Raw genomic sequence first — 57,671 nt, forward strand, 5'->3', positions numbered from 1 at the left:
CTTTTTATTCTTACTCATGGGCACCTCTTTTAAGTGTTGAAATTATAACAAGTTAAAAGAGATGACACAGTTATTTAAACACTACCAATGAAAACCACAATCGAGAGGTTATTCATCTACTATAGGTTTTGAGATTTCAAACCTGTTAATCCATCTGAAGCTGTACAATACTCTGTTGCTTCTTCTAGATGTCCATTGCCACACATCGTTGCAATTTTTATTAAAACTTCTTGCTGTTGTTCATGCAGAAACGCGGGGTCGAATTCACTAGGATCTCTTTTGCTTAATTGGCAAAATCTCTCAACTTGTCGCTGGTTAATCTCCACCGGTGAAAATAGAGTTAATCCTCTTAGTCCTTGAGCCATAACTCGAGCCGCTTTTCTAATCATAACGAAATCTTGTGCCCCTTTATCCGAAACGAGCTGATTTACCGCTTGATTCGATGGCCTTGTTTTCCCTCCCAACATTTCAGCAATTCCTAAAGCTCGTCTGGGGTTTTCAAAAAGGCAATCAAAATTTTCCTGATTAAACTTACCGCCGTAGCTAAGGCAGAAACAAGCACTGGCCAAAGTATGAATAAAGCTGGCATGTTCAATTAGCAGAGTAAGATTAGGGGGGCTAAGAATTTCAGCTTTCCCAAGATCAGCTAATAAATCCTGAAACTCCAATGTCATTAAATTTTTCTTAAATAATTCTTCACAAAGATCAATTAAACTACCATTTATCATTTCATCAGAGAGATTGACACGCAAATATCTTAAAATACCGGCAACGACTTCCGCATTTTTGAGGTGTTTAAGAGCAAGTTCTCTAGTATTGTGTGAAAACTGCTTTACTTTCGCTAACTGCTTAAATACTGAAGCTATTGCATCTGAGAATTCTGGAACTTGACTGACGAGTGTTTTATTTTCTTTATCATCTAATGAGACACTTTTTAAAGATTTTATCGCATTCGCTAATTTATCAGCATATTGCAGATTTGTCCTTATTATCGCTAAGTTTTCATCACTGCATAAATCATTCTGAAGAATGCTGACACCTTCAATTAAAGTTGACGAATGCTCTGGGCTATTAAAGAGAATATCCAAGACATGCTGTACCTGAGCTGGTTGCAGTTTCAATCCCTTTAATTTTTCGAGAGCAAGACTTATTTTTACGCTATATTCTTTTGTAGCATTTGCTAATATTGCATCTAACCTCGGTAATACAGGCCATCCAGCTTCACGGAAAGTACTCAGTGTATCTTTTATCCACTGTTTAGCGCCGATAACTTCAAGATGAAGGCATTTATCGAGATAGGACTGTGTTATAGCCTCTTTTGTTTGACTTAGCTCTTCAAGAATCTCTAAAAATCCAGCAGTGTTTTTTCCTAGCTTGGAAATTGCGACTAAATTAGCTCTTATCAGATTAGGATCAATCTGAACCAATAAGGTTACAATCTTATAAATAGAGCTAATGCTAAGAGTATGAGGCAAACAGTCCAAATCAATACCTTGACCAACAAGGTCATATCGGTGCAATAAAATTATCGTGCTGGTCATTGTACAAGGAGCTTCGCTCTTAGCTGTCAATAGTAGTGTTTTAGCAGAGAGTACTTCCGCTTCCTTGAGGGATTCGATGTCTTTTAATACTTCATTAACAGTTGATAAATCAATTTGTTGAACTAAATCTGCAAAAGGGATGTCCAAAGTACTTCCTTTTAAGGACACGATAAGCTGAGACAAATTCTCAGCTTTATCTTTATATTTTTCTAAAAGTAAAATATGAGCAGCAGTTAGTTGTTTATTCTCTTTTAGTCGCTGTAGAGCGTTTTTCCCACCTAACAGCTTTAAAAACTCTTCCAGAGCTTTACTGCTTTCCGAATCATTCCAGGTATTTTTGCCAAGACAAATTCTTACTACTTTGACATATTCTTTAGGAGTAAGCTCTCTATCCTTTTCCCCTTCTTTAATAATTTCTGTGTTGTAATATTGTCGCAACTCACCAATATGAGGTTCATCTCTGATGAAACGAACTGGTCCTTTATTAATATCATAATTATCAAGACACTTTTTAATTTGTGAAATCTTCATCTGACATCCCATCCATGTTTATTCCGTACAAAGCAAACGGTTGTTTGCATGCAAGAAAAATAGCGATAGCCAATTCAACAGTCAATAACTAAGCAATTAATTTTTATCCAACAAGGAGAAGAAAATATCAGCTAACCGCGCAAAATAATGAGGGTCAAGTCCATCTTCCAAATTCCATACCCAGGAAAGAATAGCTTGCGCAAAGCACCACTGGTAAATTCGTTTTTTATCCAAATTAAGTAGAGTTGCACTAAGGGAGATACGTCGACTCAAAAATACTGGAAGTGCTTCAATTTTCAACAATTCAGGCATCGGATTTTGTAAGAAAGCAGCAAGTTCATAAGCTTCATCTCCCATAACACCTTTGGGATCAATAACCAACCATTCGTCCCCATGCCGCAGAATATTTTCATGATGCAAATCGCCATGTAATAATTTATCTTCATTCACAGGTTGTAAAAGTATATTGGAAAGCTCTCTGGCCTTCTCAAGGTAAACTTTAGGGATAGACCAATCTTTATGTAGAATTGAGAACCAATCTCGAAGATGAGGGAACTCTCCTCGCTTAGGTATTGGAGCCTGATGTAATCGCCTGGCACAATCACACACAATTTCAATTGCTTCTTCTTCATTCTTTGGCCAATCATTTTTTATAGATAGACCAGTCACTGCCTGTTCAAGCAATAAAGCATTATCCATCTGCGCTAAGACAGCAATCACTCCGTATCCAGCAAACGCCTTAAGAGCCCTAACCTCATCCTGCAGTGCCGATTTATCAAATATTAACTTAAGAATAATGGGTTTTTTATGCTGAAACCCGCTTAGAACATAATTGTAAGATAAGTTCTTCATAACTTTTAAAGAATCTAGCTCCCAAGCCAATGAAACTTTTTTTATCAAATTAGGTAGACTTGCTAGCCATTGTTTTCCCTCATCTCCATAAAGACCTATGATAGTTTGCTCATATGCAGACATTCTAATCCCTTCCCCCCTCGTTCCTTAACATCCCCGGAAAGTATTTTTGACACTGATGATTTATACCCTATCTTAGGTAAATCACTGAGCGTAAATTGGTGTTGATCGATAATCATTCTGAGCATGACAACAACTCCTACTTCTTCCATGGCCTGATTCAAAAAATCAGAAACTCCCTCATCCACAAATGATTACCGCCTATATCAATAATCCACCACTTATCTTTATACTTAAAGTTATAAAGACTAGGAAAAAATGCTTTCAGAATCATAACATGTCATTATTTCGACCCTAGCTTATCTCATACCGGACATGGATTTCGATTCTCTAAATTTTTACGTCAGAGCCAAAGTTCCGTAATATTGGGCCTACTTCCCAAAGACCTGTTTCAACGCCCATCTGGCGCAATTGCTGCACTCTTGACAGCTGAGCTGCACCATACATCAAATGATAAGCGATATCCACTACTCTTCGTTGTGACAAATCCTCCAAATAACTTCCTTTAATCCATTGATTAAAAGAACCAATACAAGGGCCACACCAAATCTGATAATCATTTTTCCTAGTTGGCTCACCTTGTATCGCCCATCGACTTGATTGACCTAAATACCAGCGAAATACTAACCCCATTTTATATTTTTTATCTTCTTCTGCTTTTTTAATTTGGCTTGGATCACGATGATTGAAATACTCCTTAGTTTGTTGCCATACTTCTGCGAAATTTAAGCGAAATATTTGCTGTTCAATTTCATAGGCTAAGTTCCTTGGAATCTCTTCCAAAGAATTATAGGTTTTATAAATTGAATACAATTTATTTGCCTTACTTCCAAATAAGGTTCCGCGTTTCAAAACTTGTAACTTTACTCCCTGTTCAAACATATCAGCGGCGGCAGCCATGATCACGTCAGTCATTGATGCAGACGACATCATTTTTTTTCCTTCTTCAGATAAACCAGATTCAACAGCTGTTTCATTAATAGTACCAGTAAGAACATAAGCAGCTCCCATTGAAAATGCAGCATATACTGCTTCTGGTGTGCCTATTCCTCCTGCAAGTCCTACACGGATTGGATTCTTGTAGGAATAATGCTGATTCATTTGATTAACCAATTTATTTATCAATGGAAAAAGAACGGTACTTGGGCGATTGTCCGTATGCCCTCCTGAATCTGCTTCAACAGTAATGTCCTCAGCAACAGGTAATTGACTTGCTAATTGTGCTTCACTTTGCGTTAGTTTTTGCTGTTGGACTAAATGAGATAAAATTTCTGCTGACGGTGGCATCATAAACTGTTTTGCAACCTCTTCTCGAGAAATTTTAGCGATGACATGATTTGGCCTTTTTATCTGACCATCAGGAAGTAAGCTTATGCCTTTAAATGAATAATGAACAATATGAGGGCTTAATTCCATATAAGCAGAAGCAGAAACTCTTCGTACCTTTTGAGTTAAATACACATTGACAACAGCTTCTTCAATCATGGGTTCATTAGGGCTATGGATTAAATTAGAGCCCCAACTGCACGAAATATCTTTAAGAGCATCACGAATTGTAACGATATTGTCTTCAACAATTGAAGGGATTAAGCCAGCAGCACCAAAAAAGCTAACTAATCCTGCAGATGCAGCAGCAATCACCATTTTTGCTGTGGCAATCCCATTAGCCATCTCACCGACAATATAAGGATATTGTGCTCTATGAGCTTTTAAAAAACATACATCACCTAGATAAGCTGGATGAAATAGAGGAATAACCCCAATTAATGACCATTGCTGAATTATTTCATTAAAATTGACCTCACCTGAGATCACACCACGTTGATGTGATATTGGATCTTCAACGACAAACCATACACTTGGCTCCTCTTGTATTAGCTGCTTGAGGCTCTCTGTATGAAAATGAAAATTGGCCATAGTTTCATCCTTTATTTCTACTAATCCAATTCGTAAATTTTTTAAATAAAGAACTATTTTGTTTTTTGATTTTTGGCAATTCGAACTCAAGAGGTTTAATCGAAAAAGGGTTAAAAAATACATCGCAAAAATATTTTATTAGTTGCCTCTTGGATATCTCCTTTGACTGCAGAAAGGGATCATAGAAAGTTAATAATTGAATCCAATTAGAGCGACTGGAGTCAAAAAGAGGATTTAAGGAAAAAAAATTAAACTCATGGCAGTTGGCATGTTTTATGAGATCCTCTGTATCTGATCGCATTTCTAAATACTTCGAGATCCAATTTCCTTCTGTAATTCCCTTGATACTATGAGGTGAAAAAGTAGCGAAGGCGGTAAATATTAAATTAGGAACCTCAGGTATCACTCTATCCCTATACATAAATTTTATTTTTTCCAAGTTAACTTTTTTATCATCAACATAAACCTCCAATAAAGACCCAGTTGCTGCTGAACCAGTGCAACAAATTAAAACATCAGTAGGGACCTTTTTGCCATTTTTAAGTAAAATTGCATTTTCTTCCAGAGCCACAATATCTCCTTCTATAGCATGAAGTTGGTAATATTGTTTTAGAATCGCCATTTGATGATCATCAATAATTCCTAGATGAAATTTTTTATGATTGAAAGGTGATTTTCCATAAGTATGAAGAATATGAAATTTTATCCATAACCAAAAAAAAGTTTTCGGCATATAGCGATAATATAATCCTCCGAGAGTCCACATAAATTTTGTCAGATAGTAATGATGTTTTTTGCTCCACTTTATTAATAAATCATATCTTAAAAACCAATATGGAGTTCGACAAAGCCAATTAACATTGTAGCCATACTCATTAAATTTCAAAATAAAATCAGTTGCTGTTTTGCTTCCTCCAAGCACGGATATTTGTTTATTTGCTAATACCAACTCTTGGAGGAGCTTTTCACTTACGTCAAATGAATGATATATTTGGCCCAAAAATTCGTTTCTTCCTTTGAAACGGGGAATTACTCTTTCTGTTATACCATGAGTATAAATAACATAATCATAACCATCTTTAATAAATGTCTTGTTATTCTCATCTGCAATGATTAGCTTTGATTTTCTGGTATTTGAATCATAATTTATTGAAATTATCCTACGGCTAAAACTCATCCTATTGTAGAGATTAAAATGCATACAAAAATCTTTCAAATAAGAAAAAACTTGTGCTGAGGTAATCCTTTCAAGTGGATTAATATGACTTGGTAAAGGAAAATCAGAATAGGCAATCGTGCATGCAGGCGCATGAATCCTTAACCCCGCATAATTATTATCAGGGTGCCATACTCCGCCAAGGTCATTGTTTTTTTCAAACACATCTATTTCATGCCCTTGTTGACTTAATACTTTCAGACAACCAATGCCAATCCATCCAGCACCTATAATCGCTATTTTCATTTTTTTCACCTAGTAACATTCTCTTCTCATTAATTCTTTGCAAATAATTTCAAATACCACTCATAAATCTTTGCATCCATTCGTCTGAATAGTGAATAATGTAGGGTATTGTAGGTATAAGGAATTTTTATACGTTGATTTGCATTAAGAGATTGAAGCACTGAGTTTGCAGCATGATAGCCAGATTCAGCCGCTTTTTCCATGGAAGGTAATTTATAAGCTGTTTTACAATACACCCCTGCTAAATGCAAATTAGCCCAAGGCGTTTTCGCTTTTGGAGCGCTATGATAATAACCACGCCCTGGGGATAAATTAGGACTGTCATTACAAAACCACAATCCATTTTGCTCAACGCAAAAAATAGGTTGCCGGAGAGATACCTCTTCCTGATTTAAGTACTGCAGCGAGGTATCTAAATGCCAATCTAATACTATCTCTTTATCCAAGATACCTAATTGCGCTAGTAATTCCTCCTTGATTTCTTCACGGCTACAATTGACCAGTGGCTTATTATAGAGACCAGGAACAAAAAAATTGGTGAAACTTGTTGAAATGATATGAGCCTGAGGGGAAACTTTACCAAAATTAGTCCAGAAACCTTCACCCTGAATTATTGCAATTAAATTACATGGTGAAGATAAAAATGCTGTGAACACACCTGGACGAAAGTTTGCATTATGGGTTGGCAAAGATTTAAGATAAAATTGAGCCCCAGAAGCCCACTCAAAACTTCGATTGAGGCATGCGGTATCTATGCCACTCTGTTCTAACAAATGACTCGTATCTAAAATTTTTTCAACTGCGTGATAATTCGCTGCAAGCACATAGTGATCAAACTGCTCGCCTGTGCCGTCTGATAGAATACATCCAGAAATAATACCATCGGATATCGTTAGTTCATTGACACTCACTCCCAGTTGAAACCGTACTCCACGTGCTTCTAAATAATTTTTCCAAGGATGTAGCATACTGACGCTAGTGGGACCATTGAACATTTTAATGAGTTTAATTGCTCGCATCATTTCAAGCGCTAACTGGTTAGCAGCGATGCCTGTTACTGCAGAAGAATCAGTTTGTATCGCTGTAGATGCACAGGCCGAGTTAAAAAACATTTGAGTCCATATTTCACTACTGGTTTTAGTTTTAAAAACAGCCTCTGCAGGAAGGTAATCGTAACGGGAAATTAATCGCTGTTCACAGACTAATTGCAAACAAAATAATTTAACCAATCGTAATAGTTCAAAAAAACGTATCTTTTGTGACAGTAGGGACTTAAAACAACTCCAAACATTACGTGCTCTACTATTTTTTCTATCTAAAAAAATAGAAAAACCATTAAATTGCCCCATCAGATCGATAGGCGCCAAATTTAATTCCGAATTAACTAATCCAGCATCTCTTAAATCTGCTAATAATTTACTCAGGCAATGATAATCGGTGTGATACCCTCTCACAGAATGTTCGGTGGGCTCATTATTGTTGGTATACCCGCTTCTAGCCTGCCCTCCAACATCATCAGATGCTTCAATAACAGTCACAGCCAACCCGGCTTGCCTTAAAAGATGCGCTGTTGCAAGTCCTGCGATACCCCCACCAATAACAACAACACTTTTTCTAGACTCATCCATTTCTAATCACCATTTGATTCCCAACATCATGCAATTTAAACCACTTCCAATTCCTAGAAATGCGACTTTATCCCCTGTTTTCAAAAATCCTACTTGATCAGCTATAGCAGCTGTCATAGGCAAAGCTACGGTACCGGTGTTCGCAAGTGTCTCGTAGGTCGTAAAATCTCGTTCTTTAGGAATATTTAATGCACGGCGAATTGCCAATTGATTTGCTTCACCGACTTGATGGCAAATATATTTATCAGGAAAACTGTCTTGCCATAATAGTTCTTGCAAAAAATCCTTGTAGGTTTCTACACCCAATTCAACACCGTATTTTAATACGCTGACTGAATCGGTGTGCATGATATTACACGCATTTCCTAGAATTCCTGTTTTTGATCCCCATCGACATAATTGATGCCATTGGCTTTTTTGTCGAGCCACAGCACCCAATAATTGGTGACTACTGTCTAATGCATTGTCAGACAATAGAACAGCCACAGCACCTGAACCACCTGTCAGAGTAGCAAGAGAAAGGGCAAAATGTTCTATGTTTCGCTGTATTTTCATTTCAGCTACCATGGTGTCAATGATTTCACGACAGCTCTCAGCAGAAACTACTAACCCAGCATGAATTTGTCCTAATTCAATGGCATTCGCTATTTGAATGATACCATTGAGCACTCCCAAACAGGCGTTAGAAACATCATAGACAGAAGCATCAGAGGCAATCGCTAACTGATGCGCCACTGCACAAGCTGTTGCTGGCTCTAACTGAGCTCGCCCCACTCCCGCATAAATAAGAACTTGGATCTTCTTTGAATTGATTCCACTTTCCTTTATTGCTTTTTTTGCGGCTAAAGCTGCATGATCACTGAGCTGATGATCTACTGGCCAATACCGACGTTGATGGATTTTAGTCAGTGCTTCAACTTGTCCCAATGGAATACCAAGCTCCTGATAAACGTCTGTCAATTGTTCCTCAAGGAAGGATGTCGCTACTTTTTCCTTCGGAAGCTCATAAGCAATTTTGTTTATAAATACTCTTTGGTAGCGCATAAAATAAATCTCACTTATTTCGCTCATTCTGTCTAAGCCAAGACGATACTCGCCTTAACCCTTCCTCAATACTGATTTCTGGACGATAACCTATATCCCTTTTCGCAGCGCTGATGTCATACCAACAGGTCACAGTCAATTGTTTGGCAACAAATCGGGTGAGCATCGGTTCAGCTCGAATACCAAGCAGTTTATAAAAAAACTCCAGAATAGCTCCGGCTCCATACGCTAATTTCGGCGATATTGTTTTTTGTACTGCCGGTAAATCTGCAGCCATTAAAATACGATTGATGAACGCATTAATTTCGACCGGTTCATCTTGGGAAATAAAATAGACTTTGCCAGCACAAGTACTTGTTTCCTTGAGATGCTCGAGGGCTAGGAGGTGTGCTTGCGCAGCATTATCCACATAAACCGTATCCACTAAGGCATTATGATTATTGATTAACTTCAACACTCCACGTCGAGCACGCTCAATCAAGCGTGGGATGAGTTGATTATCATGGGGACCCCAAATTAAATGCGGTCGTAAAGCAACTGTTTTTAATGCATCACTATTAGCGTTCATAACCAGTTGCTCCGCTTTTGCTTTGGTGGCTCCATAAGCATTTAGAAATTTTGTGGGATAAGGTAACCCTTCGTCAGCACCACGTACCTCGTGACCATCAAATACTGTAGAGGGAGAACTGGTGTAAACCAGAAAAGAAACTCTTTGTTTTTTACAAGCTGAAATTAATGACTCTGTACCTATTACATTGCACTGATAATAATCTTCATAAGCACCCCAAACTCCTACCTTAGAGGCAGTATGAATCACTGCATCGATACCTTGTGTGGCTTTGAATAATCGTTGGGAATCCTTCATATCTCCGTAGACCATTTCCACACCTTCTGTCATTAAATCAGGATAATTACCTCGACAATACACACGTACCTTATCCCCTCGGTCAAGTAATTGTTGCACAATAACCTTACCTAAAAATCCTGTGCCCCCGGTTACTAATACTTTCATTTATTAATCTCCTTGGCAGCCCATTTTGCAACCTGTTCACGAATGATTTTTGCATTATGGCGAATGTCCACAGGTAATTTTTTATGGTGCAAAAAATAACTTATTCGTTGTGTCTGAGGAAATTTTTGCGCTAATTGCCGCAACTCAAGTTGGATGGATGTAAATCTTGCTTTTGTATTTGACTCTAATTCAATACAAATAACAGGCACAATTGATCCTTGGACATGAACTCCAACCAAAGCTGACCGAAATACCATAGGATGTTGATTGAAAATTCCTTCACATACTTCGGTAAAATAGGTTTGATCCTTGGTAATTACCCGTTGTGATTTTCGACCGCAATACCAAAGACGCCCAGACTCATCAAAATACCCCACATCCCCCATTCGATGATAAAAATCACGATGATTATCAATAGGAATTTTAGCCAATAATGTTTCTCTTTCCATCTGAAAATAGGATTCCGTTACTTGGGGACCACGCACAACAATTTCACCAATTTCACCGGGTGGTAAAACGAATTGTTTATTCCACTCACGTAACGGCCTATCATCAATTTGAATTATTTTTACATCAGATGGAGGAACAGTTTTACCGACACAAATCCCAAAGCCCTGATGAGTTTTAATTTGTGTATCCTGCAAAATGTCATTTCCTCCCATAAGACTCACTGGTAAAGATTCAGTTGCACCATAAGCTGTAAATAATTCAGAGTTAGGATTTAGTGTATCTTTAAATTGTTGGACAATTTTAGGATGCAACGCTGCACCGGCACTAATGGTCCGTTTCAAAGTAGGCATTTTTAATTTTTTAGTTGCAGCATAACGACTTAAGCGATCTAAAAGAGCGGGTGACGCAAATAAATTAGTTGCGTTAAACTCATGAACTAGTTGAATAATTGTATCGGGGTTAGCCTTGGCTGGTTTGGAAAAGTCCATATTAGGAATCACACTGGTCATTTCCAATGCTGGATCAAATAATGCAAATAGAGGAAAAGTAGGCACATCTACTTCACCTGGTTGAATTTGAAAACTTTTCTTTATCAATTCTACTTGAGCCAAAAAATTACTGTGTTTGTAGACTGCACCCTTTGGGATGCCTGTGCTTCCACTAGTAAACAGGATGGCAGCAATATCGTTGCCATGGGTTACAGGTAAATCTAACGGAGACTGAGTTTCCTTGCCTTGCTGACAAATTTGCTCTAAGGTGGTCCCTCCCCAAAACAAGCGAGGCCCAACTGTAATAATTTGTTGAATAGATTTTTTGCCCCATTTTAATAAAATCCTAGCGATTTGCGCTAGCGGAATGCCAATAAAGCCAATAGGTTCTACTTGATCTAATGCATGCTTTAATTTTGCTTTTTCCAAACCGGGATCAATAATTACAGGGACAATACCTGCCTTAAACAAGCCAAATACCAAAGAAAAAAACATTAAACCAGGTTTGACCATTAACACCACACGGTCTTTAGGTTTCAAACCATGAATAAGTAACCCTTTGGCAATCCAGTGACTAGCCTGATTCAGCTCCTGATAAGTATAACTTAAATACTGCCCCGTTTTAGTCTGTACATAGAGCGCAACTTTATCAGGCTTACGTTGGGCCAAAATAGAAAGAAATCCAGAAATGTTAACAATTGGGCTTGGTTCACTCATTTTTCTTTCTCAAAGGATGATCGATTAAAAATTGTTTCACCAAAGGAATAACTTCTTCTTTCGCATCTTCAAGCACATAGTGACCATGACGTGGAAATCGATGAATTAGGGCGTTTGGAAAACACCGTTGCCATTGTTCAAGGATATGTTTATCAAACACAAAATCTTTCATGCCCCAGCAGATAAGCATGGGAACCTTTTCCAATAAGGGCAGTTGCTTTTGAACAGAGCTCAGAAAGGAATAGGAATAATCATTGGGTTTTACAGGGATATCATGTACAAACTCCCAGAGAGCGATACGGTGAGATGGTGAGTCATAAGGACAACAGTAGGCTTCACGTAAGAGCTTAGGCATACGGACTGCCTGACAACCAATCCAGGCCGTACCACGAGCGAAGAAATTATGCTGCACCACTAAATATTTTCCAATCGTACTTCTCGCTAAGCGTAACAACCAAGGGAATCTTTTCTGTTTGGGTAGATGAAATACAGAAGTATTTAAAACGATGATTCGTGCAATACTTTCGGGATGCTGCACCGCATAGGCCATTCCAATAAAACCACCCCAATCATGTAACACTAAAGTTAGGTTGTTTTTCATTCTTAGTTGCTCTAAAAGAACGTTCAAATCATGAACCCGTTGTTGTACTGTATAAGAGTATTCATTCCTGCTTGGTTTCTCAGACAATCCACAGCCAATATGGTCAGGAACAATAACGTGATATTGATTTTTCAAAGCATGAACCAAGTATCGGTAATAAAAAGACCAACTTGGATTACCATGGAGCATAATAATAGGCTCACCGCATCCTTCATCAATAAAATGCATTTTTTTGCCATCAATGCTTAGAAAATTATTTTTAAAATCATAAGCAAACTGTCTTAGATATAGGCAAAAATCGGCATTAATTTCTGGCATATCAACACATTCTTTAGAGGTACATTTTCTAAGTATAGATGAGGCCATTGGCATTAAATATTTTTATCACATTGTATTGAAATTATACTATTATTTTCTTTATATGCTTTATTATCCTTAAGGTAAATAAATTGGGAAATGTGGAGATTGCAGTTATCGGGGTATCCGCCATAGGACCTGAAAGCACTGACATCAATCAATTGTGGCGTAATATCATTGACGGAAAAGATTGTATTATCGATATTCCAGAAAATCGTTGGCTTATTTCCGATTATTACGATCCTGATCCGAGCAAAGAGGATAAGGTTTATTGTAAAAAAGGCTCCTTCCTAGATGACACTCCTTTTGACGCGCTTGAATTTGGTATACCCCCTACAAGTCTGGAATTAACAGATACCACACAATTATTAGCATTAATCGCAGCCAAACATGTGTTGAACGATGCCTGCCATGGTTCCTATTCAAATATTGATTTAAGCCGAGCCAGTATCATTCTTGGAGTTACCTCAGCACAAGAATTATTAGTCAGCATGGGTTCACGTATTCAACGCCCAATTTGGCATAAAGCATTATTAAAATTGGGACTTTCTGAAGAAAAAACAGCGCAAGTTTGTCAAGCTATAGCTGCTCAATACCAACCTTGGCGAGAACAAACCTTCCCGGGATTATTAGGCAACGTCGTTGCGGGCAGAATAGCGAATCGCTTTAATTTTGGGGGAACAAATTGTGTCACTGATGCTGCATGTGCCAGTTCCTTTTCAGCTATTTCCATGGGGATTAATGAATTATTATTGCATCAAGCTGATCTTGTCATCACAGGTGGTGCAGATACATTCAATGACATTTTTATGTACATGTGTTTTGCTAAAACAACAGCGTTGTCTTTTAGCGGCATTTGTAGACCCTTTGACGAAAACTCTGACGGAACTTTATTGGGCGAAGGGATATGTCTCTTTGCACTAAAAAGGTTAGAGGATGCTGTGTCAAATGGTGATCGTATCTATGCAGTGATTAAAGGAGTCGGTAAATCTTCCGATGGAAAAGCAAAAAGTATTTATGCTCCTTTAGCAAAAGGCCAAGAAACCGCTCTGAATCGGGCTTACCAAGAAGCAGGATATTCACCTGAAACGGTTGAATTAGTAGAGGCTCATGGAACAGGAACAAAAGCAGGCGACAGTGAAGAATTTAAAGCCTTAAACCAAGTCTTTAGTCAACAGGAACAAAAGAAACCCTGGTGTGCTTTGGGTTCTATAAAATCACAAATCGGCCATACTAAAGCCGCTGCAGGAGCATTTGGGCTTTTTAAAATTATTATGGCCTTAAATCATAAAATCTATCCACCAACAATAAACGTCACCCAACCCAATAGCTCATTAAATATAGAACAGAGTCCATTTTATCTAAATACACGTAGTAGACCATGGATTAAAGATCAAAAACAGAATCCAAGAAGAGCCAGTGTCAGTTCTTTTGGCTTTGGCGGGACCAATTTTCATATTACTGTCGAAGAATATGGTAAAGGTGAAAAATTAAATATTCGTCCATTCGAGCTTCTATTAATTAGCGGTGAGAATCCCCACGCTATTTTAGAAAAAATAGATGACTTACAACGTCATGCACATCGACCTCTTTCCCATTTGGCCAAAAAGAGCCAATTAGAATTTAAACCAGAAGAAGAATGTAGATTGTCCATGGTTATCCCAATCACTACAAACCTTGCAAAGCATCTGGCTAAAGTTCACGAGTGCCTCATGAAACAATCTATTTCTGAGTTAGAAGCACTCAACGTTCTTTATTCCGATAAAAAAACCAATGGTAAAACAGCCTTTATTTTTGCTGGTCAAAACAGTCAACGATTATATATGGGGGATCAATTGGCCATGTATTTTAATCCAGCCCGCTCTGCTTGGGATGAAGTTGCTGGATTAAAATTGGATAATCAGTTTAGGCTACATGATGTTGTCTTTCCATCCCCCGCTTTTAGTCCTCAGCAAAAAATGGAATATGAACAACGATTAAATCAATCATCATGGACTCAAAGTACCTTAGCGGCTCATGGATTTTCCCAATTTCGACTTCTTCAAGCTCTTGGGATTAAAAGTGATTTTATGATAGGACACAGTTTTGGGGAGTTGATTGCATTAGCTGCATCGGGTTTGATGGATTTACCAACTCTGGTGAAGATGAGTTGGGACAGAGGTTGTAATATCGAGCAACATGCACCATCGGGTGCTATGTTGGCTATTATTCATCCTTTAGAACAAATTGAAGAAGAAATAAGCAAATGGAATCTTAATATTTCAATAGCCAATAAAAATAGTTCGCAACAATGTGTGGTCAGTGGGGATGATAAAGAAATTGAAAAATTAATCCAATTATTGACTGCGGCAAAAATTGTTCATGTCCTTTTGAAAACAAAACATCCAATGCATACACAGAAAATGGCTGTCGCGGCAAAAAACTTTAGAAATTATTGTACGCAATTAAAGTTATTACCACTTAGCAACGTCGTATTGACTAATCTAGATGCTACTGAGTTCCCTCATGACAGAGAAATACAATTGGATTACATGGCCAATCATATGGCTCAACCAGTTAACTTTATTAAACAACTTAATGAACTCTATAAAAATGGTGTTAGAGTCTTTATTGAAATATCGCCTAAAAAAGTACTACAAAACTTTGTCACGGATACACTCACAAATAACGATATTTGCGCCGTATCATTAGGTAGTTCTGAAGGCCATGAGCTATTAAATCTCTTCCATACGTTAGCAGCACTTTCTATCAATGCAGGAATTAAAATAAATTATGAAGGATTATGGGATGGCTATGCGGATCCTGAAAAACTCATAACACAAACCTATAGCCAAAATACAGTAATGATTACAGGCTCCAACTTTAATAGGCCTTATCCTCCTGGAAAATTTGATATTACACCACTTGAAATAAAAAAATCTGATGATGATTCTCAGCTCATGGCATGGGTCAAAGAATCTGAAAGAAAATTAGAGAATCTTTATTTGGATTTTGAGAAAAAAATCAAAAATGAACAAAGTGAATTGCTCCATTTACTGATGCCTAAGAACGATCAAAAGATGCAATCCCCTAAACCCTATGTAGAAGATAACTTGGATGATGATTATGAGCAAAATTTACCACTCCCATCACCCGCTCTTGCTTTGAATACATCTGCTACTAAAAGCAATGTAGACTCCATTAAACCCTCTATCGAGCCTATTAAGACCAACCTCTCTAAAGAACCTGATCTGCCAATTTCTGAAACAAAACCCTTAATAGTTGAAAATACAAATGCTCACTCTCCCGAACAACTAACGGATATTGCAACAACTCTAGTTAAGCTCATTGCAGAAAAAACTGGCTTTAATCAAGAAATAATTAAACTACCCATGTCACTAGAAGCAGATCTGGGTATTGACTCGATTAAACGAGTTGAAATTTTCGCTGCTATGCGAAAAGAACTACCTAATTTACCTGTAGTTGATCCCACACAGTTGGCTAGGCTTAATACATTACAAGAAATTGTTGCTCTATTTCAAACGATGAATCAACCCAATCATCCTAAGATTGATGAAACTCCTTCCTTTGCTCAAATAAACAATTCGGTTACAGAAACCACTCAAATTAATGCTATACAATCTGATGAGTTAGAAAATATATTCAAACAAATCATTGGAGAAAAAACTGGATTTAGTCCAGACATCATCAAGGCCGATATGTCATTGGAAGCGGACCTTGGCGTTGACTCTATTAAGCGAGTCGAAATATTGGCAAAGTTACGTAAATTAAGACCCGATTTACCTACCGTTACTCCAGATAAATTGGCTGGGTTAAATTCAATTGCAGAAATTCTAGCTTTATTAAAACCTGTGGAATTAAATCCACTTCCTGTAAAAAATAATACGTGGCGTTCTGTATTAGAATTAGAAAATGCTATCCCTGCCAATAAACCTTTACCTAAGCTGCTTGAAGGTGATGTTGCCATTGTAGGCAAGCCTCTAGGCCTAGCTCAAGCTTTGCTGACATTGATGCAAGAAAAGAACATTAAAGCCAGTTTGGTTGACTCACCAATTAAACAATGTGATGTTTTAATTTATCTTGCTGGTTTACAGAACTTTTCAAATGAAGAGGCTGCAATTGAGTGTAATGTTGAAGCATTCACCTATGCTAAAGAAGCTTTGCCTTATTTAAGCAATACAAAAGGCAGCATCGTATTAGTTCAAAATACAGGTGGAAATTTTGGTCATAATAACAATGAAATTATCTTAGCATGGAGTGGCGGTCTTAGTGGATTGGCTAAAACCTTGCGCATAGAAGCACCCTCTTGTACTACTCGGATGCTCGATATCAATACTACCAATCAAACAGACGCACAAATTGCTGAACAGTTATACCGGGAATTATTAAAAGGAAGTGATGATATCGAGATTGGCATCAATGGATCGCAACGAATTAAACCTGTCTCTCGAAAAAAAGCACTTTCAGATTCAACAAATACACTGCGCTTTGATGACAAATCAGTAATTCTTGTAACGGGAGGTGCACGAGGAATCACAGCAAAATGCATTATCGAAGTATCAAATCATGTTAAGCCAACGTTTATCCTTTTAGGTCGCACAGTCATCAAAGAAGAGCCCCCTGAATTACGTGCATTAAAAGAGAGTAGCGCCATTCAACAATGGCTAATTAATAAAGCACAACAACAAGGTGAAGGAATTGAACCAAGAGTTATTCGCCAACAACTCTCTTTAATTTTAGCATCAAGAGAAATCACAAGCACCATTGAATTATTAAAACAAAATAACTGCCAGGTTTCTTATCATCCTATCGATATTTGTGATGATGAAGCAGTGCAAAGAGTGACTCATCAAATTATACAGAGTTATGGACCTATCACTGGATTAATTCATGCCGCAGGGGTTATCGCTGACAAATTAATCATTGAGAAAAGTTTGGATGATTTTAATAAAGTCTTTAACACCAAAGTCATGGGCTTAAGAAATTTATTAAACGCTATTCCGATTTCATCGTTACATTTTATCGTTCTTTTTTCCTCCATTGCAGCACGTTATGGGAATAGAGGACAATCAGATTATGCCATGGCCAATGAAGTTTTGAATCGAATTGCCCAGACATTACATCATAAATATCAACCTAATCTTAAAGTGAAATCTATTAACTGGAGTCCCTGGGATAGCGGGATGGTCACTGAAGAATTAAAAAATAATTTTAAACTGAATGGGATTGATATTGTCTCTACACAATCAGGAACCCGCCTTTTTGTTGATGAATTATTGACAGATGATGCAAACGATACAGAAATAATTTTAGGGCCAGACGTCAATTTATCGTTGAGGGATTTAAAGACATAGGATGACTTATGCAAAACAATCCAATTGCTATCATAGGAGTTTCCTGTTTATTTCCCAAAGCCAACTCCCTCGATGAACTATGGAAGAATGTGATTGAACAAAACGATTGCCTAACTAATGCATCAATCAAAGACTGGGATATAGAACCTGTAAATATGTTATCAACAACCAACACGGATAGAGTTGTCTCAATTCGTGGCGGTTATATCATGGATGATTTAATACATCAGTCACCAGAGTATCTTGCTTTAAACTGTGATCCAAGCTTAGATAAACTTTTTCATTGGGTAGTTTATACAGCCCAAGCAGCTATTTTAGATGCCAAGATTGAGAAAGAACGCCTAGCTTTAACTAAATGCGGTTTAATTTTGGGTAATTTATCTTTTCCTACCCGCTCGTTTAATCAATTTACGGAACAAATCCTCTTAGCGAAACAAAGCGAGTTTTTTGCTAATTTGCTAAAAACTAAAATAAATCCTATGAACCGCTTTATGTCTGGCTTACCCGCGCAATTTGCAGCAAAACAATTAAATATTAAGGGGGATGCCTTTGCTATCGATGCAGCCTGTGCTAGCGGATTATACGCTATAAAATTAGCCTGTGATCGTCTCCAAAATCATACAGCAGATGTAATGCTGGCTGGCGCAGTCAATGCTTCTGATGATTTATTCATTCATATGGGTTTTTCTGCATTACAAGCGTTAAGTCCTACAGGACAAAGTAAACCCTTCCATAAAGAAGCTGACGGATTGGTACCAGGACAAGGTGCCGGCTTTATTGTCTTAAAAAGGCTTGAAGACGCATTACGAGATAAGGACATGATTTATGCCATTATTCGCGGCATTGGTTTGTCTAATGATGGGAAAAGCAAAGGGTTTCTAATGCCTGATATCAATGGACAAATAAGGGCAATGAAACGAACTTATTACCTATCAGGCTTATCTCCAGAACAGATTGACTATATTGAATGCCATGCTACAGGTACTCAGGTGGGTGATAAAATTGAATTAAGTAGTATGAGTGAAGTATTTACAACGAAAGAGGAAATTCATTTAAGTACTTTAAAAGGAAATATTGGTCATACAATCACAGCATCTACATTAGGGGCCTTATTCAAAGTTATCGGAGCATTCAAACACAATTGTTTACCCCCAGCAATGATCTGTGGAAGCCCATCTGATTATTTGACTAAAAGCCCTTTTTATTTAATCGAAAATGCCATGAGTTGGCCCAATTCTCATCGGCCACGACGCGCAGCCATTAATGGATTTGGTTTTGGTGGATGCAATGCTCATGCAGTCATCGAGGCCTATGAAGATCAAAATTTAAATGAGCAATTTTATATTAGAAAAACTATCAATGAGCCTGTTGCGATTACAGGTATAAGTATTATAACGAGTGAACATGTTGATAAGGAAAAATATTTTCATGCATTTATTCAACAAGCGCCAGCTCAAAAAAAGAACCCCTTATTATCAGAAGTGGAATTAAGTTACTCACAAGCACATTTTCCTCCTCATGATTTAAAGAATAGTGAGGGACAACAATTAATGATATTAAAATCAGTAAACGATGCCTTAAATGATTTTTCTGTTAATCCCAATGACCTACCCCAAACTTCTGCAGTTTATATTGGAATGCAATGTGATGCGGACATCTGTAAATATAGTTTACGCTGGAGACTTGATAAGATTCTTAACGACCAGCAAAACAATCTTAATCAAGAAATTATTTCAAATCTGAAAGATCAAATTATTCCCGCACTCACTTTAGCACATGTTATTGGTTCAATGCCGAATATTGTAGCCAATAGAATCAATCAACAATACGATTGTCAATGCCCCGGCTACAGTTACTCAGGCGAAGAAATGTCAGGAATTTATGCGTTTAAGCAGGCCATTAATGAATTACAAAATGATGAGATTTCGACTGCGATCGTAGGTGCTGTAAATATGGGAGCCGATCCTGTCCATCTTGAAGCATTACAAAGCGTTGACTCAAAAACGACTTCTCACGGATCTGATGTCGCTGTCGTTTTAATTCTTGAAAGACTATCAGATGCTCAACGCGCCAACCATAAAATTTATGCAATCATTACTGATGACAAACATTCCGATGCTCATTCGTTTAATGAAGAGCTTATAAATAAAATAATCGGCAATAGCTATTGTGCTAATGGATTACTGCAAATAGCTACAGCTTCACTTTGCTGCTATTACGGGGCACTGCCAGAAACTTCGACCCATTTCCCCATGCCATGGCCTCAAACACAAGGTCGACGTGCCATGCACGTTCATTGTAAAACCCCTTCAGGTCAACATGCTCAAATTCATTTAGAAAATTATGCCACAGCAATCCAAGTCCCTTATCAAATTCAGCAACTTCCTAAAATCTATCTCTATCATGCTAATGATCTTAATCTCTTGGTGAATAAAACAGTTTTTCCAGACACAGCAACACTTGCTGTAGTTGCAGAAAACTCCCAACAATTGCAATTGTGTCTAAAAAATGTACTTGATTTACTTAAAAGTCAGCCCCTAAAGTTAGAGTTACCTACTCAGGGTATCTTTTTTCAATTAACCCCTCTAAAAGGGCAAATAGCAAGTGTATTTACTGCAGCACATACAACTTACCCCAATATGGGACGAGACATTATTCTGACCTATCCCCATTTGATGGATACATTTAACCAACAAGTACCTTTTCAAGGGAACATCTTGAGCTATTTATATCAAAAAATACCGCAATTTAACTTGTCCTTTTTAGATGAACTTATCGCTTATAGTTACCTATCTCAATTTCATTATTTATTATTGGAACACATCTTGAAAATTAAACCAGAGGCAATGATTGGATATTGTTCTGGAGAAACTAATGCTCTCTTTGCCAGTGGAGCATGGACCGATATGCATCAAATGTTGCAGGAAATTGAGCAGTCGGAAATTTATACGCGTCATTTAGCTGGCGCTTATTCTGTACTCCAAAATCCCAATCCCTCTTGGTATGTTTACCGAGTATTGGCTTCAGTCGAAGAGCTTAAGAAACTTCTGCACGAATATACTCACTGCTATTTGACGATCATTAATGGTGACAATGACTGCGTTGTTGCGGGTTCATCTCCTCAAATTACCCAATTAATTCAGCATTTCCCTCCCGAATCAGTCACCTCTATGAAATACAATATGGTTATCCATTGCGAATTGGTCAAAAAAATTTCCTCCCTTTGGCGTTCTGTTCATCATCGAAAAACAACCGGTAATATAAAACAACGGCATTATTCCAATGCTAGAGGTGCGTTTTATTATCCTGATGATGAAAGCGCGGCTGATGCCTTATTAAATCAAGCCACACAAATGGTTCATTTCCCAAAACTCATTCAGAAAGCTTGGGAAGATGGGGTCAGAATCTTTATCGAACATGGACCTAGAAATCTATGTACGTCATTAATTCAAAAGATTTTGCAGGATAAACCTCACAGTACTATTTCTTTTGATAACAGCCATGTCAGTTCATCAAGTCAATTCGCAAATGTTACTGCTCTCTTACTCAGTCATAATATAAAAATCAACTATCCTAATATCATTGCAGCTCACCCCATTAGAAAAGAGGTTAACTCTTCCATTGAAAATAATTCATATCCATTACATTGGCCAATATTTGAACTAAATCTTACGCCGAAAACGCACACCAATTATCAAACCATGCCAGAGGAAACTTCTCCACAACTTGTTGAATATCTGAATTATTTTTACATGAAACGACTGCATGCTCTGGATACCTATGTGAATAGCATCAAGCAAATCACGACTTCTCTAAAAGAGAGAGATTCATACAAACTTACCGACGCAAAGAACAAACCTTTATTCTCTCGTGCTGATTTAATCACTCATGCAAGTGGTCATGTTTCGAGTTTATTTGGCAACCTATTTGCTGCTCAAGATCACTATCCATTACAAGTAAGGATGCCCGAACCTCCTTTACTTTTAGCTGACCGTGTAATAAAACTTACCGGTGAGCCGGCGTCTATGGGCCTAGGTTCGATTGAAACTGAAACTGATATTAGTGCTGATGCTTGGTATTTGTTTCGAAATCACATGCCAGCAGGAATCATGATTGAGGCTGGTCAAGCTGATTTAATGCTCATTTCTTGGCTGGGAATTGATCTACTGAATCAAGGAACGCGTGTTTATCGTCTATTAGGCTGCGAACTTACTTATTACGAAGGATTACCTGAGACTGGTGATACATTGCAGTATAAAATTGAAGTTGATTCTCATGCGCAAGATGGCGATTTAAGACTTTTTTTCTTTCATTATGACTGCACTATTAAAAATAAAATAAGACTTACCGTTCGCAAGGGTCAAGCAGGTTTTTTTACTTACAACGAATTGGAGCAAACAAAAGGCATAATATGGGATCCTGAACATGCAGAATACCGACAACAAACACAACAAGATCCGGCAAAAGTTGATTGTTTAAAAAAAGCATTTTCAAATGAAGAAATTAGCTATTTTTTTAAAGGTGAGCTTTATCGCTGCTTTGGCATGCATTTCAAAAAAGCGGCCACACAAAATTACCCACCAAGTATCTCTGATGAGTCATTACAATTATTTGATCAAGTTGAAGAATTTAATCCGCAAGGTGGACCTTGGTTGCGCGGTTATTGTCGAGCAAGCCTCGATCTTACGAAAACATCCTGGTTTTTCAAAGGCCATTTTAAGAATGACCCTTGTATGCCCGGTACGCTGATGTTTGAAGGATGTCTCCAACTGATGTCTTTTTATATTGCTGCATTAGGATATACCTTAGATTACGATAGCTGGCGTTTTGAACCTATTTCAGGAATGCCATTTAATCTTCGCTGTCGTGGGCAGGCAACACCCTCATCAAAAAAACTACTTTATGAATTATTTATTGAAGAACAAATTGCGGGACCAATTCCTCAATTAATAGCCGACGTATTAGTCACTGTTGACGGGATTAAAGCATTTCATGGACGCGGAATTGGTTTGCAATTAGTAAGAGATTATCCACTTTCCTACCAACCTTCATTATTGGCCGAAACCCATTCTGAATTTGCAACACAATATGAAGGCTTTTCTTATGATTATCCAGCCATGCTCGCCTTTGCATGGGGGCAACCTTCTCACGCATTGGGAGAATTCTATAGTCCTTTTGATACTGGGCATCAAGTAGCACGCATGCCTGGACCGCCGTATAACTTTATGCATTTTGTCAGTGAAATTAATGCTATTCCTAATGGAATGAAACCTGGAGTAAATGCAACTATTGGCTATGTGGTACCGTCGTCAGATTGTTGGTATTTTCAGGGCTCTCCTGACCCAACCATGCCTTTTTGTGTCTTGTTGGAAATAGCATTGCAACCCTGTGGTTGGCTGTCATCATTTGTGGGTTGCCCCTTACACTCCAATCATGTGCTGTGTTTCCGTAATTTAGATGGGGTAAGCACTGTATTAAAAACAATTCCACCCGATTGTGGAACAATTTTTACTCAAGTAAAACTCACTAACTTATCCCATTATGGAGAAACATTTATACTTAATTTTTATGTTACCTGCTATCTAAAAAACGAAATTGTTTTAGAAATGTCTACTTCATTTGGTTTTTTTAAGCCGGAAGCATTTCTGACGCAAACAGGAATACCTCCAAATGATGAAGAGTTATTGTTAATGCAAAGGCATTCTGATTTTAAAGTTGATCTTAAAACATTTCCTACTAAATATTTCGATGGTAATTTGTCACTTCCCAAAAAAGAATTACTAATGCTTGATGAAATTACTGGATACTGGTCTAACCCAACGCCCAATATAAAATCACAACTGCGTGCTATAAAAAAAATAGACCCTTCTGCATGGTACTTTAAATCCCACTTTTATTTGGATCCAGTACAACCAGGTTCACTGGGTATTGAAGCAATGTTTCAATTGTTTAAATTTTACTTAATTCATGAAGGCCTTCACCAAAATATGCTACAACCTCAGTTTAAAATTTTAAACCTTGATCCCAAGCTGGAGTGGAAATACCGAGGTCAAGTTACCTATGAAAACCACTCTGTTACTATACTCTTAGATATCCTCACTATAGATATTAGCACGAACTCAATAACCTCCCTGGCAAATGCTAGCCTATGGGTTGATAATAAAAAAATATATAAAATCAGTAACTTGAGAACATTAATAGAAGATAAAGGCCTACCCAGTTAATGCCTTAATTGGCATGCGGGTAAATCAGGATACGTGTGCTACGATCTCGTTCCTTAACAATTGAATAATAGAATCCCTCTATGTGCAATAATTAATCTTTGAGTCAATATCATGTCCAAAAGTCCTAAAATTTTATTCGACCTTTGTATTTCACAAAATATCCATCAATCTTACAAGCAAACTATGCTACCTTTTTAGCACCCCACGAACAGCGCGCTGTATTCAGCTAGTGTTTCGCTAATGCACCCTGCAGCGCAAAAGTTTTCAGATGCTCGACAGGAGATTCAAAGCTTAAAAAGCTTGCCTCAGTTATTGGAGACAGGAAAAGAGGAATTACGCTCCTTGAAATTAGCATTTTGATAATTTTTATTATCTCCATGTTTTATTAACTGGACTATTTTTGTTCATGAATACTCTATCTCGATATTTAGGGCCTATTGCCAACAGATCCTAGTATTGAGAAAAAATCCGTTTGTCTGTACAATAATAGTTTACTTAACTAGCGGAGTAGTACCATGACCAAGAAGGCTATTATACCGCAAGATATCCTTGCAGATGGTGTAGATTATGCAGTGCTCAAAGGTACTCCAGTAAGAAAAGGGACCGTAGCTGCATTTATTGCCAATATCGATTTATTAGAAAGCCCAAATGCTTCTGCTGAGGATAAACATCAAGCAATCCGCACCTTGCTGGATTTAGCCCCCTCAATCGTGGCAATCGGGCTACATCAACATGTTAGTTTTAAAAATGATTTTGTCACCTCGATCATTATGGAAGCCCAAAAGAGAAATTAAAATAGTCTGGCCTTTACTATTAAACTCTCTTTTGACAGCGATAAAGTACATGTCGTGAAAGAATGTGATACAGAGGTAAATTAGGATGGCAAAAATCATCTTTCTCATCATGCGTCATGCCTATTTTCTGCATAACTCTTTGAGAACGTACATTACTCAAAGTAGTAAATGAAACAATTTCTTTTAAATTCAATTCATTAAAACCATAATTCAATACTACTTTTGCCCCTTCAGTAGCTAATCCTTTACCCCAAAATGGCAAAGCTAAACGCCAACCAATTTCTACACAGGGCGTAAAATGAGCATAAAAAGATGGGATGCTTAAACCTACAAACCCCATAAATTCCCCTGTTTCTTTCAACTCTGCGACCCAAAGTCCAAATCCTTGCTGCTGAATATGAATATTAATGCGCTCTATCATGGCAACCGTTTCTTTTTCAGTCAGAGTTGCGGGAAAGTACTCCATAACTTGCTCATCGGCATTCATTGCTACAAAAGGCTTATAATCGGAATCCTGCCATTCCCTGATGATAATACGCTCACTTACTAAAACTTTCATTGGTGCATCCAATCTAGTTAAGTTGCTGAAAAATAATGAACTAGAAAATATAAATTGATTAAAATTATCGGTTGATTTTTCCACAAATAATCGACTTAATTATTATATAATTTTACAATCAACAAAGTTTAATAACTCATGTAAAAAATAAATCTTGCGTTCTCTGCTTTTTTCTTATAAAAATCTCTTTTTGCTGTAATTGCCTGTAGAAATTTATAGACAAAATATAAAATTATTATACAATTTTTCGTCCTATTAATGCTGCACTTTTTGAGAGACTAAACAATCAGTGAGTAACCAGAAACAAGATAATGCCGCACCAATCAATGATGGCGGTTACCGACGCGGACTGAAAGATCGTCACGTTCAATTAATTGCCTTGGGCGGAATCATTGGCTCCGGCTACTTCCTGGGAACTGGGGCAGTTGTCAACCAGGTGGGGCCTTCTGTTTTTATTGCCTACATGCTAGGTGGCTTAATTATATATCTTACCATGCTTTGTATGGGTGAGCTGGCAGTCGCCATTCCTATTTCTGGCTCGTTTATTACATACACTGCCGATTTTATCTCCCCCACAATTGCATGCGGTGTAGGCTGGTCATATTGGATCAGTTGGGTTGCCTATATACCTGCCGAATGCATTGCTGGTGGCATTATCATGCAGCACTTTACTGGTGTAAATGGCTATATTTGGGCCGTAGGTTTTGGGTTATTAATTACTTATATCAATATCGCTAAAGTGGGTACTTTTGGTGAGATTGAGTTCTGGCTGGCAATCATCAAAATTGCTGCTCTTATGGGCTTTGTTGCCCTTTCTATTTTAATTTTCTTTGGCATCATTCATGGGCCTCAACCCGCAGGGATTATCGGTGGTAGATTTATTTTTGATCAAGGAGGCCTATTCCCCAATGGTGGTATGGTTTTATTAACTGCTATGGTTCTGTTATTAGTTAACTACCAAGGATCTGAAATTATTGGCCTTGCTGCAGGAGAATCCATTAATCCAGGCAAGATGATTCCTCGAGCGATTCGCACAGTAACATTTAGAATTCTTTTTATTTACATTATTCCAGTTTTTTGTCTGGTCTTGATCTATCCTTGGCAAAAAGCAGGGTTAGTTAATTCAGTCTTTGCAGATGCTCTTAACTTTTATGGCTTAAAATGGGCAGGAGCTGCTACTAGTTTCGTCACTCTAACAGCAACCCTATCATGCTCAAATTCGGGCGTATATGGTATTGTACGCTCATTGAATGCCTTAGCCCGTAATGGTATGGCGCCCCACAAATTAAGCAAACTTAATCGCAACGCAGTTCCTCAGAATGCCGGAATTGTCACTTTGCTCGCCATTTGGATATTATTGGCAGCAGGCTACTTTTTTGGACAATCCATGCTGTATATAGCGTTGCTTCTTGTTTCAGGCTTTACAGGAGCCACCGCATGGATTTCTCTTTGCTGGGCACAAATTAATTTCCGTAAGCGCTTATATCAGGCAGGTTATACAGTCGATGATTTAAGCTATAAAACACCTGGCTCACCTTATACCGGAATAGTTGCCATTATTTTGATGCTGGCTTGTTTAGTTTTTCTTATTCTAAATCCAGATCCAACTTACAAAATTGCTTTTGTCATGGGATTAATGAGTTTTGTAGGACCTATCGTGGTTTATAAAATTGGGGGATTTTCAAAGAATCGACAACGAGCAATGGAAGCCAGCAAACATTTGCAATTTAAAGACGTCTTTCCAGATAAAAAAAGCAAGAAAATATAGTGTTTCTTGCAACAGTTTTGTTGTATAGCAAGGGAGCTTGGCTCCCTTTGATAATTCGAAGACTTAAATAATTAATGGACAATTCCAATCATAGGGTTATTGGACGTTATATATTTTTCCTGTTTGTAATCCCTCAACACTTTTACTGTAGGCCAAAGCCACTCGCGCCGCACTAACAGATTCATAGCCTCTGAAATAAGGAGCGTAGTCTTCCATCGACTCTGTAATTACTGTGGGGCTCACGCAATTGATACGCTGTTTTTTAGGCATTTCTATAGCTGCTGCGATGACGAAAGAATTTAAAGCGCCATTAACCATTGATGCAGAAGAGCCGAAACGAATTGGATCATTACTCAGAATACCACTCGTCAGAGTAAATGAGCCCCCCTCATTTAGGTAATGTCTACCGATGAGTACGGTGTTTACTTGACCCATTAATTTATCCTGTAATCCGATATTGAATTCCTGCTCATGCATTTGCATGAACTCGCCAAAATGGACCTTCCCTGTTGCCAATACCACCGCATCGACATGTTGAATTTTTTTAAACATGATCTCAATTGAAGTGTTATCTGTAATATCAACATTAATATCCCCAGAACTAAAGCCTGCGGTAATAATTTCATGTCGCTGCTGTAATTCCGCAACTATTGCACGGCCTATCGTTCCAGATGCACCAATTACTATTATTTTCATAATAACCCCCTGTAAAACCCAATAACTCCTTTTACTTCAGTTTCTCAAAAAAATCTTGATCTTCACAAGGCCCTATATAAAAAACACGAATGATAAGCTATATTTCCATCTCCAAAAACATGCTCCTCAACTGTTTTGCAGAATGCTCATTTAAAAAAATAATAAATTCCATAACTTAAATTTGATTTATTTTTTATACTATAGTTTTATTTATATTTGAATTATTCAGGGAGTCTTTCCTGACTCATTCTTCTTCCATCCGATGTTTGCCTATATTTAAGGAAAAACTATGTCTTTGGAGCCAAAAAAATTCCTTCATAGCCGCCAAGCTATTCTATCCCTCTCTCTAGTTACTATTTATTGGATTTACTGCTTATTCTGGGCTCCTCTTATTTTTCTTGAAGGAATCTCGTCGTTTGGCTGGATTGGAAAAATAGCTTTCCTTCTCATTAGTTGCCATTTAACCATGATAGCTATTTCAATTTATCTGCATCGCAGCCAAACACATAAAGCAGTAGAGTTTCACCCCATCTTAAGGCATTTTTTTCGATTTTGGCTATGGCTCACTTCAGGAATCATTCGTTCGGAGTGGGTAGCAATTCATCGTGCACATCACCAAGCTCCCGATAGAGCATCTGATCCACACAGCCCATTAAATCATGGTTTATCTAATATGTTTTTAAAGGGAGCAGAGATTTATAACCAGGCAAAAAACTCTGATGTCGTCAGCCAATATGGTTATGTTAATGACAATGATTTTTTGGAAATGTATCTTTATAAAACTAGAATTGGTCCATTTTGTTTTTTATTGCTTGAGATTGCATTTTTCGGTCTATGGGGCGTCGTCTTGTGGAATTTACAAATGATCTTTCAAATCGTTGCGCAAACTGCATTAATAAATGGTTTAGGTCATTACTGTGGCTACCGCAATTTTCATACTGATGATAATTCTCATAATTTAATAAGATGGGGAATTCTTATTTCAGGTGAGGAGTTACATAACAACCATCACCATGATCCGGCAGCTGCAAAATTCTCATGTCATAAAAATGAATTTGATATTGGGTGGTTATACATTAGCCTGTTAAGAAAATTGAAACTGGCTCAGCTTCGAAAAGATAACGGCAAAAGGACTCTTTAAACCAACCTAACTAAGTTTGTTTAAAGACCTCCTGTTTGAATGTTCCATAAGTATTGATAATAAGTTGGGTTTGCAATTAATTGTTGATGATTTCCTTGCTCAATAATGCGCCCTTTATCAAGGACATAGATCATATCTGCACCTGTCACTGTAGACAGACGATGCGCAATGATAATGGTTGTCTTATTGTGAGAAATGGTAGCCAAGGCCTGCTGAATGGCTAATTCTGTATCATTATCTACAGCTGATGTTGCTTCATCAAGGATAAGAATAGGCGCATCTTTGAGGACAGCACGAGCGATTGCTATTCGCTGCTTTTGACCACCTGATAAATAACCTCCTCGCTGCCCCACGGGAGAGTTATAAGTTTGAGGCAAAAGTTTGATAAATTTACCAGCACCGGCAATTTTAGCCGCATGCTGGATTTCTTCGAAAGAAGCACCAACTTTGGCGTAAGCAATGTTCTCGGCAATAGTTCCCTCAAAAAGAAATACATCTTGGCTAACTAAAGCAATTTGTTGCCGCCATTGCGATAATTCAAAATATTCTATGTTATGCCCATCCCAAAAAATGCCTCCTTTTTGGGGTTGATAAAAACGACATAACAACTTTATAAGCGAACTTTTTCCTGAACCAGACTCCCCAACAAAAGCAACCGTGTGGTTTTTACCGATTGTAACGCTAAAACGTTCAAATACTGATTGTTTGGTACCAGCATAAGCAAATGATAAATCAGTGATTACCAAACCTTGATCCCTTTTACTCTCTTTATCAACATATATCTCCTCTATATCTTCTTTATTTTCTTCTTTTTTCCAAGTCAGTAAGTTTAAGGCTCTTGTTGTTGACGCCATGGCTCTTTGGAAATTAACTGTAACATCAGCAAGATAAGAAAAAGGCCATAAGAGACGTTGCGATAAAAAAACGAGCAAGCTAAATATCCCAACATTCATTTCCCCATGAATTGCTTGATAACCCCCAATTAATAAAGTAAATAAAAAGCCTGTCAAAATCATGATACGAATTACTGGGGTTACCATTGAACTAATAACAATCGTTTCGCGATTTGCTTCTTGGTAATCAAGGCTTAACTGCTCGATACGTTCAGCTTCAAAACTCTCAGCAGTGTAGCTTTTTATTGTCAAAAGCCCCATTAAATTATTGGCTAGAGCAACTGAAATATTGGCCGCCTTCTCACGAACCTTTAAAAACTTAGGCTCTAATTTATGCTGGAAATAAAAAGCTCCCAATAAAATAAATGGTACAGGTAAAATGGAAAATAAAGTGATCAGTGGGGAGCAGAAAAGAAAAATAATACCAATTAAAATCGTTGAAGAGACAATTTGGATAATTTGATTAATTCCATCTTCCAGAAATCGCTCTAGCTGGTTGATATCATCATTAATAGTAGCAATTAATTGCCCTATGGCTGTTTTATCCACATCTTCCATACGAGCCGATTGAATGTGTTGATAAGTCTGCATACGCAAGCGATGTTCAACCGTTTGCGCCAAATTTCGCCATTTGACACTGTACAAATATTGAAAAACAGACTCCAAACTCCAGGCAATGAAGGTCAAAACACCAAGCAAAATCAGTTGGAACAACATATTTGGATTACCTGACAGCTTAGCTAGCCAGGAGTGATTACGATTAACGACAACGTCGACTGCCGCACCAATCAAAACCTCAGGAAAAATATCAAATAACTTATTTAATACAGAATATAAGATCGCGGTTAGATAAGTTGCGCGATCATCCTTCATGTAGCTTAATAATCGAAATAAAGGGTAACGAGAGGTTTCCAAATAAGTTTTTTGATTCATCGAAGACCCATACTTTTTAGAAAGATACTAATTTTGCTTTCATAGCTTAACATTGAATGATGTTGAATTTACAAAAATTTTGATGTTTAGTTATATTTTTTCTACAAAGTACATTCCGCCACCTTATTGTACAATTTTAAACACAATGCTACAATGTACAACTTGTATATTTATTATTGAATTATACCATGCTGTCTAAACCTCAAGTTGCCGAAGGTGTTCTCAAACGACCCGAATATTTAAAACTAGTCAATTTGATTGATAGATTTAATGCCACCAAAGAAAGCTACCAACAATTAGTTATTTTGCAGCAAATTGATATGTACTCTAAGGCTATTGTTGACAATTGTGAATCCGAGTTTTTTGAAAAGCCCCTAGCCCCACGTGTTGGCGCATATACAGATGGTATTTATGCCTGGCGCCACCAAGAGAGTTTTAAGTCAAATAAGTCATCCAACACGTCTAATACACTAAGCCATGAACCAGAACAAAGCTTAGAGGAAGTACTACAGCATTATGGTGTACATCGAGATGGCTCAATTTTCCTTAGGAGTATTGAGTTTGCAGCAGCCTATAAGCAATTAGGTATCACTGCTCCCCAATTAACTTATGAGGAAAACGAGACAAACCTTGACAAACTTTATACTCTTTTAAGTAATCGTTATTCAATCCTAAAGCACCTCTTACAAGAGACTCAAAGTAATGATGCCTCAAATCTTCATGAAGAGTTAGCAAAAGTCCACATTCAGCTATTTGATCTAATTGAGCAAGCACCAGAGATTAAAGAATTAGTGGCGGAGCATTTAAATATACTTGCTTTGTCATATGCAAAAATTGAAATTTTACAAAATAAACTAGAACAGGAATTTTCTGAATATCAGGCAGCGCCATTACAAGAAAAACGTGTCAATAACGACAACGTCCTATTTACAATTTCAACAAATAATGCAAAGAAAGATCAAGATCAAAAAAATTCGAATATAGAATTAGTTATCAGACTTGAAGACCGTGATAATTTAGTCAATGAAGAGTGGTTAAAATCTAATAAAGTAGCGCGATTTTTTGTCCAAGATTATGCCACTTTCATGAAGCAGTTTCCTGGAGAAATCAATAGCTATCGTCCAGTAGCCATTAGCCAATATGCTAAACAAGGTAACTTAAAACAGATTGCTAAAACTATACCAAGAGAGCAATCCGATGTCCTCGTTGAGAAAACACAAGATTATTTTTCTCAGATTAGCGAATTTTGTTCGGAACTAATAAAACTTAACATCTATCACCCTGATATCAAATTGACGAACTTTCTCCTTGATAACGGTCAAGTTCTTGTCAGTGACAGAAAGGCTTTCGAAAAACAACAAAAAATCAAACTGACTGGCCTTAGGACAAGCCCTCTTTATGCACCGCCTGAATTCCTCACCCTCTTGAACAAGTCTGGTACAGGAGTCAAATCTATAGCGCAAAGAAAAACTATAGATTTAGTCCCGTTTATGACTTACCAAGTTGGCATGGCGTTGAAATCTTTTCTATCTGGTGGCAAATCACCTAGTACTCTTCTTACAGTGGATTTGCTTAAAGGCTGTCCAAATCCTAGTATTGCGCATAAAAATCTGGTGACTTTAAGCGATGCGCTGACAAGAAGTTTAATTGAACATCGCATCAGTCTAGAAGTTTTTCATAGTATGCTTGATGCTAAGAAATTAAATCTTGAACCAGAGAAATTTCAATTAGAGCTTGAAAAAGTTGCAGGTAAAAATCCGTTCGTCATGACCCACGCCATTAAGCAATTAATGGCAGAGTCAGAGGACATTGATGTAAATGCTATAGAGACTCTTCTAGTTCCTTATGATAAGAGCCTAACATGGATAGATCACGACGTTGAAACAACCCTCATAGAGCTTCTAAAAACAAAAACGCTCTCCTCTGTTTCTTACAAAGAGTTCGCTGTTAAACTGGCAGAATTTCACCGTTTAATCCAACTCGGCTCTGTAGAGGATAACAACATCTTGTCTCTTGATAGGTTAGTCAAAGAGAGTAAAGCTCTTTTAAAAAATAGCAATGCAAAAGGTTCAAATTTTGCGGAACGACTCTTACTTAAAGCAATTATAAAGGTTGAAAACGACTATGAACCTTACCTTGACACAGTTGCTATTCGTTCACTAATAGACAAATTTAACAATAACAATTTGACTACCGATGATTGGCAACAAACCATAGACTTTTTGAACAAATATCTTTTGATCCAAGATAAAAAATCCGAGAGACTTACTACTAGTTTCTCAACGCTTCAAAAGGCTAGTTTTCGTTTTGTTAGCGATGAGTTAGCTGCATTTAATACGAAAAAGGCTTCGTTATTTGAAAGATTCTTAGCTTGGATGGATATAAGCCCTCTGCCTAACAGAGTAGTAACCAAAGAAGATATGGAGACTGACCCCATGCTTCAAAGAAGCCACCTTCTTTTATCAGGGCTCTCATCAGAGAAGATAAACGTATTACTTGAATCCAATCCTGAGTTAGCAACTTCAATGGTATCTTTATATGATAATTTTCAACAATCTAACGATAAACTAAAGCAATTGAAAGAAGTTGAAACAGCACTGGCAGAGCTTCTGAAAACAAAAACATCCTCTTCTGTTTCCAACGAAGAATTAACCATTAAACTGACAGAACTTCAGCAGCTAATCGCGCTGGGCTCTGTCGAAGACAACCATATATTATCTCTCGATAAATTACTCAAAGAAACTAAAGCTCTTCTAAAAAGCAGTAATTCAGAAGCGGAAAAACTTTTACTCAAAGTCATTAAACAAGCAGAAAAAGACTACGAATCGGACCTTCACACAGTTGTTATTCGTTCATTGGTAGGCAAATTTAAACATAAAAATTTGACTACTGCTGATTGGCAACAAACCATAGATTTTTTAAACCAGTATCTTTTGACTAAAGAGAAAACGTCCGAAGGGCTTAACACTAGCATATCAGCGCTTCGAAAGGCTAGTTTTCGTTTTGTTATAGAAGAGTTAGCTGCATTTAATACGGAAAAGGCTTCGTTATTTGAAAGATTCTTAGCTTGGATGAATATAAGTCCTCTCCCTAACAGAGTAACCAAAGAAGATATGGAGACTGACCCCATACTTCAAAGAAGCCACCTTCTTTTATCAGGGCTCTCATCAGAGAAGATAAACGTATTACTTGAATCCAATCCTGAGTTAGCAACCTCAATGGTGTCTTTATACGAGAACACTCAACAATCTTACGATAAAATGGGCAAGTTGAAAAAAGAGCCTGTAGGCGGGAAAGCTAAAGAGACAGGGAACTCTGACTCATCCTCGCAAAAGAAAGAGTCAACCACCTCGTCATCTCCCGAAGAAAGCGTGGAATTACAAGGAGAGGGTTCAATTGTAATCAGAGAAGATACCAGCAATAATGCAGAATCCACAGAAGAATATGGCGAAAGTTCAACTATAATCAGAGAAGACGTTGACGATTCGCCTACTATAAATAAGGACGTCCCATCAGAAAACGATGCCCCCTCTTCTTCCTTTAATTAAAGAAAACCCTATATAAAAAGCCCCATGTACATGGGGCCTTTTTATCTTTAACCGATTAACTTCTCCCTAAATCATCATTTCATTTGGGAGCTTACTTTAGCACTCGCTTCGAATCCATTGTCTTGTAACAACTTTTCAAACTCAGAAGCGCTATGAGGCTCTGACCAAAAATGCAAACTATTACGTTTCATAGAGCAAACATCACGAATCTGTTGTATGTATTCTTGCTCATTTACTGAAGTAAACCCACCTTCAACTTGCTGCAAGCTTTGTTGAATTCCAGATAATAAATCGGCTTTCCACTGACTATTTCGTGATGTTTTACGCTCATTTTTTTGATTTATTATATTATCTTTTAGTGTATCGATAATAGTTAGTAGCTTATCTCTGTTGGAATTTTGGGCTTCAACTACCTGAATGTTTAACAATTGACACAATTCCTTTTCTGTAATTGATGCCCAATTCATTGTGGGGCGACGCCTCTCCTCTGGAAATTGCATATAAATTAAGTTAAATAATCGAGCGTGCTTTTGTTGCCAATCATCAAAACGATGTCTATTATACCACTTGCGATCTTCTATTAAGGTATGAATTTCCTCAGCCGTTATCTTTGCGACCTCAATGATTTTTGGCTCAATGTTCAGTAATTGGCACAATTCCTTTTCTGTAATTATTGACCAATCTATTTTGGAGTGCTGCTGCTCTGGAATTTGCATATAAATTGATCTAAATAGTTTAGCATGGTGTTGTTGCCAATCATTAAGGGCACGTCCGTTATACATATACAGCTTGCGATCTTCTATTAAATTATGGATTTCCTCGGCCGTTATCTTTTTTCCCGCAGTCTTGGTTGTTTCTTCAACAACTTCAGTAGTCCCCTTGGCGGTGCGAGTAGCTTCCTCTTTCTCAATATTCATTAATTGGCACAATTCCACTTCTGTAATTGATGACCAATCAATTACAGAATGCCTCTCTTCTGGAATCTGCGTATAAATTGATACAAATAGTTCGGCATAGAGTTGCTGCCAACCTTCAAGACCTTGTCCATCAAACAGTTTGCGATTTTCTATTAAGTCATGGATTTGCTCAGCCGTTATCTTTTTTTCCTCAGTCTTGGTTGTTTCTTCAACAACTTCGGTAGTCCCCTTGGCGGCACGAGTAGCTTCCTCTTTCTCAATATTTATTAATTGGCACAATTCCACTTCTGTAATTGATGACCAATCAATTGTAGAATGTTTTTTCTCTGGGATTTGGGTATAAATTAATTCAAATAGTTCACCATTAACTAGTTGCCAACCTTTAAGCCCGTAGATTGTTCCATCAAAAAGCTTGCGATTTTCTATTAAGTCATGGATTTGCTCAGCCGTTATCTTTTTTTCCTCAGTCTTGGTTTCTTCGGCGGCTTCGTTATCTTTAAAATCTATGATCTTTTGTGGCGAAAAATAATAGAGAACAGCCCCCTTTGCTCGATTGGTATTGATTTTCTCCAGGACATGAGTCGTCATTTCTTGAAGATCTTCTGTAGACGATAAAATACCGGTCAGTGAATCATAACTGTAGTAAACATTTCCCCGTTTGATGAGAGGAATCGTATGCCCCTCCATTCTTATAGAAACTCCTTGAGGGTCTTGCAGTTGGCCACATATGGCCACAATTTCCTCTTCTAGCGATAGTTTTTCTTCATCGTTTCCTAACAGTTGTTTTAATTCATTTTCAGTAACGGTGGCCCAATCAATAATCGGGGCAGGTTTTCCATTAGCCTTAGCTTCAAGCTTCTTCTGAATGGCTTCTGTCGTATCATAATTATATGTAAAAAAAAGATCGAAAATGCCATTTCGGATTAAATTATCACGGTTATCTAATAACTCTTTAATATTTATCTCATTGGGTGCGATCACTGCTGTTGTGGGATTTTTAAAAAATTCAGAAAAATATTGCTGATAAGCCTCTTCTTCTAATAAGCCTGCACCTCGCTCCTTATTATGGGAGAGTTGTTCTATATAAAGCATCTGGGAACTTTTATGCGCTTCTTTTATTTTACTATCCATCTCCTTCTCATTCCGCGCACTTAAAATAGCTTCAATGACTGCAACACTTATTAAAGTGCAAGCATTAACCGTTTGGGGAGAAGCTAGACGTTTAGTTTTCATTTCAACAGCCAAAATTGTTAGTTATCTTGTAATTATGCCTCATGATTATTAACAAACCCTTATGATTCAAATAAAAAATAGGATAAGAAAGGGCGATTTCAGTCTAGATTAGACAAATTATGTCGAGTCACTCCAGTGTGACTATTTTCTCTTTACTAAGGCAATTAATCGTACTGGTGCTTCAGTAGCTTCAGCTATTTTTAGAGGCAAAATTAAGATATAGCTTCCTATTGGAGGGAGCAGAACAGCATTCGCGACATTTTCTACAATGTATTTTCCAGCCCCTAAAAAAGCCTGATGGACGAGGTATCCCACATTAGGTCTATCTGGAGAGAGCGTATCAATCCCCAATCCCACTACCTCACGTTGCAAGAGTAACTCAGCAGCATCAAGTCCAAGGCAAGGGAACATATGATTATTGTGATATTTTTCAGGTTGTCCCCAGTATTGTTCCCAGCCGGTTCTCACGATTACAAAAGAGCCGCGATTTATCTTTCCATTAGTTGCTTCAAAATCCAAAATATCTTTTGTGTCTACTTTATAATCAGTTGTTATTGCTTTAGAAACATCGATAACTACACAAGGCGCAATCAGTTCATTTAAATGAAGCTCTGCTATCGTTTTCCCCCCTTTGATGCAATGCGCAGGAGCATCAAGGTGAGTACCAATACCAGCATCCATAGTAAGACGCTGTACACGAAAAGACACTGCTGCGTCACTTTCATAGTCCTGAATATTTTGGTGCTGAAAGCCACAAGTTCCCTCCCAACTGGGAATTGAGCTAGACAGAGTGTGGGTTAAATCAAGAATAACATATGGGAAAGTCATGCGTTCAAACCACTATAAAGGTTACTCCAGTAAATTAGTAATAGCATCCTTTTCCAATTGCGAATTAAACTCAGGCACTAAACTCTTTAATAAAATGTAAAGCTCTGCATTATTATGCATGGTACAAGCCATATTAAGCAGCCTAATTGTCTGCGTTAATTCCGTCCATTCAAGATGACGAAACTTGGCTTTAAACAATTTTTCATGTTCAGTTTGAGCTAACTGCTCGGAAGGATGAAACAGTTCTTCAAATAATTTTTCACCTGGTCTTAAACCCGTGTATTCGATAGCAATGTCTTTCCCAGGCTCTTTCCCAGCCAAACGAATCATTTGTTCAGCAAGATAACTAATTTTAATAGGCTCCCCCATATCCAGAACAAAGATTTCTCCACCATGCCCATTAGCCATTGCTTGTAAAATTAACTGACAAGCCTCTGGAATCGTCATAAAATACCGTTGAATATCCGGATGAGTCACTGTAATAGGGCCACCTGCTTGCAGTTGCTTTTGGAATAAAGGTACTACACTACCAGCCGAGCCAAGGACATTACCAAAACGCACCGTGATAAATTGAGTATCCACTCTCTCATTTAAGTTTTGGCAATAAATTTCCGCAACTCGTTTTGTTGTGCCCATTACATTTGTGGGATTAACTGCTTTATCGGTAGAAATTAAAATGAATTTTTCAACGCCTACTGCCACGCTAGCTTCAGCAATAACTTGGGTACCAATCACATTATTTTGCACTGCTACCCGAACTTGCTCTTCCAACATAGGAACATGCTTATACGCTGCCGCATGAAACACAATTTGAGGCTTAAATTGATGAAAAAGAAAATCAACTGCAGTGATATCTGTAACAGAAATTAATCCCAACTCAAGAGGGACATCAGGAAATCTTTTTGTTAACTCAAGTTCAATTTTATACAAATTAAACTCTGAATTATCCACAACTAATAATTTACTGGGCTGGAGTAACATAATTTGACGGCATAACTCTGAACCAATAGAGCCGCCTCCCCCCGTTACAAGAATCCGTTTATCTTTAATACCAGATGCTATTTTTTCCCATTCTAATTGAACTTGATCCCGTCCCAACAAATCTTCAATATTGACATCCCTCAGAGCATTGACCTCTACTCGGCCGGCAGCTAAAGCAGGAATGCTAGGCAATGTTCTGAATGGTACCTTGCAATTTTCACAATGAGTCACTATACGACGCATAGCAGCGGAGCGAGCTGAAGGGATGGCAATAAATATTAGATCAATTTTACATTCAGCTACTAAGTCGACCAAATCGCGGGTAGTACCTAACACCCTAACGCCATGCACCTCCAAACCTCGTTTTCCCACGTTATCGTCTACAAAACCAACAGGGAAATAAGATTGTGTGCGCTTTAAATCACGTACCAAACTCTCACCAGCGCGCCCCGCTCCAATAATTAAAACCCGCTTACATTCAATGGAGTATCCCTTTTCTTGCCAATCCCAGTAAGAACGTAATATTAACCGCCCTCCACATAACAAGAGGATTAAAGTCATATCATACAAGGGTAATACCGAACGAGGAATATGTTGCAGCAGAGGGGTAAAGTACAATACCAACATGGATAGGACAGTAGCACAAGCAGTCGCCTTAATGATTTTTGCCACATCGTTTAAGGAAGAAAAACGCCAGAGTCCACGATAAACTTTAAAGTAATAGTAACAACCAATTTGTATCAGAGCTAAAGTCAGTAATGACAATAGAGAATAAGAACTTGTCAGATCTCTTGGAAAAGGCTGCAAGTTATAACGTAACCAATAAGCAAAATACCAGGCTGCAGGAATTGCTAACGCGTCAAAGGCAATTACAGGCCACTTTTTGTATAACTTCTGAAAAAACATACCCATACTCTGCATATTAAAACAAGTCCTTTAAGTGAGTGCAGCACAAAATTTCAACTGAATTGTGAGGTTGTATCTTACTACAGCTCAATTTGATAGGGTATAAATTTCATAACGATATGACGATTTTTGATTACGCACACTATAAGCAGTGCTAATTGTATACGATTTGCTTGTTTTTAATTCTTTTTTTAGACATACATCAGTAGGCGAATAAATGATACGACCTTCCGTCACCAACGAGGTTAAAATAATAATTTCCGGCTTAGTTTTAATCACCTCTCTACATAACCACAAATATTTATTTTGTGTTGATATGGAAGTCATCTTCTTATTATTTAAGCAATACGAATCTATAAAATTCAATGAGCTTAAATATGGGATCATGCCACTGTCTGCCAAAACGACTTGGCTGCTTGCTTTAGCATATTTATTTAGCCAGTCCACTACTTGTTCTCTCAGTCGCAGACCCTCTTGGGGATTGATGGCAAAAGATCGATAACTTGTTAAAGTCATCTTGGGTATAAAGAAAATGGCAAATAATAAAACACTTACTACCAGATAAGTGTCAAATAAAGCACTTTTTTTCGGTAAGAAATAACGAATTAAGTCCATAATGCCTTGAAGGGTTAAAGGCAACAATAAAATAAAAGCAGGTAAAAATAGACGATTTGCAAATGCGACAACAGGATCAGCACCAATGAGTAATCCCAGATAAACTAATGAAGGAGACCATAGAAAAAAATGACGTTTGTCTTTTGCTTTAAGTGTTGCCCAAAGTGCAAATAGCATAAAAGGCCAAGCCAGGTGCAAATATGCCAAATCTAAGGTTAGGGAAAAATCATTAAACCCTTTGCAATAAACAGGATTAGGGAATAAATGCCCATAATAAAGCCATCGCCAGAAAAAATAAGGTAAAAAAATCAAAGCGAAGGTAAAACAACTTAGTAGTAGCCCAATGTAGTACTTTCTTACCCCTGCTTTTGGCTTATCAATGATTGCCAAACTATAAAAAACTAACACGAAGAGAGGTGCTTCAGGTCTCGTGAGCCCAGCTAATGCGAATAAAAACCCTGCTAAGATCCAATAAAACCAACTCCCCCCTTCTCTATCGTTGGGGAATAAGCGATACCCCATAGCACGAAACAAAAAAAATAAAGCAAAGCATAAAAGAGCTTGATAAGTACTGGTTTCTAATCCACTTACACTCCACAAGATCTCACCGCGATACAGAAGTAACCAAATGCAAGGGATAAATGAGACCCAGCTTAAAAACCAATAACGCGAAAGGTAATAAAGGCTAATCGAACTCAAAACCAATCCCCCGACTCCGATACCTTTTAGTGTACTAACGGGATCAAGATTCAACTTCATTGCCAGGGCAGCAAGGACTACGAAGCTAAAATTAGAATATCCTTCAACAGGCTCTTCACCAACATTCCATAATAATCCCTGCCCTAAAATCCAATGTTTCGCATAGCGCAGAGGAATATACATATCATCAATGGTAAACGGCCAAATTGCAGTGACTTGTAATAAGAGGAGGTAGCAAAAACATAAACCTAAAAAAAACACTAAAATTAATTTCTTATTGCTCATTTAATTAATGCAATAAAGGTTAGGATTAAAAAACAGATTAAGTTAAAGCGCGATAAATTATCATTAAAGAAAAGAGATACTGGGTCATCATTCTCTGTATTTCTTGTTGTTAACCATGCAAAACGCCATATTCCTATTGCTGCAAAGGGTAATGTTAATAAGAAATAAAATGACTCGTCGCGCGCATAAACAGTATAAAACAGATAAGTCACAAAACTAGCAATTGCCGTCAGTACAATTAACACATCAAGCAATCGTGATGGGTATTTTTTCAGCACAGCCCTCGTGGAAATTCTTAATCCTAATTGTTTCTCTAATCGTCGCTTGCACAAAGCGATAAACAGACTAATCAATGTAGCCGTAAAAGCCAACCACCAGGAAATAGGCAATCCTATACCAATCGTGCCCGCTAAAACACGCAATAAAAAACCACTCGCAATACAAAGCACATCCAATATGGGTACATTCTTAAGCAAATGGTTATAAGTCAAATTTATTAATAAGTAGATTCCAAGAAGAGCAGCCAAATTACTGGAGATAGACCAGGCTAACAACAAGCCTCCAATTAAAAGTAAAGCTAACATGCTTACAGCAAAGTCCAGAGAAACCTCTCCTGAAGCTAATGGACGATAACATTTTTGCGGGTGTAGTCGATCTTCTTCTCTATCTTGAAAATCATTGTAAATGTAAACAGCACTGGCAATTAAGCAAAAAGAAAGTGCCGCCAATAGGGCATCTGGAAGATATTCACGTGAACCTGAGTAGAAAACACCAAGTAAAACAAAGGCTGCTTTAGTCCAATGTGATAATCTAAGTAGTTTAAAAAAATGCTTGATTGACGTCATCGCGATTGCCCAAAAAATCAACTTCTTAATTAATATAACCATCACTATATCATCAGTTTTTCAATAGGTTAATTAGATACTGACGAGCATGTTCGATATTGAGTCGACTAAGTAAATTTTTGTACCAACCAACGATTTACCAAAATTTTATTTATTTGCTACCTAAAATGCTGATCAAGGAATTTATCATTACAAAATGAATGTAAATTGATCATGTGTAAGCTAAATTAAACTGCTTTGTATCAAATCTTAGTAAAATTTAACCAATTAAGATTGCAATTAACCAGAGAATACGTAATATAAAAAACTAGGACGATATTTTAACAATGGACTGAGGTGCATTATGCTCTTCGTGCTATCTGATGGATTTATTATCAATCTAAGCAATCTGCGTTTAGATTATCAAAAACGAACTGGTGTAACGCTTGATGAAAGCCAGCAACCTTATGCAATTAGCCTTTTTTTTGGGGCCAAGGATATTAAGGCTCGCAATAAGCAAATTAGTTTTATTGAAAAATGGCTTGCTGCATTTCAAAAAGATTTACATATAGAGAATCCGCTTACTCCTGAGGAAGTACAAAAACTATTTCAGAAAATGCTTTCTGCAGAGAAAACAACCACTGAAGATACGCAGGCAATAGTTAAATATGAATCATCCTCTTCCCCAATTACAGCGGAAGCAATTGAAAATCAAATCACTGCTTTACGTGTACTGATAACTACATGCTTATATGTCAAATCACAAATTGATTCAACCTATACCGTACGTTCAGGCTCTTCTGCAATTTTAGAACAGCTTATGAATGAAGCAATGGGGGCAACCTCGACAAATTATATTGATGAAGAGACCAAAGCTTGCTGCTTATTGGCTACCAAGCGTTTTCTTTCAGAAAAAGGACGTTTTGAAGCAATTAATGCCAGCTTAAAATCACGATTTACTGAAAAGCAATGGGCTGATTTTTCAAATTTTGTTACCCATGAATGCGATGCATTAAAGGGTAAATATAAAACCAACTATCCAGTTACCAGTGTAATGATGCCACTGATGGGTAAGCCCTTGGAGTTTGCTGGCTATACAACAGGTTTTATATTAGGAGAAATGGTTGGTAAGTCTACTAAATTACTCCGAACCAGACATGCCCTGACTGCAGCTATAGGCAGTGGTTTAATGTTGATCATGGGACCCAGTGCAAGTGTTGGGGTGATGTTACTTGCCCCCACTTATGCTGGCCGTATCTTGGATACATTTTGCGGGGTCACGCTAGCCTGGATATTGGGGGCTGCAGGTAATATTGCAGGACAAGGTCTAGGCTTAGGTGTAGGATTGTCAGTCGATCTCAGTTGGAAAATAATGTATAACAGCTTTACTTTATTATCTCGGCTTTATTCTGGCCGCAACCATCTAGAAAAATTAAATGGCATTTCTTTGATTAGTGGTCATCGTATTGTTGATGGCGCAGAATTAAAAATTGTTGATATGGAAAATCTAGCCAAAGAGTTACCTCAAGATTATCAACTCTGCCCTGTGACTTTTGATATTGGTGAAGACGCACTTAAAGTTACTGTCAATGAGCAACAAACGGCCATTATTCCTTGGAGCAAGGATAATCAACTTATCTACATGGAAGAATTACAAAAATTATTTGCTGCACGGGCTCAAATAGAATCACAAGAGCATGGTGATGTCATCCCAACTGTATATACACCATTAGTTGAACAAGTTGATGAAGTACTCCCATCCTCTGATGCAAAACAAGAGGGTTTAAAAGAAGTGAAAGATACAGTAAGTTCAGCAATATCCTTATTTTAGATTGATTAATTTTTTATAGGAAAAAGAATGAAGATTTTAGCGTACTTATTATTGTTATGCTCAAGCGTCTCTTCTTTGGCTCAATCTAACTCTCTCGATAATTGTTTAATTGAGGGAAATGATATTAAGCTAACGGGACAGCTTGGCGTACAACAATTTCCTGGTCCTCCTGATTACACGAGCATCGCTAAAGGAGATAAACCAGAGTCCTATTGGATTTTAACAACTCAACACCCCTACTGTGGTGAGGGACAAGACCTTACTAGCGGAAAATCACATCGTTTAGATGAAAAATCACAACACTTTCAGCTAGTTCTCACTCCTAAGCAGTATGAAAAGCATAGAAATTTATTGAATAAGCAGATAATTGTTAAAGGACAAATGTTTATTGCCCACACAGCTCATCACCATACCCCGATGCTCATTGAAGTTAGCAGTATGGAGGCAGCTCCTTAAATCACCCGTTTCTGCCTAAAGAATGGGAATAACCAAATTTAGTTTTTAAATATAAAATAAGCAGCTCCCATCATGCATAAACCTGCATAAAGAAAATTTAATCCAACTGGTTTATGCATATAGTAATAAGCAAAAAAGGCAAATACGCACATTGTGATTATCTCTTGAATAACCTTTAATTGCCCCAAATCGAATTCTTTATAGCCGATACGATTTGCAGGAACCTGAAGCAGATATTCAAAAAAGGCTATGCTCCAACTAACCAAGATAGCAATATACAAGGGCTTATTATTCAAATTTTTTAGATGACCATACCAAGCGAAAGTCATAAAAACATTCGAGGCCAAGAGTAGTAATATTGTTTTCATTTTAATTTTTCTAATCATTGAGCGCAGCATGCAAAATCTATTTGCTAACTGCTTAGGATTAACTCCCGCACAACGGATGTCGCATAACTCCCAGCAGTTAATTTAAACGAGAGATACAAGTTATTGTCCTGCCAGTCCCACATCATACATTCAACCGCTAGTCTTAGAGAACGATAGCTACGCTCTAAGCCGTGTTTCTCCAGTGCACTACACCAGGACTCATACCCAGCCAGCGCTTTTTGTTGATGAAGGAGTGCTTGCATTTTGACCCGTTCTTCACCCCTCCCCCAAAGTGGGGCAGCAGGCGAAATATCAAACAACTCTATTCGTTTTTTAATATCTTCATCAGGTTCATCAATTGAGAAAATACTATTGGTTCCAGACAATTGCATTACATCCCCAGTAATTGCCTTATTCCAAGTGGCAGTTTGAATCCGCTCACTTAAAATCTGATTAAACAAAAATGATCGGGCTGCTGAATAATAAATACCTCGTAAAAAATGATTTTTTACTTTAACACCACCTAAAAGTAACTGCTCAGCCTTTACTAAATTTTGATTTTCATAACCAAAACGTTGCGCACCAAAATAATTCGGCACACCACCATGATAAATTTTTTGCAGCCGCTCTTCGACATCATTACAATCATCAAGCTCGCGAATTATTAACAGAAACTCATTGGCAGCAAGAGCACCTGTTCTTAATTTTTTTGCATGGCGTTGATATTGTATTACTCGCCAACCGTCTCCCTTCAACAAATGGGGTGAATCAATTTCTTCACCAGGGCAATGTATAGAAAACCATTGCGTTGTTACTGCCTCTTTGTCTTTTAAACCAGCATAAGAAATTACTTTTTCTGATTTTCCAAGAGAGCGCGCTAGTTGCTTAGCTAACTCTTCTGTATTTAAACCCTTTTTCTCTACTTGCAAGTATAAATGCTCCCCCTCCCCCGTTAAATTAAAACCAAGTATTTCATTGACCTTAAAGTCGTCTGGAGAGGCTTTTATTTTTCCTAAACTCTGTGGAGTTCCATATGCAAAAGTGAAATGGTGGTTATTAAACATAATTAATTCTGTGTTCCTGATTTAAGCGCGCTAAATAATATACTGAGTATTAAAGTAACAACAATTATTCCTAAGGAAAGAAAAATTGGCAGCGTAACCCAATAAGAAAGCAGCATTTTAAAGCCAATAAAAATCAAAATAAAAGCAATTCCATACTTTAATAGGCGAAAACGATCTGCCATATTCGCAAGCAGAAAATACATAGCCCGCAACCCTAATATGGCAAAAATATTTGATGTGAAAATTATAAATGGATCTTCTGTTATAGCGAAAATAGCCGGAATACTGTCCAGTGCAAAAATTAAATCGCTGGTCTCAATGAGAACCAAAACCATAAATAAAGGGGTAATATAAAATTGATTGGCTATTCTTACAAAAAATTTCTCTTCATGAAAAGTTTCTGTCACCCGCAGGTATTTCCGCATCCAGAATAAAATTGGATTTCTCTCCAATACAGGTTCTTTTTCAGCAAATAAAAATAATTTAACACCACTGATTAAGAGAAAACCGCCAAAAACATATAAAATCCAATGAAATTTAGTAACTAATAAAATACCTAATAAAATTAAGAACAAGCGCATAAAAATAGCACCTAACACACCAAACAATAAAACACGTCGCTGATACTCTAATGGGACAGCGAAGTATTTAAAAATCATTATAAAAATAAACATGTTATCTATCGATAGTGATTCCTCGATTAGATATCCTGTTAAAAATTCCAGAGCTTTTTGATGCGCCGTTGCCGCATCTGATGTTTGTAACAGATAAAACCACAATAAGAGATTAAATAATAAGGCGAGAGCTACCCAGATAATCACCCAAGTCAATGCTTCTTTTGTTGAAACGCGGTGTACCTTCTTACCACCTAGGAGGAGTATATCAATGGCCAGCATTAACCCTATAAAGAGAAAAAAAATAGCCCACATCCACCACTCACTCATTGAGTGCATTCATTACTCCTTTTTGGTTATCACACCGGCTTAAACGAATAGATTCCCATCAACTGCTTTCTGGAATTTATAAAAAACAATGCTTTTTGTATATTTTTTAATCATTCCTTAAGGTAAATATGAAAAAATAATCAAATAACATATTTTGGGTAACAATTCCATGCTCAAAAAAACTGAATTACCTCTTTCGAATCAACATTCGCTTGAAAGTAAATACCAAAAATTTTGGTCACCCTTTCACTCGCCATTTGAAAACGCTAAGCGTGTATTAAGTAATTACTGTGTTCGAGATTTACTTCAATGGACACCTTCTATGTTCCATCGTGTGGGTAAAAATCGTACGAAACCTCATGTCGAGATTGTAGAAAAGATTTTGACCGACCTGACTGTTCACTCTGTTCCTGACCTTATTCATGAGATAAACAACCAAATTAAAGTCTATGATCCTGACAGCTCCTTGCTCCGACGATTGCAATTTATTTGTCAAAAGATGAATATTGCTTATAGCATAAACATTAAAGATCAAGGTGTTTCCCTTACTATTGGTAACCCCGCTCATACTGCACGATTAGAAGTAGATATAACTAATACCCCTAAATTTACTAAAGAAGAGCAAGAGTTTTCTCATACTACAATAAATAGCACTCAAACCAATAGCCAATCTACACCTCATGAACAATATTTAGAGTCCTATAAAAAATATCCGTTATTAGACGAGTTTAATGACCCGCAAACAATCAAAATAGAGGATAGAGATTATCAGCATGTCACATTAGTTCGTGATCCTAAGGCGTTAAAAGATGGTGTTAGTTATTTATATGTAATCACTCCTGGTGGTGAAACGTGGTTTGCACCACAAATGAACAATTTTCGTAAATTAACCCACGGGGGCTTAATTAGAAAAGCTATGGGTATTACTGATGGTATGCCGACTCCGCCTGTTCTTGCTGCGGGCGTTTTTTTGAAAGGAAAAAGCACAGAAAAAAACCAAAGCAGCGAAGAAAAAAAAGAGGATGTTGCATTCTTAACGCTTGCAAGCGGTCATTTCGAACCCGGAGTAACAGCATATCATGCTGCACTTGAAGCTGTCATTGATAAATTAGATGGCTATCATTTACACATCCAAATAGGGTATTCGCATACCCACTATAGCAATTTAGACTTTCGTGATTGCAGGGAAATAAGCTCTACCCTGATAAAGCAAAATCGAGCTTTTAAGTTAGAGCTGATAAGCTATATTCATCAATCAAGTAATAATTCAGCAAACGCTGAAATTTGTAATGTGGCACGTAAAATTTTGTTAGAGATTCACGTTTCTGGTAAAGATTATAATGAAGAAGAATCGCTTAACTTTAGTGATCATGAATTAGAACTATTATTTAAAGATCAAAAACTAAGCACCCTTGTAGAAACGTATAAGCATATTTGTCCAGAAGCAATTAAGAGTTACCAACCCAATAACTTGTCAGAATCACAGAGTTACTCGATGAATTGCTAAACAGGATTCGCACTATCAAGGAAATAATGTTCGAGTTTAAAACGAGAGACTAGATGCTTTCCTAATTCTTGAATGCCATAGCGTTCTGTAGCATGATGCCCACAAGCAAAGTAGTGAATGCCTAGCTCCTTTGCTTGATAATAAGTGCGTTCAGAAATTTCGCCACTTATATAAGCATCCGCGCCTAAAAAATACGCCTCTTCAATAAAATCTTGCGCAGCCCCGCTACACCAGGCTATACATTTGATAGGTTTGGTTGTTCCTTCAATATGCAAAGGTTTTCTATGTAATTTAGCCTCTAATTGCTGCAAAAGCTCAGTAGCTGTTTTAGCTTTTTCAAAAACCCCTGACCATAATAGATTTGGCGTTTTTCCTGCCATATTCATTTTGAATGAATTAGTATTAATAAGCTTTGCCAAACACGCATTATTGCCAATTTCTGGATGACAATCTAATGGGAGGTGGTAAGCAAAGAGAGAGATATCATTGGCAATCAATTTGGCGATACGCTGCCGCTTCATGCCAGTAATGACTGGTTCCTCACCACGCCAGAAATAACCATGATGAACCAGCAAAGCATCAGCTTTTAAAGCAATTGCCTGTTCTATCGTTTCTGCAGACGCCGTTACCGCCGTACAAAGACGGGTAATATCCTTTGCTCCCTCAATCTGCACGCCATTAGGAGCATAATCATTAAAATTCGAGCACCCTAAAAATTCGTGCAGATAAGAGGCTAGCTCGTCGCGAGAAATCACCGTGCCGAAGCTCTCTTGATGTCAGCTCCCAACATAGATAATTTTTCTTCAATACGTTCATAGCCACGGTCAACATGATAAACACGTTCCACGGCTGTCTCTCCTTCGGCAGCTAATCCAGCTAAAATTAAGCTTGCAGAGGCACGTAAATCAGTTGCCATCACTGGGGCCCCCGTTAACCTCTCTACTCCACTTATCATTGCCGTATTGCCATTCAAATGAATTTGAGCCCCCATGCGTTGTAACTCTTGGACATGCATGAAGCGATTCTCAAAAATATTTTCAATGACTGATGAAGAACCATCAGCAATAGTGTTCAGTGCCATAAATTGTGCTTGCATATCCGTAGGGAATGCAGGATAAGGAGCTGTTGAAATATTCACTGCTTGCGGGCGAAGACCCTGCATATTCAAAGTCACCCAATCTTCACCAATTGCTAATTCAGCACCTGCCTCTTCAAATTTACACAGCATTGAAAGTAGATTATCAGGTTTAACACGTCGTACAGTCACTTTTCCTCGAGTTATCGCCCCTGCGGTAAGATAAGTACCAGCCTCAATTCGATCCGGCATAACCGCATAGCTACCACCCGATAAGGATTGCACACCTTCAACTTTAATAGTACCGCTACCAGCGCCAGTAATTTTAGCCCCCATTTGATTTAGGAAATTGGCTAAATCAACAACTTCAGGTTCGCGCGCGGCATTTTTGATAAGAGTATTCCCTTCTGCAAGCACTGCAGCCATTAAGACGTTTTCTGTCCCCGTGACAGTGACTGAGTCAAAAACTAATGTTTTCCCTTGTAAACGACCTTTTTTACAACGAGCCTTAATGTAACCATTTTTTACAGTAATATCAGCACCCATGGTTTTTAATGCTTTCAAGTGCAGATCTACAGGTCTTGTACCAATTGCGCAGCCGCCAGGAAGAGAAACATCAGCCTGACCAAAGCGAGCCAACAAAGGGCCTAATACTAAAATTGAGGCACGCATCGTTTTGACTAACTCATAAGGGGCAGTATATTCATTGACATGTGAAGCATCCACTTGCACATTCATTTTTTCATCAACAGTCAATTGGGTTCCTAACTGTCCCAAAAGCTCCATCATTGTCGTCACATCTTTTAGATGAGGAACATTAGCAATAGTGACATTATCCGTAGCAAGAAGTGTGGCAGCCATAATCGGTAATGCTGCATTCTTAGCTCCCGAAATGATGACTTCCCCATGCAAAGCCTTACCACCATTGATAATTAGCTTATCCATGATTATTCTCCCACTCTTGCTTTGTTAAGGTCTTCATACTTATTGCATGAAGACTACCGGTTGTAATGTAATCTTTAAGCTTTGCATAAACCCATTGCTGCCTTGCTACCTTTGTTTTGCCCAGAAATGCATCAGAGACAACAGTTAGCTGATAATGATAACCATCTCCTTCAACTTGAACAAAATCGACCTCTCCTGTTTCAGCAAGACGACGCTCTAATAATTCATTATTAATCATACAACTTATTCTCACTCGGGGTTTATTTTTAACTTTTTACTGCGACCTACTGACTTTTCTTCTACGAAGCAACATCGTCAGCAGGTCTTAATATCGCATCGACTCCGCAAAACTCAGCCAAGGCATGAACCGCCTTGGACATACCCTCGACTTCGCAGGTCTTATTTCTTACAGCACTCAATCTTTTTGCTTCAATTAACAGAGCAAGTCCTGCACTGTCACAATGAGTCACCTCACTTAAATCAAGCTTTACAAGATTACTTGTAACTTCACGGAAATACTTAACCAGACGCTCACAATCTGATTGTACTGTAGCAAAAGTCATTTCTCGTGATGGTTTAAATGATTGTACTTTCACTTATGCCGCCTTTCTAACGGGTTGCTCGCGCAACTGCTTAATAATTTCTTGCATGCTTGATTTTCTTAAGGCATCAGCAAATTGCGAACGGAAGCTTTGTAGTAAACTCACCCCTTCGACACTTAAATCATAAATTTTCCAAGTACCATTCTTAGAAACCAGGCTATAACTTAAAGGAATATTTTGTCCATTTGAACGTATAATCACGCTATTTACACGCACAAAACGCCCTTCCAAAGAGCCTCTAATAGGCAAAAATTTAATTTTTTCATCAGTGTACTCAGCCAACGGAGTTGCATAAGTGCGAATCACCAACTGAGTAAATGCTTGAGAGAATTGTTGTCTTTCACTAGGAGAAGCCTTAGTCCAAGCTTGTCGACCTAGCACAGACCGTGACATACCACTTACATCAACGTTAGGTAGTAAATAACGCTTTACTGCTTGGTGAATCACATGGGGATTTTGCTTTAAAGTTGATTTATTTTCTTTTAATGTAGCAATAATTTGATTCGCAGTACCTTCAAGCATTGGCAATGGGGACGTCTGGGCCCATAAAAATTGACTGAGCGACAACATGACCATAAAAACTAGTGATTTAATTGCTCTCATAATTCACCTTATTTCTTATTAATATTAAATAAAAGCTGACCGATTAAATTTTCAAGAATGACAGCCTCCTGTGTTTTAGCAATGACATCACCTTCACGTAGATAAGGGTGATCCTGTCCCTCTTCGTCATCAAAACCCGGGACAATACTGATGTAATTAGAACCTATCAATCCTTCTGTTAGAATTCTGGCAGAAGTATCTTCAAAAGGAATAGGCTTATCGTTGCGTAATAACATGGTTACCTTGGCATTTAATTCTCCTGGCTGCAATTCAATATGGGTAACCTCACCAATTTTTACGCCTGCAACAGTCACTGGCGCTCTTACCTTTAGCCCACCGATATCAGTAAATTCAGCAGAAACATGATAACCTTTATTTGAAACCAATGTTGTAAAACCGCTTACTTTCATCACCAGAATAAGTAAGGCAAACAAGCCTAGCAACATAAAAATGCCTACGCTTATATCTGTAAAACGTTGCCTATTATTCATTTACCAACCTCCAATCATCATCGCGGTCAAAATAAAGTCAAGTCCAAGCACTGCCAGCGAAGAATAGACTACAGTCCGTGTTGTTGCTTGACTAATACCTTCCGCCGTAGCAATACAATTAAACCCTTGAAATACGGCTATCCACACCACTACAAAAGCAAACACTATGCTTTTGATGATGCCGCTTAAAATATCCAACCGGAAATCAACAGCTGCCTGCATATTAGACCAAAAACTGCCGGCATCCACACCTAACCAATCCACACCTACAAAGTAACCACCATAAATAGCAACAGCAGTAAAAATTAATGCTAACAACGGTAAAGAAATTAATCCTGCAATAAAACGGGGATAAATAACCCGTCCTAATGGATCCACCCCCATCATATCCATACTTGCCAATTGTTCTGTTGCTTTCATCAAACCAATTTCAGCGGTTAAGGCAGAACCTGCTCGACCGGCAAATAATAGCGCACTAATTACCGGACCAAGCTCTCTTCCTATACTGAGTGCTAAAAGTTGCCCCAATTGGCTGCTAGCACCAAATTTTTGTAGGGTATTATAACCTTGTAAACCAATCACCATACCAACAAACAAAGCAGAAACCACAATAATCAAACAAGACAAAACCCCAACAAAGTAAAGCTGTCTTTTCAATGCAGGCCAAAGTCTTGATAAATCGGGGTTTCTTAAAAACATGCGTAGCAAAAAGACCCCAGAGTGCCCCATTGCTTGCAAATTAATTATCCCTCGCTGCCCCAAGCGCGCAAACGTATCAAGCATCTAACAACTCCTCAGTGTATGGGCGAGCTGGGTAATGAAAAGGCACTACGCCATCAGCTTCACCATGCATAAATTGTTTAACTTGAGGTTGATCTGATTTTTTTAATTCAAAAGGCGTGCCATGTCCGATGACTTTTCCTCCAGCAATCAAGTAAATGTAATCAGCAATTGAACAAGTTTCTTCTACATCATGAGAAACAATGATAGTCGTCGTTTGCAACAGTTGATTTAATCGCTGGATTAAACGTACAAGAACCCCCATAGAAATCGGATCTTGTCCCGTGAAAGGTTCGTCATACATCATTAACTCAGGATCAAGGGCAATAGTTCGGGCTAATGCTACACGTCTTGCCATCCCACCTGAAAGCTCATCCGGCATTAGCTGCGCTGCTCCTCGAAGGCCGACCGCCTCGAGTTTCATTAAAACAATATCCCTTAACATGGCCTCGTTTAGATTAGTATGCTCCCGCAAAGGAAATGCGACATTCTCAAACACAGACAAATGAGTAAAAAGAGCACTACTTTGGAATAATAATCCCATCTTACGCCGTGCCAGGTACAATTCCTTACGGGATAACTGATGAATATTAGCGCCATCAATAAAGATTTTCCCTGCTTGCGGATACAGCTGAGCACCAATTAAGCGTAAAAGCGTTGTCTTACCGCTCCCACTCGGCCCCATTATTGCTGTAATTTTTCCGCGCGGCATGACCATATCCACGCTATCAAAAATGCGGCGTTCGCCTCTGGCAAAGGTAAGATTAGTGATTTGCACTAAATTATCCTGCATTTTATTTTTATTCCGGCAGAAAATTAAATGACGATTATATACTCGATAAGAGTCATTTTGCGAATTAAAAAAGATTGACACCTACTCTTCTCATTTATTTCAGTAATCATTTTGCAAAATGTGGTCCAAAGATCATGAATGAATGAAAACTACAAAGAATAAAATTACTATGATACAATTCACACCTTGTTTAAATGACACTAGAGCATATGAATTTTTGCAAATTAGGCCTTGCAGTCATTGAAACCGAGGCGCAAGCAGTACTTGAGTTGACCCAACGTATTGACGAGCGCTTTGAAGCCGCTTGCGAGTTATTGCTCGCTTGCAAAGGACGTGTTGTTGTCACTGGCATGGGTAAGTCAGGACATATTGGCAATAAAATTGCCGCAACTCTCTCAAGTACAGGTACTCCTGCTTTTTTTATGCATCCTGGTGAAGCCAGCCATGGTGACTTAGGGATGATTACACGACAAGACCTTGTTCTTGCAATTTCTAACTCAGGTTTTACCAATGAAATCATCATCCTACTCCCTCTTCTAAAACGACTTGAAGTCCCACTCATTACTTTAACAGGAAATAGTGAGTCGACCATTGCAAAAGCAGCCAATATCAATCTTGATATAAGCATTCGTCAAGAGGCCTGCCCTTTAGGCCTCGCCCCAACTACGAGCACTACTGTTTCTTTAGTGATGGGCGATGCTTTAGCAGTGGCTCTACTGCAGGCCAGAGGATTTAGTGCCGAAGATTTTGCCCTGGCGCATCCAGGGGGAGCTTTAGGCAGACGTCTATTATTACGTATTGACGAACTTTGCCATGAGGGCGAAGGACTACCTGTGGTCCATGAGCAAGCCACTATTAGTGAAGCATTAATTGAAGTAACGGCTAAAAAATTAGGAATGACTTGCGTTGTTGACTCTCATGGACAGCTCGCTGGTGTATATACCGATGGTGACGTAAGAAGAACGTTAACACACAATTTTGATATTAATACAACACCCTTGGCTACCGTAATGACTAGAAATTGTAAAACAATTAAGAAAGGACTTTTAGCAGCTGAAGCTTTGGCAATAATACAGAAATATAGTATTACCTCCCTTGTGGTTGTCGATGATGCAAATAGGCCGATAGCGGTTATACACTTGCATGACTTACTGCGAGCTGGTGTTTTTTAGATTAAGTATTATTTAGAATCTCGTAAAGGGTAAAAATGAACGAATTAATTGAAAAAGCAAAAAAAATCAAATGTTTGATTTGCGATGTAGACGGCGTATTAACCGATGGTCTTCTTTATCTTGATAATCACGGGAATGAATTAAAAGCTTTTCATGTGCAAGATGGCATGGGTTTGAAATTGCTCATGGCAGCAGGTATTCAAGTGGCAGTGATCACAACCTCAGTCAATGCAGTTATTGATCATCGAATGAAACAACTGGGTATCCAACATTATTTTACAGGACAAGTTGACAAACAGAATGCTTTTGCTCAACTTAAAACACGTCTAAGGTTCAACAGTGATGAGTTTGCTTATATTGGTGATGACTTGCCTGATTTACCTATTATCCAACAAGTCGGTTTAGGGGTAGCGGTAGCGAATGCTGTACGTCAAGTCAAGGAATTTGCAGCTTGGCAAACAGGACAAACCGGAGGTCGTGGTGCTGTTCGTGAAGTATGTGAACTAATTTTAAGTGCGCAAAATAAACAAGAAATTGCGCTTTCAAGGTATTTATCCTCATGAATGCCGCTAAACAAGCAGCATGGCTATTTTGTGCTCTCATAGCACTTGCCTGCTCAGGATGGTACTTCGCTAGCTCAACCATGGTTAAGAAACTGGATGATGAAACTCTTTCTCAATCGGTAGATAGCATCGTGACAAATTTAACTGTCCGTCGCTTTGATGAACAAGGAAAATTAATAAATTATCTGCGAACACCAGAAATGCAGCATATTCCGGCAAATAATATTAATTTGTTAAAAAAACCTTATATTGTTATTACTCAGCCTGGTCAACCTGCCTGGCAGATTAATTCCGATAAAGCGAAAGCTATCCATGGTGGTGAACAAATTACTTTTATTCAAAATGTCATCGTCCATCAAAATAAAGGCGAGCACTCACAAGAAAGCACAATGAAAACAGAAGAGCTCACCTATTTTTCGAAAGAAAAGTTAGCAACCACAAACCTTGCTGTGAGTTTTCAACAGCCTGGAAGCATAGTGCATTCACAAGGAATGAAAGCTTATCTGGCAGATAAGCGGGTACAACTACTAAGCAGAGCGCATGCAATTTATGAACCTAAGCAAGGATAAAATAGTTAAACTAATTACTCTATTGGTATTAGTCATTACTACTAAAACCAGTTTGGCCATGCCTGACGATCGGGAAAAGGTTGCAGAACTAACTGCTGATTCCGCAGATCTAAGCCAACATACGCATCGTGGCGAGTATATCGGCAATGTGGAGTTTGATCAGGGAACCACTCATTTACGAGCGGCCAAAGCAATTACTGAGGGAAATCAACAAAATAAATTAATTCTTGCCATCGCACTAGGAAATGAAACTGCTCAAGCCCATTACTGGACCCAAACTGCTCTGGATAAACCACTACTTCATGCTTATGCTGATATGATCCGTTATTATCCTGAACGTCATTTGGTTGAATTAATTGGCAATGCGCGGGTTACTCAGGGAGACAACTCCTTCTCTGGCCCTAAAATTAGTTATGATACGGAAAAACAACACGTTATCTCCAAGGGTGATACTAAGAATCGAACTACAATCATCATTCATCCTGAGAAAAAAGCATGAGTGAATTATCAGCACGACATCTAAAAAAATCATTTAAGACACGTACTGTTGTTAATGATGTCAGCATTAACATTCGTAGAGGCGAATGTGTGGGTTTATTGGGTCCCAATGGCGCGGGTAAAACCACTTGCTTTTACATGATTGTTGGTCTTCAATCTTGCGATGAAGGTCAGATTATCCTTAATGATAAGGATATTACCAAAGCCCCTATGCATCAACGAGCACGTTTAGGCATTGGTTATTTACCTCAAGAAGCTTCCGTATTTCGTAAAATGTCCGTAGCAGACAATATTTTATCTATATTGCAATTACGCAAAGATTTAGATGACGCCTCACGCCAAGACAAACTACAAGAATTAATGCAGGAATTTCATATTTCTCATATTCAAAAAAGTTTAGGTATGAGTCTTTCTGGAGGGGAACGCCGTCGAGTAGAAATCGCTCGAGCTCTGGCAATTGAGCCTAATTTTATTTTATTAGACGAACCTTTTGCAGGTGTAGACCCTATTTCAGTTCTCGATATCAAAAAAATTATTCTCCACTTGTGTGATAAAGGTATTGGCGTATTAATTACGGATCACAATGTACGAGAAACTTTAGATATCTGCGAACGTGCCTATATTGTGAGCCAGGGAAAAATTCTTTGCGAAGGGGCTCCTGAAGCAATTTTAGGTAATCAACAAGTTCGAGCTGTTTATTTAGGTGAAGAGTTTTCTTTGTAGTTCGCAAAATTGTTCTAGAGCATGTCCTAAATTCAGCTGAATCTATTTAATCAGGATTTTAATGTTACTTATCATTGATAATTACGACTCCTTTACCTATAACCTGGTGCAATATTTCCAATGTTTAGGACAAGAAGTTATGGTGTATGCTAATGATTGTATTGATACTAATGATATTCAGCAATTAGCCCCCCAATATCTTGTTATCTCGCCCGGCCCTAATGGTCCTCAAGAGGCTGGTATTTCACTTGCAGCAATTGGACAATTTCATCAACAAATACCAATTTTAGGGATTTGTCTTGGACACCAATGTTTAGCTCACTACTTTGGTGCTTCGATTGTTCAAGCGCAAACTATTATGCATGGTAAAACCTCCGCTATCGTACACCATAAACATGGTCTTTTTCGTAACTTGCCAAGTCCTTTTCAAGCAACTCGCTACCATTCCCTCTGCGTAGATCCAAAGACTCTTCCTGTTTGCTTTTCCGTTGATGCCTGGGCTGAAAATACCATCATGGCGATTTCTCATCGTCAATACCCGGTTTATGGTCTACAATTTCATCCGGAAGCCATTTTAAGCGAATACGGTTTACAATTACTAACCCATTTTTTAGAGCATGAATACAAATAAACTTTTTGAGCAATTAATAGCGCACGAGAATTTAACATCATCACAAGTGCAGAGCTTCATGCATGCATGCATGAGCGGTGAATTAACTGATGTACAAATAGCAACTTTCCTGGCCTTGATGCGAATGAAAGGAGAAAC

The 57,671-nt window shown here is 38.0% G+C and carries 44 protein-coding genes (1 of these 44 running past the window's edge); 16 read left to right on the forward strand and 28 right to left on the reverse strand.

Features of this window, described 5'->3' with window-relative positions; all coding sequences use genetic code 11:
• Nucleotides 1–119 precede the first annotated feature (119 nt).
• The 9 genes from Lbru_RS06960 to Lbru_RS07000 form a co-directional block, all read right to left on the reverse strand.
• On the reverse strand, nt 120–2,072 hold the full coding sequence (locus Lbru_RS06960) for a hypothetical protein (protein ID WP_058441473.1): 1,953 nt from the start codon (nt 2,070–2,072) through the stop codon (nt 120–122).
• A 96-nt stretch (nt 2,073–2,168) separates the two neighbouring features.
• Nucleotides 2,169–3,047 carry an aminoglycoside phosphotransferase family protein gene (locus Lbru_RS06965; protein ID WP_058441474.1) on the reverse strand — a complete coding sequence of 293 codons (879 nt, stop codon included), beginning with the start codon at nt 3,045–3,047 and terminating at the stop codon, nt 2,169–2,171.
• Nucleotides 3,048–3,374: 327 nt separating this feature from the next.
• Nucleotides 3,375–4,961 carry a PfaD family polyunsaturated fatty acid/polyketide biosynthesis protein gene (locus Lbru_RS06975; RefSeq protein ID WP_162262394.1) on the reverse strand — a complete coding sequence of 529 codons (1,587 nt, stop codon included), beginning with the start codon at nt 4,959–4,961 and terminating at the stop codon, nt 3,375–3,377.
• 4 nt (nt 4,962–4,965) lie between these two features.
• Nucleotides 4,966–6,423, reverse strand: a complete 1,458-nt coding sequence (locus tag Lbru_RS16815) for an FAD-dependent oxidoreductase (protein WP_083500857.1) — start codon at nt 6,421–6,423, stop codon at nt 4,966–4,968.
• Between the two features lie 29 nt (nt 6,424–6,452).
• A complete protein-coding gene (locus Lbru_RS06980; RefSeq protein ID WP_058441477.1) occupies nt 6,453–8,051 on the reverse strand; it encodes an oleate hydratase in 1,599 nt (532 codons plus the stop codon).
• A gap of 6 nt (nt 8,052–8,057) precedes the next feature.
• Entirely contained in the window at nt 8,058–9,122 is a 1,065-nt protein-coding gene (locus Lbru_RS06985; RefSeq protein ID WP_202967543.1) for a 3-oxoacyl-ACP synthase III, read from the reverse strand.
• The gene (locus Lbru_RS06990; RefSeq protein WP_058441478.1) at nt 9,106–10,107 is read right to left on the reverse strand and encodes an NAD-dependent epimerase/dehydratase family protein; all 1,002 of its coding nucleotides are present in this window, start codon (nt 10,105–10,107) and stop codon (nt 9,106–9,108) included. Before Lbru_RS06990 ends, Lbru_RS06985 begins: the two co-directional genes overlap by 17 nt.
• A complete protein-coding gene (locus Lbru_RS06995) occupies nt 10,104–11,762 on the reverse strand; it encodes a fatty acid CoA ligase family protein (RefSeq protein WP_058441479.1) in 1,659 nt (552 codons plus the stop codon). Before Lbru_RS06995 ends, Lbru_RS06990 begins: the two co-directional genes overlap by 4 nt.
• Nucleotides 11,755–12,681 carry an alpha/beta fold hydrolase gene (locus tag Lbru_RS07000; protein ID WP_065235438.1) on the reverse strand — a complete coding sequence of 309 codons (927 nt, stop codon included), beginning with the start codon at nt 12,679–12,681 and terminating at the stop codon, nt 11,755–11,757. Before Lbru_RS07000 ends, Lbru_RS06995 begins: the two co-directional genes overlap by 8 nt.
• A 140-nt stretch (nt 12,682–12,821) precedes the next feature.
• Here Lbru_RS07000 and Lbru_RS07005 point away from each other — a divergent pair, with 140 nt between their 5' ends.
• The 3 genes from Lbru_RS07005 to Lbru_RS07015 all read left to right on the forward strand — a co-directional run bounded on the left by Lbru_RS07005 (nt 12,822) and on the right by Lbru_RS07015 (nt 25,092).
• Nucleotides 12,822–18,074 carry a type I polyketide synthase gene (locus Lbru_RS07005; protein ID WP_238583850.1) on the forward strand — a complete coding sequence of 1,751 codons (5,253 nt, stop codon included), beginning with the start codon at nt 12,822–12,824 and terminating at the stop codon, nt 18,072–18,074.
• Between the two features lie 8 nt (nt 18,075–18,082).
• Nucleotides 18,083–24,298, forward strand: coding sequence for a beta-ketoacyl synthase N-terminal-like domain-containing protein (locus Lbru_RS07010; protein WP_058441481.1), 6,216 nt, complete (start codon nt 18,083–18,085; stop codon nt 24,296–24,298).
• Between the two features lie 515 nt (nt 24,299–24,813).
• Nucleotides 24,814–25,092, forward strand: coding sequence for a hypothetical protein (locus tag Lbru_RS07015; protein WP_058441482.1), 279 nt, complete (start codon nt 24,814–24,816; stop codon nt 25,090–25,092).
• 19 nt (nt 25,093–25,111) lie between these two features.
• On the opposite strand, the gene Lbru_RS07020 is transcribed toward Lbru_RS07015, so the two are convergent.
• The gene (locus Lbru_RS07020) at nt 25,112–25,651 is read right to left on the reverse strand and encodes a GNAT family N-acetyltransferase (protein ID WP_058441483.1); all 540 of its coding nucleotides are present in this window, start codon (nt 25,649–25,651) and stop codon (nt 25,112–25,114) included.
• 289 nt (nt 25,652–25,940) lie between these two features.
• Between Lbru_RS07020 and Lbru_RS07025 the strand changes: the two genes are divergently transcribed.
• The gene (locus tag Lbru_RS07025; protein ID WP_058441484.1) at nt 25,941–27,419 is read left to right on the forward strand and encodes an amino acid permease; all 1,479 of its coding nucleotides are present in this window, start codon (nt 25,941–25,943) and stop codon (nt 27,417–27,419) included.
• A 96-nt stretch (nt 27,420–27,515) separates the two neighbouring features.
• On the opposite strand, the gene Lbru_RS07030 is transcribed toward Lbru_RS07025, so the two are convergent.
• A complete protein-coding gene (locus Lbru_RS07030; RefSeq protein WP_058441485.1) occupies nt 27,516–28,115 on the reverse strand; it encodes a short chain dehydrogenase in 600 nt (199 codons plus the stop codon).
• A gap of 289 nt (nt 28,116–28,404) precedes the next feature.
• On the opposite strand from Lbru_RS07030, the gene Lbru_RS07035 reads away from it, so the two are divergent.
• Nucleotides 28,405–29,256: an acyl-CoA desaturase gene (locus Lbru_RS07035; protein ID WP_058441486.1), complete on the forward strand. Its 852-nt coding sequence runs from the start codon at nt 28,405–28,407 to the stop codon at nt 29,254–29,256.
• A gap of 20 nt (nt 29,257–29,276) precedes the next feature.
• Here the strand turns inward: Lbru_RS07035 and Lbru_RS07040 are convergent, their stop codons facing one another.
• Nucleotides 29,277–31,082 carry an ABC transporter ATP-binding protein gene (locus Lbru_RS07040; protein ID WP_131793459.1) on the reverse strand — a complete coding sequence of 602 codons (1,806 nt, stop codon included), beginning with the start codon at nt 31,080–31,082 and terminating at the stop codon, nt 29,277–29,279.
• 188 nt (nt 31,083–31,270) lie between these two features.
• Between Lbru_RS07040 and Lbru_RS07045 the strand changes: the two genes are divergently transcribed.
• On the forward strand, nt 31,271–34,630 hold the full coding sequence (locus Lbru_RS07045; protein WP_058441487.1) for a protein kinase family protein: 3,360 nt from the start codon (nt 31,271–31,273) through the stop codon (nt 34,628–34,630).
• A gap of 74 nt (nt 34,631–34,704) precedes the next feature.
• Here the strand turns inward: Lbru_RS07045 and Lbru_RS07050 are convergent, their stop codons facing one another.
• The 5 genes from Lbru_RS07050 to Lbru_RS07070 form a co-directional block, all read right to left on the reverse strand.
• Nucleotides 34,705–36,780 carry a hypothetical protein gene (locus Lbru_RS07050; protein WP_058441488.1) on the reverse strand — a complete coding sequence of 692 codons (2,076 nt, stop codon included), beginning with the start codon at nt 36,778–36,780 and terminating at the stop codon, nt 34,705–34,707.
• A gap of 141 nt (nt 36,781–36,921) precedes the next feature.
• Nucleotides 36,922–37,608: a cyclase family protein gene (locus tag Lbru_RS07055; RefSeq protein ID WP_058441489.1), complete on the reverse strand. Its 687-nt coding sequence runs from the start codon at nt 37,606–37,608 to the stop codon at nt 36,922–36,924.
• 21 nt (nt 37,609–37,629) lie between these two features.
• On the reverse strand, nt 37,630–39,510 hold the full coding sequence (locus Lbru_RS07060) for a polysaccharide biosynthesis protein (RefSeq protein WP_058441490.1): 1,881 nt from the start codon (nt 39,508–39,510) through the stop codon (nt 37,630–37,632).
• Nucleotides 39,511–39,582: 72 nt separating this feature from the next.
• A complete protein-coding gene (locus Lbru_RS07065) occupies nt 39,583–41,094 on the reverse strand; it encodes a hypothetical protein (RefSeq protein ID WP_058441491.1) in 1,512 nt (503 codons plus the stop codon).
• A complete protein-coding gene (locus Lbru_RS07070; protein WP_238583843.1) occupies nt 41,091–41,939 on the reverse strand; it encodes a decaprenyl-phosphate phosphoribosyltransferase in 849 nt (282 codons plus the stop codon). Before Lbru_RS07070 ends, Lbru_RS07065 begins: the two co-directional genes overlap by 4 nt.
• A 343-nt stretch (nt 41,940–42,282) precedes the next feature.
• Between Lbru_RS07070 and Lbru_RS07075 the strand changes: the two genes are divergently transcribed.
• Together Lbru_RS07075 and Lbru_RS07080 are read left to right on the forward strand one after the other, a co-directional pair.
• A complete protein-coding gene (locus tag Lbru_RS07075) occupies nt 42,283–43,749 on the forward strand; it encodes a hypothetical protein (RefSeq protein ID WP_058441493.1) in 1,467 nt (488 codons plus the stop codon).
• A gap of 27 nt (nt 43,750–43,776) precedes the next feature.
• Complete coding sequence (locus Lbru_RS07080; protein WP_058441494.1) at nt 43,777–44,205, forward strand: DUF4431 domain-containing protein; 429 nt, start codon at nt 43,777–43,779, stop codon at nt 44,203–44,205.
• Nucleotides 44,206–44,243: 38 nt separating this feature from the next.
• On the opposite strand, the gene Lbru_RS07085 is transcribed toward Lbru_RS07080, so the two are convergent.
• The 3 genes from Lbru_RS07085 to Lbru_RS07095 are packed head-to-tail and all read right to left on the reverse strand — an operon-like array spanning nt 44,244 to nt 46,590.
• A complete protein-coding gene (locus tag Lbru_RS07085) occupies nt 44,244–44,573 on the reverse strand; it encodes a DMT family protein (RefSeq protein WP_058441658.1) in 330 nt (109 codons plus the stop codon).
• A 44-nt stretch (nt 44,574–44,617) separates the two neighbouring features.
• The gene (truD, locus tag Lbru_RS07090; protein ID WP_058441495.1) at nt 44,618–45,637 is read right to left on the reverse strand and encodes a tRNA pseudouridine(13) synthase TruD; all 1,020 of its coding nucleotides are present in this window, start codon (nt 45,635–45,637) and stop codon (nt 44,618–44,620) included.
• 2 nt (nt 45,638–45,639) lie between these two features.
• On the reverse strand, nt 45,640–46,590 hold the full coding sequence (locus tag Lbru_RS07095) for a TerC/Alx family metal homeostasis membrane protein (RefSeq protein WP_058441496.1): 951 nt from the start codon (nt 46,588–46,590) through the stop codon (nt 45,640–45,642).
• 160 nt (nt 46,591–46,750) lie between these two features.
• Between Lbru_RS07095 and Lbru_RS07100 the strand changes: the two genes are divergently transcribed.
• On the forward strand, nt 46,751–48,088 hold the full coding sequence (locus Lbru_RS07100; protein ID WP_058441497.1) for a hypothetical protein: 1,338 nt from the start codon (nt 46,751–46,753) through the stop codon (nt 48,086–48,088).
• On the opposite strand, the gene Lbru_RS07105 is transcribed toward Lbru_RS07100, so the two are convergent.
• From Lbru_RS07105 to Lbru_RS07140, 8 genes are all read right to left on the reverse strand, one after another.
• Nucleotides 48,085–48,843, reverse strand: coding sequence for a Nif3-like dinuclear metal center hexameric protein (locus Lbru_RS07105; RefSeq protein WP_058441498.1), 759 nt, complete (start codon nt 48,841–48,843; stop codon nt 48,085–48,087). The genes Lbru_RS07100 and Lbru_RS07105 overlap by 4 nt on opposite strands.
• The gene (murA, locus tag Lbru_RS07110; RefSeq protein WP_058441499.1) at nt 48,840–50,108 is read right to left on the reverse strand and encodes a UDP-N-acetylglucosamine 1-carboxyvinyltransferase; all 1,269 of its coding nucleotides are present in this window, start codon (nt 50,106–50,108) and stop codon (nt 48,840–48,842) included. Before murA ends, Lbru_RS07105 begins: the two co-directional genes overlap by 4 nt.
• Nucleotides 50,101–50,346, reverse strand: a complete 246-nt coding sequence (locus tag Lbru_RS07115) for a BolA family protein (protein ID WP_058441500.1) — start codon at nt 50,344–50,346, stop codon at nt 50,101–50,103. Before Lbru_RS07115 ends, murA begins: the two co-directional genes overlap by 8 nt.
• Nucleotides 50,347–50,407: 61 nt before the next feature.
• Nucleotides 50,408–50,704, reverse strand: coding sequence for an STAS domain-containing protein (locus Lbru_RS07120; RefSeq protein WP_083500858.1), 297 nt, complete (start codon nt 50,702–50,704; stop codon nt 50,408–50,410).
• Nucleotides 50,705–51,313 carry an MlaC/ttg2D family ABC transporter substrate-binding protein gene (locus tag Lbru_RS07125; RefSeq protein ID WP_058441501.1) on the reverse strand — a complete coding sequence of 203 codons (609 nt, stop codon included), beginning with the start codon at nt 51,311–51,313 and terminating at the stop codon, nt 50,705–50,707.
• 8 nt (nt 51,314–51,321) lie between these two features.
• Nucleotides 51,322–51,804, reverse strand: coding sequence for an outer membrane lipid asymmetry maintenance protein MlaD (mlaD, locus tag Lbru_RS07130; protein ID WP_058441502.1), 483 nt, complete (start codon nt 51,802–51,804; stop codon nt 51,322–51,324).
• Nucleotides 51,805–52,587 (reverse strand): lipid asymmetry maintenance ABC transporter permease subunit MlaE, encoded by a 783-nt coding sequence (gene mlaE / locus Lbru_RS07135; RefSeq protein ID WP_058441503.1) that lies wholly within the window; start codon nt 52,585–52,587, stop codon nt 51,805–51,807.
• Nucleotides 52,580–53,377 carry an ATP-binding cassette domain-containing protein gene (locus Lbru_RS07140; protein WP_058441660.1) on the reverse strand — a complete coding sequence of 266 codons (798 nt, stop codon included), beginning with the start codon at nt 53,375–53,377 and terminating at the stop codon, nt 52,580–52,582. Before Lbru_RS07140 ends, mlaE begins: the two co-directional genes overlap by 8 nt.
• A gap of 209 nt (nt 53,378–53,586) precedes the next feature.
• Here Lbru_RS07140 and Lbru_RS07145 point away from each other — a divergent pair, with 209 nt between their 5' ends.
• The 7 genes from Lbru_RS07145 to trpD form a co-directional block, all read left to right on the forward strand.
• Entirely contained in the window at nt 53,587–54,549 is a 963-nt protein-coding gene (locus Lbru_RS07145) for a KpsF/GutQ family sugar-phosphate isomerase (RefSeq protein WP_058441661.1), read from the forward strand.
• 35 nt (nt 54,550–54,584) lie between these two features.
• Complete coding sequence (locus Lbru_RS07150; RefSeq protein WP_058441504.1) at nt 54,585–55,112, forward strand: KdsC family phosphatase; 528 nt, start codon at nt 54,585–54,587, stop codon at nt 55,110–55,112.
• Nucleotides 55,109–55,681, forward strand: coding sequence for an LPS export ABC transporter periplasmic protein LptC (lptC, locus tag Lbru_RS07155; protein WP_058441505.1), 573 nt, complete (start codon nt 55,109–55,111; stop codon nt 55,679–55,681). Before Lbru_RS07150 ends, lptC begins: the two co-directional genes overlap by 4 nt.
• A gap of 58 nt (nt 55,682–55,739) precedes the next feature.
• Complete coding sequence (gene lptA, locus Lbru_RS07160) at nt 55,740–56,180, forward strand: lipopolysaccharide transport periplasmic protein LptA (RefSeq protein WP_420795316.1); 441 nt, start codon at nt 55,740–55,742, stop codon at nt 56,178–56,180.
• Entirely contained in the window at nt 56,177–56,902 is a 726-nt protein-coding gene (lptB, locus tag Lbru_RS07165) for an LPS export ABC transporter ATP-binding protein (RefSeq protein WP_058441506.1), read from the forward strand. Before lptA ends, lptB begins: the two co-directional genes overlap by 4 nt.
• A gap of 61 nt (nt 56,903–56,963) precedes the next feature.
• Complete coding sequence (locus tag Lbru_RS07170) at nt 56,964–57,533, forward strand: anthranilate synthase component II (protein ID WP_058441507.1); 570 nt, start codon at nt 56,964–56,966, stop codon at nt 57,531–57,533.
• Nucleotides 57,520–57,671, forward strand: the 5' portion of a protein-coding gene (gene trpD / locus Lbru_RS07175) for an anthranilate phosphoribosyltransferase (protein ID WP_058441508.1). The gene runs 868 nt beyond the window's last position; the window shows 152 of its 1,020 coding nt (coding positions 1–152); it begins with the start codon at nt 57,520–57,522; the stop codon falls past the right edge of the window. The genes Lbru_RS07170 and trpD overlap by 14 nt, the downstream gene beginning before the upstream one ends.

It is taken from the genome of Legionella brunensis (assembly GCF_001467025.1).
Classification (GTDB): Bacteria; Pseudomonadota; Gammaproteobacteria; order Legionellales; family Legionellaceae; genus Tatlockia; species Tatlockia brunensis.

Excerpts from the sequence above, each read along its gene's own strand:
- Lbru_RS06960 (WP_058441473.1), bottom strand. The coding sequence starts at position 2,072 with ATGAAGATTTCACAAATTAAAAAGTGTCTTGATAATTATGATATTAAT.
- Lbru_RS06965 (WP_058441474.1), bottom strand. The coding sequence starts at position 3,047 with ATGTCTGCATATGAGCAAACTATCATAGGTCTTTATGGAGATGAGGGA.
- Lbru_RS06975 (WP_162262394.1), bottom strand. The coding sequence starts at position 4,961 with ATGGCCAATTTTCATTTTCATACAGAGAGCCTCAAGCAGCTAATACAA.
- Lbru_RS16815 (WP_083500857.1), bottom strand. The coding sequence starts at position 6,423 with ATGAAAATAGCGATTATAGGTGCTGGATGGATTGGCATTGGTTGTCTG.
- Lbru_RS06980 (WP_058441477.1), bottom strand. The coding sequence starts at position 8,051 with ATGGATGAGTCTAGAAAAAGTGTTGTTGTTATTGGTGGGGGTATCGCA.
- Lbru_RS06985 (WP_202967543.1), bottom strand. The coding sequence starts at position 9,122 with ATGAGCGAAATAAGTGAGATTTATTTTATGCGCTACCAAAGAGTATTT.
- Lbru_RS06990 (WP_058441478.1), bottom strand. The coding sequence starts at position 10,107 with ATGAAAGTATTAGTAACCGGGGGCACAGGATTTTTAGGTAAGGTTATT.
- Lbru_RS06995 (WP_058441479.1), bottom strand. The coding sequence starts at position 11,762 with ATGAGTGAACCAAGCCCAATTGTTAACATTTCTGGATTTCTTTCTATT.
- Lbru_RS07000 (WP_065235438.1), bottom strand. The coding sequence starts at position 12,681 with ATGCCAGAAATTAATGCCGATTTTTGCCTATATCTAAGACAGTTTGCT.
- Lbru_RS07010 (WP_058441481.1), top strand. The coding sequence starts at position 18,083 with ATGCAAAACAATCCAATTGCTATCATAGGAGTTTCCTGTTTATTTCCC.
- Lbru_RS07015 (WP_058441482.1), top strand. The coding sequence starts at position 24,814 with ATGACCAAGAAGGCTATTATACCGCAAGATATCCTTGCAGATGGTGTA.
- Lbru_RS07020 (WP_058441483.1), bottom strand. The coding sequence starts at position 25,651 with ATGAAAGTTTTAGTAAGTGAGCGTATTATCATCAGGGAATGGCAGGAT.
- Lbru_RS07030 (WP_058441485.1), bottom strand. The coding sequence starts at position 28,115 with ATGAAAATAATAGTAATTGGTGCATCTGGAACGATAGGCCGTGCAATA.
- Lbru_RS07035 (WP_058441486.1), top strand. The coding sequence starts at position 28,405 with ATGTCTTTGGAGCCAAAAAAATTCCTTCATAGCCGCCAAGCTATTCTA.
- Lbru_RS07040 (WP_131793459.1), bottom strand. The coding sequence starts at position 31,082 with ATGAATCAAAAAACTTATTTGGAAACCTCTCGTTACCCTTTATTTCGA.
- Lbru_RS07045 (WP_058441487.1), top strand. The coding sequence starts at position 31,271 with ATGCTGTCTAAACCTCAAGTTGCCGAAGGTGTTCTCAAACGACCCGAA.
- Lbru_RS07050 (WP_058441488.1), bottom strand. The coding sequence starts at position 36,780 with ATGAAAACTAAACGTCTAGCTTCTCCCCAAACGGTTAATGCTTGCACT.
- Lbru_RS07055 (WP_058441489.1), bottom strand. The coding sequence starts at position 37,608 with ATGACTTTCCCATATGTTATTCTTGATTTAACCCACACTCTGTCTAGC.
- Lbru_RS07060 (WP_058441490.1), bottom strand. The coding sequence starts at position 39,510 with ATGCAGAGTATGGGTATGTTTTTTCAGAAGTTATACAAAAAGTGGCCT.
- Lbru_RS07065 (WP_058441491.1), bottom strand. The coding sequence starts at position 41,094 with ATGAGCAATAAGAAATTAATTTTAGTGTTTTTTTTAGGTTTATGTTTT.
- Lbru_RS07070 (WP_238583843.1), bottom strand. The coding sequence starts at position 41,939 with ATGACGTCAATCAAGCATTTTTTTAAACTACTTAGATTATCACATTGG.
- Lbru_RS07075 (WP_058441493.1), top strand. The coding sequence starts at position 42,283 with ATGCTCTTCGTGCTATCTGATGGATTTATTATCAATCTAAGCAATCTG.
- Lbru_RS07080 (WP_058441494.1), top strand. The coding sequence starts at position 43,777 with ATGAAGATTTTAGCGTACTTATTATTGTTATGCTCAAGCGTCTCTTCT.
- Lbru_RS07085 (WP_058441658.1), bottom strand. The coding sequence starts at position 44,573 with ATGAAAACAATATTACTACTCTTGGCCTCGAATGTTTTTATGACTTTC.
- truD (WP_058441495.1), bottom strand. The coding sequence starts at position 45,637 with ATGTTTAATAACCACCATTTCACTTTTGCATATGGAACTCCACAGAGT.
- Lbru_RS07095 (WP_058441496.1), bottom strand. The coding sequence starts at position 46,590 with ATGCACTCAATGAGTGAGTGGTGGATGTGGGCTATTTTTTTTCTCTTT.
- Lbru_RS07100 (WP_058441497.1), top strand. The coding sequence starts at position 46,751 with ATGCTCAAAAAAACTGAATTACCTCTTTCGAATCAACATTCGCTTGAA.
- murA (WP_058441499.1), bottom strand. The coding sequence starts at position 50,108 with ATGGATAAGCTAATTATCAATGGTGGTAAGGCTTTGCATGGGGAAGTC.
- Lbru_RS07115 (WP_058441500.1), bottom strand. The coding sequence starts at position 50,346 with ATGATTAATAATGAATTATTAGAGCGTCGTCTTGCTGAAACAGGAGAG.
- Lbru_RS07125 (WP_058441501.1), bottom strand. The coding sequence starts at position 51,313 with ATGAGAGCAATTAAATCACTAGTTTTTATGGTCATGTTGTCGCTCAGT.
- mlaD (WP_058441502.1), bottom strand. The coding sequence starts at position 51,804 with ATGAATAATAGGCAACGTTTTACAGATATAAGCGTAGGCATTTTTATG.
- mlaE (WP_058441503.1), bottom strand. The coding sequence starts at position 52,587 with ATGCTTGATACGTTTGCGCGCTTGGGGCAGCGAGGGATAATTAATTTG.
- Lbru_RS07140 (WP_058441660.1), bottom strand. The coding sequence starts at position 53,377 with ATGCAGGATAATTTAGTGCAAATCACTAATCTTACCTTTGCCAGAGGC.
- Lbru_RS07145 (WP_058441661.1), top strand. The coding sequence starts at position 53,587 with ATGAATTTTTGCAAATTAGGCCTTGCAGTCATTGAAACCGAGGCGCAA.
- Lbru_RS07150 (WP_058441504.1), top strand. The coding sequence starts at position 54,585 with ATGAACGAATTAATTGAAAAAGCAAAAAAAATCAAATGTTTGATTTGC.
- lptC (WP_058441505.1), top strand. The coding sequence starts at position 55,109 with ATGAATGCCGCTAAACAAGCAGCATGGCTATTTTGTGCTCTCATAGCA.
- lptA (WP_420795316.1), top strand. The coding sequence starts at position 55,740 with ATGCCTGACGATCGGGAAAAGGTTGCAGAACTAACTGCTGATTCCGCA.
- lptB (WP_058441506.1), top strand. The coding sequence starts at position 56,177 with ATGAGTGAATTATCAGCACGACATCTAAAAAAATCATTTAAGACACGT.
- Lbru_RS07170 (WP_058441507.1), top strand. The coding sequence starts at position 56,964 with ATGTTACTTATCATTGATAATTACGACTCCTTTACCTATAACCTGGTG.